Below are 56,300 nucleotides of genomic sequence, written 5' to 3' on the forward strand. Positions count from 1 at the left end.
CTACTAGTCCCGGCTACGCCGCACGCCTCCATGCGTGCGCGCGTCGGACGGTCTCATGAGTTTCCACGGACGTACCTCTGTGCAGCTCACGAACCTGTACCCGGGTCTCACGACGAGACCGCCGGCTCGCGCCACGTCATGCGCGTGCAGCAGCGCACGGACCGGTCCTGCGGCAGCCGGTCGCGCTGGTGCTGTCGCAACCCATGAACATTTCGATTCGGTGGCCAGCGCCCGCTGCCTCCCGAACGGGTGGACGAACGCTGCCCATTCTCGCGAACAGAGCCAGGCAAAGCCGTCGAGGACGCCCACGACCACACCCACCCCGGGTGTCGCACGCTGCCTCCGCTCCCCGAACCCAGAGGCCGGCAGTGGCTCACCCACGCAACCCCCTCTACCCCCGAGAACTGGTTCGACAACGGCGGGCCGATCCGAAGCATCCGTGTAGGGAGCCCGAAGCAGCACAAGCCAGGGGCCGCGCCGGGCGGCGGCTACGACCTCGCTGTGCTGCCTCCAAAACGGGAACGTCCTCGACCCCGAGCTGTGAAGGGGGTGCGGGCCCGGTGCCCGCTCACCGCGTGCCGGGCGGCGCTTCTCGGTCTGAGGCCGATCATGTGTACACACTGGTGTCAGTAGTGGTACCGGGCCTGGACGATGATCAACTCGCCGTCGGTCGGCTTGTACACGAGTCGGTGGGTGTCGTCGATTCTCCGGGACCAGTAGCCCGACAGGTCACCCTTCAAGGGCTCCGGTTTGCCGATGCCCTTGAAGGGATCGCGCATGGTGTCGTCGATCAGCTTGTTGATGCGCTTGATCATCTTGCGGTCGGTCTCGGCCCAGTGGTAGTCGTGCCAGGCGTGCGACTTGTACAAGATGTCGTACGAGTCTTATCGGCGTCCACTGAACGCCCAAGGCTGCTGGAAGGGTGGCGGTCGAGTTCATGTCGCGGTTCGGCGGCCGCATGCCCGTCTCCACTCCGTGGAGCCTGGCTCGGTATCTCGGTGTGAAGGTCAGGCCTCGGTTTCGCGGTGGGATCCGGGTCGAAGACAATGTCGGCACGATGACGTCGCAGCCCGCCCATCCCGACCGTGCTGATCCCCGCTCCGCTGGACGCTCCCCGGGATCCTCAAGCAACCCCTCGTACGCGCCGTTCGCGCACCTCACCGCACCCAACAGCGCCCTCTACCGCGACGTGATGAAGACGTTCCTGGCCGCCAAGGAGCGGTTCGCGGTGCATCTGCGGCCCGAGGACGTGCACGCGGCGCTGCCCGTGGAACGGCGGCCGGCCGGCCCGGACGCCGTGGTCAAGGCGCTGGACAGTCTCGTCGAGTGGGGCAATCTACGGGCGGATCCGGACACGTCGCGGGTCACGGCGGTCGAGGACTTCTACCGCAAGCGGTTCATCTACCAGCTCACGCAGGCCGGCGAGGCTGCCGAGCAGGCGCTGTCCGCGTACGACGAGGCGCTGGGGCGGCGCGGCGCGCTGCAGGCGGTGGCGCTGCACGACATCGTCACTCAGCTGCGGGCCCTGCTGGTGATCGCCGCCGAGCAGGAAGAGCAGGAGGCGGGCGAGCCGGACGCGGCCAAGGTGCACCTGGCGCTGTCCACGCTGACCGGCCGGTTCGAGGCGCTGGCCGAGAACGCGCGGGCGTTCATGGGGTCGCTGCAGCGCACCATCGACCTGCACGGCGTCGAGGTGGAGGTGTTCCTCGCCTACAAGGACCGGCTGATCCAGTACCTGGAGCGGTTCATCCAGGACCTGATCACTCTCGGCGGGCGGATCGCCCTGCTCATCGGCGAGCTGGAGGAGCGGGGGCGGGTCGGTGCGCTGCTGCGGCTTGCGGCGGCGCGGGAGGCGGCCGACGCCGCCCCGGACGAGGCCGAGACCGCCGAGGCGCGGGCGTACGCCCGGTGGGCGGCGAAGTGGGCGGGCCTTTCCGCCTGGTTCGTGTCCGTCGGCGACCGCGAGTCCCAGGCCCGGCTGCTGCGCGGTCGCGCCCTTGGAGCGATCCCGCAACTGCTCTCCGTCGTACGGCAGTTGAACGAGCGGCGGGCTGGGCGTTCGGACCGGTCGGCGGACTTCCGTACCCTGGCCCGCTGGTTCGCCGAGGCCCCCGACGACGAGGCGCGGCACCGGCTGTGGCGCGCCGGTTTCGCCCTGTACCCCGCCCGGCATCTCACCGTCGACGCCGACACCCTCGCCGACCGCACGGCCCGTCCGGTGGCCGCGTCCACCCCGTGGGCCGAGGCCGAGCCGCTGCGGATCAGCCCGCAGCTGCGCCGCACCGGCAGCTACGAGCGGCGCGGCAAGCCCCGCAGGGTGCAGGACCGCTCCGAACAGCGGCGGCAGCTGGCCGAGCTCGCCGCCAAGCAAGCGGAGGAGACCGCCGCCGCCCGCGCCCGGCTGGCGACGGACGGCACCACCCGGCTGTCCGCGCTGGGAGAGCTCGACCCGATGGCCTTCGGCCTGTTCCTGCGGCTGCTCGGCGACGCCCTGGCGACCTGGCGGCCCGGCATGACGACGACCGCCACCACCAGCAACGACGGCACGATGGAGATCCGGCTGACCGCGCTCACGGACGGGACGACCGCCGAGATCCGCACCCCGGGCGGGGTGTTCCGCGGCCCCGACCACCTCGTCGAGATCATCGACCTGACCGCGGGCAGCCCCGCACGGGAGGCGCGATGACCACGCCCCTGGGCGAAGTCCTGGACGGGCGACGCACCGCCGAGTTCCACAAGGCTGCCCGTGCCCTGCTGAAGGAGCCGCTGCTGCTCGCGCACGGCCCGGACGCCGACGCCTACCGCCTGGTGCGGCAGTACGCCGCCGAGCTGCGCGACTGGTTCGACCGCAACACCGGCTGGTCGCTGCGGGTGGACGCGGAGGCCGCCCGGCTGCGCAAGACGCCCGGCACCCTCGCCGACGCCACCCACCCGGCGCGCGAGGCGTCCCGCGCCGGTGCGCCGTTCACCCGCCGCCGCTATGTGCTGCTGTGCCTGGCGCTCGCCGCTCTGGAGCGCGGGGAGGCACAGATCGCGCTCGGCCGCCTCGCCGAACAGGTGGTGCTCGACGCCGCCGATCCGCACCTGGCCGCCGCCGGGATCGAGTTCACGCTGGAGCGGCGCGACGAGCGCCTGGACCTCGCCGCTGTCGTACGGCTGCTGCTGCGCCACGGCGTACTGCGGCGGGTCGCCGGAGACGAGGACGCCTACGTCAGCGGGACGGGCGACGTGCTCTACGACGTCCAGCGCCGCGTCCTCGCCGGACTGCTCGCCGCCCGCCACGGCCCGTCGACCATCACCGCCGACACCTTCGAGGAACGGCTGAACCAGCTCACCGCGGAGAGCGCCCTGGACAGCGACGAGCTGCGGTTCCGGGCGATCCGCCAGAAGCTCACCCGCCGCCTCCTCGACGACCCGGTGCTGTACTACGACGAGCTGACCGACGAGGAGCTCGCCTACCTGACCCGCCAGCGCGCCTTCATCACCACCCGCGTCAGTGAACTGACCGGCCTGGTCGCGGAGGCGCGCGCCGAGGGCATCGCCATGGTCGACCCCCAGGACGACCTCACCGACGTACGGATGCCCGAACAGGGCACCCACGGGCACGTCACCCTCCTGCTCGCGGAGCGCCTCGCGGCGGCGGGCGGCGAGCTGAGCCGCGCGGAGCTGGAGCGCCAGGTGCGGGCACTGGCCGTCGAGCACGGCGGGTTCTGGTCCAAGAGCGCCAAGCAGCCCGGCGCGGAAGGGGAGCTGGTGGAGCAGGCGCTGGCCAAACTGACCGCACTCGCTCTGGTCACCCGCACGCCCGGCGGCGTGGCTCCGCTGCCCGCGCTCGCCCGGTACGCGGTCGGCGAGACCGTCGTAGCAGAGCCGGGCGCACGTACCCCCCGACGAAAGACCTCCCAGCGAAAGGCACCACCGCCGTGACCGCCCTGCCCCAGCCCGCCCCCGGCCGCTGGCGACCGCTGCGCGTCGGCCTGGTCGACCTCTTCTACTACGACACCGAGGAGTTCTGGTTCCGCGACGGCCGGCTGCTGCTGCGCGGCAACAACGGCACCGGCAAGTCCAAGGTCCTCGCCCTCACCCTCCCGTTCCTGCTGGACGGCGACCTGTCCGCGCGCCGTGTGGAGCCGGACGCCGACCCGGGCAAGCGGATGGAGTGGAACCTGCTGCTGGGCGGGGAGCATCCGCACCCCGAGCGGCTCGGCTACACCTGGATCGAGTTCGGCCGCATCGACACCGACACCGGGCAGGCCCACTTCCGCACGCTCGCCTGCGGGCTGAAGGCGGTCGCGGGGCGCGGCATCGCCCGCCACTGGTACGCCGTCACCGACCAGCGCATCGGTGCGGAGCTGAGCCTGCTGGACGCCACCGGCACGGCGCTGTCACGGGACCGGCTCGCGGACGCGGTCGCCGGGCGCGGCATGGTGTACGACACGGCCACGGCCTACCGCAGAGCGGTCGACGAGGCGCTGTTCGGGCTCGGCGAGTGGCGCTACGCCGCCCTGGTCGACCTGCTCATCCAGCTGCGCCAGCCGCAACTGTCGAAACGGCCCAACGAGACCGCGCTGTCCCGGGCGCTGACCGAGGCGCTGCCGCCGATGGACCAGGCCGTCGTCGCGGACGTGGCCGAGGCGTTCCGGTCCCTGGACGAGGAGAAGGAGGAGCTGCGGGCCGCCGCCGAGGCGGAGCGGGCCGCCTCCGCGTTCCTGGACCACTACCGCCGCTACGCCCGGGTCGCGACCAGGCGCCGGGCCCGGCTGCCCCGCAGCGAGCACGCCCGTTACGAGCAGCTGCACCGCGACCTGGCCCAGGCCCGTGCCGAGCGGGAGGAGGCGGAGCAGGACCGGGCGGCGGCCGCCGAGCGGATCGCCGAGCTGGAGGAGACCGCCACCCGTCTGAAGGCGCAGGAGGCGGCCCTGCGCGAGGGCCCCGAGATGCGCAGCGCCCGGGAGCTGGAGCAGGCGGCGGCCGATGCGCGCCGCACCGCCGAAGACTTGGCCCGCGCCGAGGCCGACCGGGACGAGGCGGCCCAGGCGCACACCCGGGCGCTCGGCCGCCTGGAGACGGCCCGGCGACGCCTCGAAACGGCCGAGGAACGGGTCGCCGACACGCTCACCCGCGAGCGGGAGGCGGCAGCCGCGGCCCGTCTCGACGGCGAGCTGCGCACCGACGGCGTACCGGAGGCCGAACTGCGGCGTACGGCCGAGGAGTCGGTGGCCCGCAGGCGCCGCACCGTCGAACACGTGGAGGAGCTGACGGCCCGCGCCGCCGAGGCCGCCGCCGAACGCCGCGCCGCCGCCCGCAGGCTGGACGAGGCCGAGACCGAGGTGGGCCACACCGCCGGGCGACAGGCCGAGGCCGAGGAGCGGGCCGCCGAGGCGGGCCGGGACCTCGTGGCCCGCGTCCGCGCGCATCTGGACGCCTGCCAGGAGCTGGCCGTTGCCGATCCGGCCGGGCTGCTGGACGGTCTGCAGCACTGGGTCACGCACTGCCAGGGTCCGTATCCGGCGCGGGAACGGGCAGGCGAGGTCCACCGTGAGCGGGCGGCACACCTGGCCGACCGCACGGCCGCTCTCGGGCAGGAACTCACCGGCCTTGGGGCCCGGCGCGCCGAGGCCGAGCGGGAACTGGCCGACCTGGAGGCGGGCGGCCAGCGCGGCCCCACGGCGCCGCACACCCGTACGCCCGGTGTCCGCGACCAGGCGCCGGGGGCGCCGCTGTGGCGGCTGGTCGACTTCCGCGAGCACGTCCCGGCCGGCGAACGGGCGGGCCTGGAGGCCGCGTTGGAGGTATCCGGTCTCCTGGACGCCTGGGTGCGCCCGGACGGCACCGCCGTCCACGCGGACGGGCACGACGTTCTGCTGTCGCCGGGTGCCCGACTGGAGGGCCCGACGCTCGCCGACGTGCTGCGGCCTGCCGTCGACCACGGCGACCCACGGGCCCTGGCGGTGGGCGAGGAGACCGTCTCCCGGCTGCTGTCGGCCGTGGGTCTCGGCTCCGGCGGCCCGGGTGACACCTGGGTGGCGGCCGACGGCCGTTACCGCGTCGGCGCGCTGACCGGCAGTTGGTCGAAGCCGACGGCCGTGTACGTCGGCGAGGGCGCCCGCGAGGAGGCGCGCCGGGCCCGGATCGCCGCTCTGCGCGACGAACTCGCCGCCCTGGCGGACGACATGGCCCGGCTCGACGCCGAGCACGCCGCCGTGGACCGGCGCCGCAGCACCCTGGACGCCGAGCTGGCCGCCCTTCCCGACGAGGCCGCCCTGCGGCACGCGCACGCGCTCGCCGCCGCGGCTGCCGATGCCACCCACCGGGCCCGGGTCCGGCGCGACGAGCGCGCGGCCGAACTGGCGGCGGTGACACGGCAGGAGGCCGAGGCCGCCACCGAACTCGCCGAGACCGCCGCCGCGGTGAACCTGCCCGCGGACCGGGCGGGCCTGGCCGCCGTCCGCCAGGCCCTGGCCGACTACACCGCCGTCCTCGCCGCCCTGTGGCCCGCCCTGCGGGAACGCGCCGACGCGGCGCGTTCCCTGGCCGACGAGCGTACCGAGACGGAGCGGGCGGGTGCCCGGGTGGCCGAACTTTCCCTGCGCGCCGAGGAGTCCGCCCGGCTCGCCGCCGCCGCCGACGAACGCCACACCACGTTGCGCTCCACCGTCGGCGCCGCCGTCGCGGAGCTTCAGCGACGCCTGACCGAGACCGCCGAGGCGCTGGCCTCCTGCGAGCGCGATCAGCGGCAGACCCGCGAGGACCACACGGCCGCCGACCGCCGCGCCCACCGTGCCCAGGGGCACATCGAACGCCTGGAGGTGGACGTACGGGAGGCGACCGCGGCCCGCGCCGAGGCCATCGCCGCCCTCCAGCGTTTCGCGGCCACCGGCCTGCTGTCCGTCGCCCTGCCCGAGGCCGCCGTGCCCGCGCTCGACGCCGGGCCGTGGGCCGCCACCCCGGCCGTCGCCCTCGCCCGCTCCATCGAGGCGGAACTGTCCGGCACCGACGATTCCGACGGCGCCTGGGAACGCATCCAGAAGCGGCTCAGCGAGGAGTACAAGAAGCTCCAGGACGCCCTCTCCCGCGGTGGTCACAGCGCCTCCGCCCGGATGGTCGAGGACGGCATGGTCGTCGAGATCGTCTATCAGGGCCGTGAGCGGGCTGTCCCCGAACTCGCCGAGGCCCTCGCCGCGGAGGTCGCCGAGCTGACCCGCATCCTGTCCGCACACGAACGCGAGATCCTTGAAACCCACCTGCTCACCGAGGTCGCCGGCACCTTGCAGGAGCTGATCGGCGCCGCCGAGCGTCAGGTGCTGGCCATGAACGCCGAACTTGAGGAACGGCCCACCTCCACGGGCATGAGGCTGCGCCTGGTGTGGCGCCCCTCGCGCAAGGCTCCGGGCGGGCTCGCTCAGGTCCGCGAGCGGCTGCGCCAGTCCGCCGACGCCTGGACGGTGGAGGACCGGGCCGCGGTCGGTGAGTTCCTGCAGGCCGAGATCGCCCGCAGGCAGGCCGACGATACGGCGGGCAGCTGGCTGGAGGTGCTCACCGCGGCCCTCGACTACCGCGCCTGGCACGAGTTCGGCATCGAACGCCACCAGCACGGCAAGTGGGTCCCGGCCACCGGGCCCGCCTCCGGCGGCGAACGCGTCCTGGCCGTGAGCGTGCCGCTGTTCGCGGCGGCCTCCTCGCACTACGCCACAGCCGCCCCGCACGCCCCGCGCCTGGTCACCCTGGACGAGGCCTTCGCCGGCGTCGACGACGACTCCCGCGCGAAGTGCCTGGGCCTGCTGCACGCCTTCGACTTGGACGTCGTCATGACCAGCGAACGCGAATGGGCCTGCTACCCGCAGGTCCCCGGCATTGCCATCGCCCAGCTCTCCCGCGTCGACGAGATCCCGGCGGTCCTGGTGACCCGCTGGGAATGGGACGGCGCCGAACGGGCGCGGGGCACCGAGCCGGGCCACGGACTCCTGTCCCTCCCCGCGCAGGCCGCTGCCCCCGCTGCCGAGAGCCAGGACGCCCTGTGGACCGGAACGACGGCATGAGCGCGCCCCGGCAGCCCCCGGCGCATGTCGACCGCGACCGCCTGGCCCGCCTGCTCGGCGGCCCAGACCTCGCCTGGTTGATCGACCGCGTACGCCGCCGCATGGCACGGGACGAACCCCTCACCGGCCCGGTCACCCTGAGCGCCCCCACCGCCGGGCAACGGACCGCCGCCGAACACCTGCTGGGCCGCGCCCCCGGCGCCGGACGTGCGCTGAGCGTCCGTCTCGACGCGGTGGACGCCGTCCTGCGCCGCTCCGGCGTCAGCCCCGACGGCCTCGCGGCAGCCGTCACCGCCCTCACGGGACCTGTCGCCCGGCTGGCCGACGTACGCGAGCGGGAGGAGCAGGCATGGCGGGACGCGTACGAACCCCTCGTCATCCTGATCCGCACGGTCAGACCCGAACTGACGGCATGGGCCGACCGGTTGGGCGGTGACGGTCTCGTACGCCGGCTCGCCCGCAGCCCGCACACGGCGCGGAGACTGCTGGGTAACACCGCAGAGGCCCTGCGCCGGCTGCCCGCCGACCCGGCTGTCTCCCTGCCCGCCTTCGCCGCCACCGCCTTCGGCGACGCCCATGCCCTCGACGACGGCACCCCGCTCGCCACCCTCGTCCTGTCCGGCATCCGCGCCCTGACCGGCTTTCCGGACGGCAGCGGAGCCGAGTGGCGCCGCGAGGCCTGGGCCTCCGCCGGGCTCCTCAAGGACGCCCTGTCCTCCACCGTCCTCACCCTCGGCCTGCGCGGCACCCCCGCCCTCGACTGGGCGGCCGACGCCGGCGAACCCGTTGTGCTCACCCTGCGCCAGCTCACCCGAACTCCGCCCCGCACGGCACCCGGCACTGCGTACGTCTGCGAGAACCCGGCTGTCCTGGCCACCGCGGCCGACACCCTGGGCGCCGCCTGCCCGCCGCTGGTCTGCCTCCAGGGTCAGCCCTCGGCCGCAGCCCTCACCCTGCTGCGCCACCTGCACGCCCACGGAACCACGCTGCGCTATCACGGCGACTTCGACTGGGGCGGTCTGCGCATCGCCTCCGCCCTGCTGCGCCGCGTCTCCTGGCACCCCTGGCGTTACACCGCCGCCGACTACCGCACCGCGGTCGCTGCCACACCCCTGGCCTCGCCCCTGACCGGCACACCGACCACCGTCGCGTGGGACCCGGACCTGCCTGCGGCCCTCACCGAACTCGGCGTGCGCATCGAGGAGGAGACGGTACTCGACGACCTGCTGGCCGACCTCGGCCACTGAGCGAGGGGCGCCGGGTGGGGGCGCCCGTCGCGCGCTCAGGTGTGTCTGTCCTGGGAGTCTCTCTTCGGCTGACGGCCGCAATCTCATCCGCGCTCACGGAGGTACGCCTCCAGTTCGGCGGCCCCGGCCAGCATCGCGCGCCCGCGGGCGGACAGCCGGCCGTGCCAGTCGCGCAGGGTGGCCTCCAGCGGCTCCGGCCCGCCTGCCGCCCGCACCTGGGCGATCAGCGGGGCGATCTGCTCCAGCAGGTAGCCGCCCCGCCTGAGCTGGTGCGCCAGCCGGGAGTCCCGCACGTCGGCCTCGTCGTAGACGCGGTACCCGGTCCGCGGGTCCCGGCGCGGGCGCACCGACTGGGAGCAGATCGTGCTGCTGTACGACATGCTGCTCCACCTCGCGCCATCGCCGGTCGCCCAGTTGCACCGTGCGATCGCGGTCCGCTACGCCACCGGGCCGGAGGCCGCGATGGCCGAGCCGGAGGCGCTGGCCTGGCAGCTGGACCGCTACCACCTCTACCACGCCACCCGGGCGGACCTGCTGCGCGCGCTTGGCCACGGCGAGAAAGCCCGGGCGGCCGACTCCCGCTCGAGCTCACCGCCAACCCCGCCTGCGGGCAGCCTACGCGTCACCGGGCCGTGGTCGCTCGCCTCGGCGGGGGCGCTGTGATCATTGGAGGGACAGGCGCGACGCCTCATGCCGGGATCGTTGATCACTGGGTGTGGGCGTCCGCTGGATCGCAATCAGGGCGGCGTCGTCGTTCAGGTGCCCACCGACGTAGTCGAGGAGATCCCGGCGGAGGTGGTGCAGGAATGCGGCCGGGTGGCTGGCTGTCCAGCCTTCTATGCGCTGGGCGAGTGGGTAGAAGGCGCCGGTGGAGTCGCGGGCTTCGATGACGCCGTCCGTGTATAGCAGCAGCAGGTCTCCGGCCTCGAGCGTGAAGGGGTCGATGTGGTACCTGGGATGTACCAGATTGCCCAGGCCCAGCGGTGGCGCGGGCTGGTAAGAGTCGATCGTTGTGGCATGGCCGTTCCGCACGACGATGGGTGGCGGGTGCCCGCAGTCGATCATGCCTACCGTGTTGCTCTGGTCGGGGATGTCGAGGATCGCGGCGGTGATGAAGGTCTCGCCGGCCTGGTCGGTCTCGCCTGGTTCGGCCAGATTCCAGCACACGCTTCCGTCGAGAAAGGCCACCAGTTCGTCCAGGGCCGCCTGGCGGTGGGCGGCGGCGCGGAACGCACCGAGTAGGAGGGCGGCGTCGCTGACGGAGGTCATGCCTTTGCCTCGCACGTCACCAAGGATCAGGCGGGTGCTGGAGCTGGTGCGGGCGGCTGCGTACAGGTCGCCGCCGATCTGGGCCTCCGCTTCGGCGGCAAGGTAAAGCGAGGCAACCCGCAGCGGTCCGATCTGCTTGGGCAGCGGCCGCAGGACGCCCCGCTGTGCCATCTCCGATACGTACCGTACCTGCGTCAGCTCTCTGGCCCGGCGTTCTCGCAGCACGGTGAAGATCACGACACTCGATCCGGCCAGGATCAGGGCAGCGATCTGCGCCCAGTGGTTTGCTGAGATCAGCTCATCACGATCGCGCAGTATGGCGATGATGACCTGGGCCACTACGGCGAGGGCGGCGACCAGGCCGGTCATCCGCGGGCCGGCGAACGAGGCGGTGATCGCGGGGGCTGCGACCAGCAAGGGACCGAGGTGAATGTACGCGGGCGCCAGAACGTCGATCACCACGATTGTCGCCATCAGTGCTATCGGGATTGCCACCAACGCACGACTTGTTTGTGGGGTCCAGCTGGGCTGGTACATATCTCCTCTCTACACCCGCCGTAGCCGGTACGTGTAGCGAGGGAAGCAGCTGGTCGAGGTCGGGCATTGCGTCCCCGGCAGGATGGCGAGGGCGGCTTCGCGCGCCTGGTGCTGTGCGGCCCCGCGGCTTCGGCACGGCTGAAACGGCAGGGCTGGGAGGAGGCCGGTCATCTCCGGCCGCGCTCTGTCACGCGTTCGGACGCGCAACGCTGCGCTGGGGAACGCGGTGTCCAGTACCGTCTTCCCCGGGTAGTGCATTCTGTGCGCGGAGTCACCGTGGTCCCGCTGTGCCGCTCGCGTTCACTCCAATGGAGCAGCGCCGAGGGCAGGTGGAGCCCTGGTGATCGGAAGCCCCGGCGCGCCTGGGAAGAACCGCAATCGAAGACTGGAGAAATGCCTGTCCCCGCCAGAGGGAACGGTATCGGTGCGATCGCGGGGGGCGCCCCTGCTCCTTACGTTTCTCCGTAGTCAGGGTCTTCCTGAGCGGAGGGATGCGTATGCGCCCAAATCGAACCGCTATCGCCTTGCTGTGCGGTGTCGTGCTCACTCCGTGGATCGTGGTCGCCAGTGGATTGCTCGTTCCGGGGGGCTTCGCCTCAATGCCGTCCGCCGGGCATCGGGGACACATACATGACCACGGAACAGGTGCAGGACGGGCATCGCCCGGCTCCGGGCAGCGACCGGTGGACTCGGCGGACATCTACGCGTTCACCCGTGCCAGGATGCTCAGCCCGGCCGTCGCCAGGGCCCGAGAGCTGGTCTACGTGCCCAACAGCGGCGAGACGGGCATGGGCGGCACGAGCTGGTCGACCAGTAAGGACCGCGACACCGTCACCGTGATCGATCCGAAAACGTTCAAGATTGTCGACCATTTCCACGTCGGTGGCATGCCGCAGCACGTCACTCCGTCCTGGGACCTCAAGACCCTGTGGGTCGACGCCAGCAGCCAGGATCAACTCGTTCCGATCAACCCGCGCACCGGCAAGCCGGGCAAGCCGGTCCCGAACGTTGACCAGCCATACAACCTGTACTTCACCCCTGACGGCACTTCCGCTCTGGTGATTGCGGAGTTCCTCAACCGTATCGATGTGAGAGACCCGCACAGCTGGAAGTTGCGGCGGCAGGTCAAGGTGCCGTGCAAGGGAATCAACCATGTCGATTTCTCGGCGGACGGCAGGTATTTCCTCGCCACCTGCGAGTTCACCGGCCATTTGCTGAAGTACGAGACGGCGACGATGAAGCTCAAGGGCTCGCTCGAGCTCGGCGCCCAATCCATGCCCCAGGACGTACGGCTCGGCCCCGACGGGCGGACCTTCTACGTCGCCGGGTTCCATGACGGCGGTCTGATCCCCGTCGACGGGGCCACTCTCCGCCGGGGCGCGACCATTCCCACCGGGGCCGGGACGCACGGGATCTACCCCAGCCGGGACGGCAAGCTGCTGTACGTGGCGAACCGGCAGGCGGGATCCGTCACCGTGGTCAACCCCGCGACGGGCGCGGCCGTGGCCAACTGGAAGATTCCCGGTGGTGGTTCACCGGACATGGGCGGAGTCAGCGCGGACGGCAAACAGCTGTGGCTGTCAGGGCGTAACGACGACGAGGTATACGCCTTCTCGACCACCGACGGCCGCATGCTCGCCCGCATCCACGTCGGCGCCAACCCGCACGGCTTGGCCATCTTTCCCCAGCCGGGCCGTTACAGCCTCGGTCACACCGGCAACTACCGCTGAATCCTCGGCTCGACGTGCGGGCGCCGAGCTCGTCACTTAACGTCGGAGGAGCGCAGAATTCACGCAATCAGCGGATTGCCTTCTTCGGCACCCCGGCCGATCCGACTCGATGCCGCAGGCGTATCTCGGCTCACCAATTCTTCGGTCCCTTTCTGACGATACGGATTCTTCTCCGCAAATCCCGTCGGCTCGATGGAGACGTGAGCATGACTGGTGACAGCACTCGGATCCGAACCTCATTCCCCTGGCTCGGCGGCGCAGGAATGCCGCGGGGCCTTGCCGGGCAAGGGCGGCTTCGACTATCTCGTCCGCACGGTGCGCTGTGCGGCGCCCGCCTTCTGGAGTGCGGTGGGCACCGACATCACCGCGGCACGATCCTCCACGGCGGGCGCGTACCGCATCCCGGTGAGGGCTCGCCGCAGTGAGGCCGGAGGAATTCAGGACCGCAGGCCCGGTATTCGGGTCGGCCGGGGGTGCCCGCTCACCTCACGCCGTCCCCCTGTCGGAACTGGCGGCCGTCTGGCCCGAGACCGAGCGGCGCGGTTCGGACGTCGCCGTTGTGGACTGCACGCACGACAGCAGGCAGGTGGGCCCTGGCTGGCTGTTCTGTGCCCTTCCCGGCACGCACCACGACGGTCACGACTACGCGGAGGCGGCCGTGAAAGCCGGCGCTCGGGCCCTGTTGGTGCAGCGCTTTGTGGATCTCGATGTGCCGCAGTTGCGGGTGCCGAGCGTCCAGTGGGCCATGGGCCCGGTGGCCGCGGCCGTCCATGGGTGGCCGGCCGAGCGATTGTCGCTCGCAGGCGTGACGGGGACGAACGGTAAGACCACGACCTGCTATCTCCTGCATGCCGCGTTCGAGACATGCGGGTGGCGCGCGGGGCTCCTTGGCACGGTCGAGACGCGGATCGGCCGGCACCGGTGGGCGTCGTCGCGGACCACCCTGGCGGCGCCCGACCTCCAGCGGGCCTTCGCCCGTATGCGTAGGGAAGGGGTCCGGGCCGCTGCCATGGAGGTGTCCTCGCATGCCCTCGATCAGCAACGGGTGGGCGGGGTCACCTTCGATGTGGCCGTGTTCACCAATCTCATGGACGAGCACTTGGACTACCACGGCACGATGGAGCAGTACTACTACGCCAAGTCGCTGCTGTTCACCCCGGAGAACTGCCGTCAGGCCCTGGTGTGTGTGGACGATGAGTGGGGTCTTCGACTCGCGTCCCAGACCACCGTCCCGACGACCACATTCGGGCACAACGGCGGGGCTCAGGCGCGGATCACCGATGTCGCCAGTGATCGGCGCGGCACGCACATCGTGCTGCACTGCGCTGACGGGGCTGTCGAGCTGTCGGCCCGGACGGTGGGCACCTGCAATGCCACCAACCTCGCCGCCGCGTATCTCGCCTCTCGGGCGCTCGGGGTCCCACCCGAGCCGGCGGCTTCCGGCATCGGCCGCTGCCCACCCATACCCGGCCGCTCCGAAGTCGTGGATGTCGGCCAGCCGTTCCTCGTCATCGTCGACTACGCGCACACCCCCGGCGCCCTCGCCGCGCAGATCGGCGCCGCTCACGAGCTGGCCGGCCCAGGCGGCCGGGTGCACCTGGTCGTCGGTTGCCGCGGTGACCGGGACCGCTACAAGCGCCCCGACGCCGGACGGGTCGCGGTCGACTCCGACATCGCCATATTCACCAGCGACAGCCCCGGTGACGAAGACCCTCAGGCCATCGTCTCCCAGATGCTCATGGGAGCGCTGGAACGACCGGACCGGCCGGTCATCGTGGAACTGGACCGGGCCGCGGCGATCAACCGGGCCATCGCGATGGCCAGACCCGGGGATGTCGTGCTCATCGTCGGGCGCGGCCATGAGACCACGCAACGCGTGGCGGGCCGCGACATACCACTGGACGACCGTCAGCAGGCTCGCGCCGCCCTCCGGGAGCTGGGCTGGGCCGGTGCCCACCGTAGGACGCGGCGGCCGAAGGCAGAACGCCCGGTAGGCGGAGGCGTCACAAACAACCGAGTGCGTGGCACGACCGGCAGGATCCAAACCCGGCATTCCGGCTCCGCTGACGGGCCGTCGTCCCACCCGTCCGCGCCTCCTTGAGCCTGCCCCGGCGGGGGGTCCTCAGCACATGCGTCGCCTGAACGAGCGCCGTTCCCGTACTCACCGTCCCCTGCCTCCAAGAGAGTTGAGGTCACAGGCGTGTCGCGCAACACACCGTCATCTCCGGCACGGGAAGACTTCCCCGCATCCTCTCCTGTGATGGACGCGGGCCGAGGGATCTGCCGTAACGGGCGCGTGCATGCTCGCCGCGGCGACCACAGTCAAGATCACCCTGGGGATCCTCACTCTGCCCTTCGCGTGGCACGTGCGGCACGACCGGCGCCGCCCGGTGGCCGCCGCAGCAGGCGGTGCCGCGGTGCTGGTGGTCGCCTACGGCCTCACTCCGCACGCGGTTCTCAACGTGGCGCGGGTCGGCGGGGAGGCCGCCATCGGCTCGCCATGGCCGTTGCTGTCCGTTCCCCAGGCCCGCCGCATGGCCTTGCTCGACCGATGGCGGAGGTGAACGCCGGATGACTGCCTGTGCGTTTCTCCGGACTGCATGGCGTGCGAACCGCCGTGGGCCGGAGCTGACCATGGCCGTCGGCACGGCGCTGTCCCGGGTGACCGGGCTGGCACGGGTCTTCGCCCTGTCCTATGCGCTCGGCGTCACCCCGTTGGCGGATGCGTACAACCTCGCCAACACCACCCCCAACATGATCTACGACCTGGTCCTGGGTGGCGTGCTGTCCGCCACGCTTATCCCGGTGTTCGCCGCGCGACTGCGCCAAGACCGGGACCCGGCGGCGACACATCGGCAGGACGGGGACGCGTGGGCGGCCATGTCCGCCGTGGTGACCGTCTCCGCGGTCGTGCTGGCCCTCGCCACAGCTCTCGTGGCGGCTACGGCCGGGCTGCTGGTCAGCGGCTACACCCTGGCCGCCCCGGCGGCCACCGCGGGTTCAGAGCGCGCTGTTGCCGTGCGCCTGCTGCAACTGTTCGCTCCGCAAGTATTTCTCTATGGCGTGATCGCGATGGCCACCGCCGTACTGAACACCGTACGCAGGTTCGCGCTGGCGACGTTCGCCCCGATCGCCGGCAACCTGGTGCTCATCGCCCTCCTGCTCATGGTCGCCGACTACGTGCGGCACATCTCGATCGACCGGGTACTCCACGAGCCGGCGCTTCTGGCGGTCCTCGGACTGGGCACGACAGCCGGTGTCGCGGCACAGGCCCTCATCCTGGCGGTAGGGCTGCGGCGGGCGGGGGCCCGGTTGCGCTGGCGATGGGAGCCGCGGCACCCCGCCGTACGGCAGGTGGTCGGCCTGTCCGGATGGACGTTCGCCATGGTCGCCGCCAACCAGGCGGCCCTCTTCGCTGTGCTGCTGTTCGCCAACAGCCGGTCCGGCGGGGTCAGCGCCTACACCTACGCGTATGCGTTTTTCCAGCTGCCCTTCGGGATGGTGGCGGTGTCCATCACCACCGCCCGGCAACCGTCCTGGGCGGCCGCCTGGGCGGCCGGAGAGGTCCGAGACCTCCGCGAGCAGGTGGCCTCCGGTCTGCGCCTGCTCATCACGCTCATGGTGCCGATCGCCACCGTTCTGGCCGCGCTGGCCCACCCCCTGGTGAGCCTTCTGCTCGGACATGGCGCCACCAGCGCGGCCGGCGCCGCGATGACCGCCCAGGTGCTGGCGGTGCTGGCCCTCGGCCTGCCGGGATTCTCCGCCTACCTGTACTTCATCCGCGTCTTCCAGGCGCTGCAGGACCTCCGTTCGGCCTTCGTGCTCTACCTGCTCAACAACGGGCTCACCGTGGTCATGTCGCTGGCCCTGTACCGCCCGGCCGGCGTGCAGGGCATCGCCGCGGCCGTCGCCGTGAGCTACACCATCGCCGCCATCGCCGCTGCCGCGATGCTGCGCCCACGACTCGGCACGGACCCGGACGAGCCGCCGATGATGCCGGCCCGCGCGCTGAGCCGGTCCGTGGCGACCAGCCTTCCAGCGGGTGTGCTGGCCTGGCTGACCGTACGGTGGACGGGTGCGCCGACCGGCATGTCGGCACTGCTTCCCCTCCTCGGTGGTGCGGCAGTCGCGGCCGTCGCCCTGCCTGTCTGCTGGGGCATGGCCGTGCGGTCTCCGGCCACCCAGCCGCCTCAGACGCCGCGCAGTCGGCGTACGACCCGGCCGCCGAGGAACGGCGCGAGGTAGATCACGACCGCTCCGGGCACATACCGGACCAGACCCGCCAGCCGCAGTTCGCGCACCACCCGCCGGACCTGGCCAGACTGGCGGTTCAGCACGAAGGCGACGGCGAAACGCAGATGATGCCAGGCCAGCACGCGGGCGAAAGCGCCCCCGGGCAACGAGGCACCCGACCGTTCCCGGTCCAGCATCGCGAGCATCCTGCTGTAGAGACGGACCAGGTTCTTGCTGTAACCGGCGGGCTCGTCCCGGTAGATCACCAGGGGGACATCAAGCTTGACGATGTCGCCCAGCTTGGCGCACCGCAGCCACATGTCCCAGTCCTCGGCACCGTCCAGCGCGGGGTCGAACCCGCCGCAGGCCCGGAGCACCTCAGTGCGGACCAGCACGGTGGACGTCTGGAAACGGTTGAGCACCAGCACGTCCCGGTAGCCCATGAGCCTTTCGTCTCCGGCAGCCGCCGCCACGGTGGGTGTGCTCTCCGCGTCCCCGCTGCCGGGAGGCGTACGTACCCAGTCACCGGCCAGCAGCACCGCCGACGGGTGCCGTCTCCAAGCCGTCAACTGCCGCGCCAGCTTGCCCGGCAGCCACACGTCATCGGCGTCCAGGAACGCCACCCACGGCTGCGATGCCTTCGCGATCCCGGTGTTGCGCGCGGCCGATGGCCCCTGGTTGTCCTGCTTGACCAGCAGTACGTCCGGAAACGACGCCGCCACGGACGCGGTGCCGTCCCGCGACCCGTCGTCCACGACGATCACCTGCGCCGGAGGTGGAACCTGACCGAGCGCGGAGGCCACGGCAGCCCCCAGGGTCTTCTCCGCGTTGTAGGCGGCGATCACCACACTCACGGGCGCCACATGGTCCGTCATCGGGCACGTCTCCTCTGTCCTCGGCAGTCCTTCGCCTGAGCCCTCCGAGGGGCTGACTACGTCTGGGCAACCGGCCGTGGGCGCCGGCCCGAGTGCGGGCTGGTAGCCGGCACCGTGCCGGGTTCGGCCAGGCGCCGTGCGGTGTCTTCCAGCCCGGCGCTGTGAGAGCCCTTCACCAGGACCAGATCGCCCGGTTTGAGGAAGCCAGAAAGGAGTTCCAGGGCGGCGTCGCCGTCGGTCACGAGTGCGCTGGTGACGCCGTGCGCTTGCGCCTGATCGTGGATCAGTGCCGCCTCGGCGCCGCCGACAGCGATCAGGTCGGTGATACCCGCCGCAGCGACGCGGCGGCCGAGCTCCGCGTGGTGCGCCTTGGAACCGGTGCCCAGTTCGCCCATCTCGCCCAGTACGGCAACGGTGCGCCGGTGTCCCGCCGACATGGCGACCAGGGCGTTCAGCGCGGCAGCCATCGAATCAGGGTTCGCGTTGAAGGCATCGTTGACGACCGTCACCCCGTCCGGACGCTCGATGACCTCCATCCTGCCCGGAGTCAACTGCCGTGCCGACCTGAGCACTCCGGCGACGTCGTCGAGCTCCGCGCCGAGACTGAGCGCGACGGCGGCCGCAGCGGTGGCGTTGGCGATGTGGTGCTCGCCGTACATGCCAAGCCTCACGGGTGCGCTTGAACCCTCGTGGGCCAGGGTGAACGACGGACGCCCGTTCTGGTCCAGCTCGACATCGGTGGCGCGTACGTCGCCCGCGGTCCGGCCGAAAGTCAGGATTGGTGCCGTGGTCCTGGCTGACATCGCCATCACGTATGGATCGTCAGCGTTGAGCACGGCCAGGCCGTGCGGGGGGAGGGCCTCGACCAGCTCGCCCTTGGCGGCGGCGATGGCTTCCTTGCTGCCGCCGAACTCACCGATGTGGGCGGTGCCCACATTGAGCACCACCCCGACGGTCGGCGGGACGATTCCCGTCAGATACCTGATGTGGCCGGCCCGGCTGGCGCCCAACTCGAGCAGCATGCACCGCGTGCCGACGTCAGCGTGCAGGACGGTCAGCGGCAAGCCGATCTGGTTGTTGTAGGACAACGGGGTCGTCACGGTCGCGCCCATGTTCTTCAGCACTTGGCCAAGCAGGTCCTTGGTACCGGTCTTGCCGACTGAACCGGTCAGCGCGACCACCGCCGGGGAATCCAGCCTCGCCACGACGGCGCGCGCGAGCCTCGCCAGCGCGTCGATTGCGTCCGGAACGACAATCGCGGGCACGCCCACCGGCCGGGTGGCGAGGACCGCGACCGCCCCGGAGGCGACGGCCGCAGCAGCGAAGTGGTGGCCATCGGTGTGCTCGCCGGGCAGGGCGACGAACAGCGAACCGGGCTCCGCGCGCCGCGAGTCGATGACAGCGGGCCGGTCAACCACCGCCCGCGGATCGGGCACGTCGTGCAGCACACCCTCGACAGCCTCGGCGATCTCATCCAGGGTCATCGGGATCACGGCGGCTCTCCACTTCGTCGACACCGGCCAGGGCTGTGAGAGCGGAAGTCAGTGGCTCCCGTGATCCTGCGGCGCATTTCGCCCAATTTTATCTTAGATTGCGGCAAAGTGGTCAGTTGACGACTCTCTGCTGTCCGGCGTACCGATCCTCGACCGCCTCGGAGTGACGACCAGCTGATCCCGCCGGCGGCCGGCACGCTTGCGGTCGCCGTAGTCGTCCGGGCCGCGGGCGCGGCCGAGACGAACCACGGGGCCAGACGTCAACAACCGGTGAACAGTTGCCGACAGCTCTGCGCCGTACGACGCCGGGGGTGCCCACGTCTCTCTCACCAGCAACGACACCGCCCCCCTGGACTGCGCCAAGGGCAAGCTCACCCTCACCGGGTCGACCGCCTTCGCGCCCGTCCTGCACGAAGCCGCGCACGCCTACAAGTCCACCTGCCCGGGAGCCGGCTTCGCCCTCGATACCCGCGGGAGTGCCCAAGGTGTCGTGGCCCTGGATCAGGCAGGGCGCAAGAAGGGCTCGGCAAGCCTCGATCAACTCGCGTTCTCCGACGGCCCCAAGGGTGGCCGGTATCCGCAACTGCTCCCGCGCCCCATCGCCTTCTCCCTGTTCACCCTGGTCATCAACAAAGAGGCCGGCGTCCAGGACCTCTCCCTGGAGCAGATCAGACGCGTCTACCAAGGGCGTATCACCAACTGGAAGGACATGGGCGGGAACGATCTGCCGGTGCGACTCATCAGCCGCTATTCCAACTCCGGCACTCGGAAGACCTTCGAGCAGAAGATCCTCGGCGGCAGCCGGGAGCCCGGTGACACCTCCGACGACTGTCTGAAGACAGCACACGGCGCCAAGCGCGGCGTCGTACGCTGCCAGCGCGGCTCCACCAGCGAGGTACTGGACACCGTCTCCAGTACTCCCGGAGCGCTCGGCTACAGCGAGGTCGGTGCCGCCTCCGGCCGCCGGGACGTGCTGCGGGTGCTCATCAACGGCCACCCGGCCACCCTGGAGGGAGCCGACCACGGCGCCTACCCCTTGTGGCAAACCGAATACGCCTACACCTACGGCGAGCCTGCCGCCGGCTCCCTGGCCGCCAGCTTCCTGCGCTACCTGACCAACGAGGTCGGCAAGGACATCGTGCGCGCCCACGGCCACCGGCCCTGCGCAGAACTGGAGAACCCCGTTCTGTGCCACCCCGTGTAACCGGGCGGGCGCCACCGATCTCCAGGACGACACCACCGGCACGGTCGCCGGTGTGCACCGCCAGTGGCAGCATCCGCGCTCGGCGGCTCAGCCGCGCATCGACGTGGGTGCGTGCCGCGCTGTCCAGGCCTCGTTACGTCCCAGGCGTGTCCTCAGACGGTGCGCGCGAACAGCAGCGGGAAGCTGCACAGGGCGAAGGCCGTCAGCAGAAGCGCGACGGTGACAGTCAGCAGCCGACGGCGCAGCTGCTCGTAGCGGGCGGTGTACTCGGCCCGTAGCTCGGCGGTGCGCTCTACGACGCGCTGCAGCGTGCGGCGGGCCAGAGCGATGCGCTCCTCGGTGTAGAGGCGGACGACCTCATCGTGCTGAGCGGTGGTCAGCCAGGGCATTCGGGAGGCGAATGCCTCGGCCTCCGCGCGGGCGTTGCTCATCTCCGTCTGCGCCCGTAGATATCCCTCCAGCCGTGCCATACCCACGGCAACCTCGTGTTGGTACGACATCGCAGTGCCTCAGTCCCGATCTTTGCCCTGGTGTCGCGGCCCCGTGGCACCGATGCCGCTGGCTTGGCTGTTTCTAGCGTCAGAGATCTGGGAGGGAACGCTTTGGCCCATCCGTGGGCGTGGGGAAAGCAGAACGGGCCGCGAGATACGCATGAGGCAACAGTGGTCTGTGTAAGCCCCAGGTGCTCGGGAAGCGCGACGCCGCCCGGGTGCCGGTGACGTCATGCTCACGGCCGCGAACATCGCGTTGCATCTCAGGTCTTCGCATGGGCATCGGGCCGCCCGCGTGGTTCTTCCGCGCTTGTGGGTACTCGACGCAGAAGAGATCACTGAGAGTCTCAGGAGGTGGTCGGAGTGACCTCACCGGCCATGGAAACCCATCCCGACATCCTCGAAATGCGGGCCCGCCACGAGCTGGCCGAGCGCGCCGCGTCGACCCCGTGGGTGCAAGCCGTCGAGACGGTGGCCCTGATCGCGGGCCTCTACATCGCGGCCTCTCCGTGGATCGCGGGATTCAACGGCTTCCCGACCTTGGCCGTCAACAACCTGATCGTTGGTATTGGCTATGCGGTGCTGATGAGTGGTGGCTTCGGTCAGGCCTACGAGCGGACGCACAGCATGGCGTGGGCGGCCTGCGCACTGGCGGTGTGGACGATCATCGCGCCATGGGTGGTGGCGGGCAATGTCGCCACCACAGCGACCATCGTCAACAACGTCATCGTGGGCGTGATCGCCCTGGTGCTGGCTCTCGCCGCAAGCGCGGCAGCGCGCATGCGTCCCGTAGGTGCGGAACGAGGCCGGTCAGCGACGTTCGGAGGTGCCCGTACCTGAGCCCTGACCCGTAACAGCCATCGGTGCCCGGCCTGCGCCCCCCGCGCTTCTCTTGAAGGCCGGGCACACGCATGCCACGACCGACCGGGGAGAAGTGCCGTTGTCCGGGCGTCCGTCCGGCGCTTACGACAACGAGGTGGCACAGTGCATCTCCAACAGCACGTCTCTGTTGGCCGGTCGTTACGCGACCGCCGCCCAGAACGCGGTTCCCCGGCCGTCCCAGCCCGATGAGCCTGCCGGTACCGAACCGGCACCCAGCTGACCCACGGCAGCGCGGCAGGGGAGCGGGGCCGCGCCGGGGCGAGCGCGCGATCAGGCCCATGCCCGCGCCCATGACCACCAGCGGCAGCGCCGTCTGCCAGGACGCGATGGACGCCCCCGTACCGCCCGGCCTCCCAGATGTATGAACGGGGCGTGGACCACCCGAGGGACACAAGTGGCGAGGGGTGCAAAACGCTCATAGCTTCGACGTGGCGATCTGCACCCAGCCCTTGCTGAGTCGGATTTCGCCCAAGGACTCATCCATTCCGGCGACCGAGCCCGAGCTTGCTCATGCCGGAATCTCCGGAAAGAAGGTCATGACGCATGTTCAAGCGACAGGTTCCCCAGGTGGTCTGTGCCTCGGCGATCGCCGCCATGGGACTGAGCATCGCACCCCCCGCCCACGCCGGTATGGCCGCCCGTTGGCACATCGTCCGCCCGGGCGAGTCCATCCAGGCGGCGGTCGATGAGGCCAAGCCCGGAGACACCGTCCAGATCCTCCCGGGTACCTACAAGGAGAGCGTCGAGGTCACCGTTTCGGATGTGACCATCCGCGGGGCAGGCCCCCGCACTGTGATCAGCGCCGGAGCCAAGGAGTCCCAGAACGCCTGCGCCAAGGCCGGTCACGGCCTCTGTGTCACCGGTACGGCGGACCGCAAGGTCTCTGATGTGCGGATCCAGCGGCTGACCGTCAAGGGCTTCGCGAAGAACGGCATCTCGGCCACCCAGACCGACCGGATGGGCGTCTTCGGCGTTGTCGTCCAGAACAACGGCGACCACGGCATCAGCCAGGAGAAGTCCACCCGAGGCGTCTTCCGGGCCAACGTCGCCGAGGACAACGGCCAGGCCGGCATCTTCCTCGCCAACTCGGTCGACACCGAGGGCCCGGCCACCGACACCAAGGGCACCCTCATCAGCGACAACCACCTCTCGGGCAACCGGATCGGTGTGGTGCTCCGGCGGGTCAGGAACCTCTCGGTACAGAACAACACCGCCACCGGCAACTGCGGCGGCGTCTTCGTCGTGGGTGACGAGTCGGTCCCCCGGGGCGGCGCCCTGACCGTCCAGCGCAACCTGATCTACAAGAACAACAAGTACTGCGCCCCGAACTCCCGCCTGCCCTTCATCCAGGGCACCGGAATTCTCCTCACCGGCGTGGAGGACACGGTGGTGAGGAACAACCAGGTGCGGGACAACGTCGGTAAGTCACCCATGTCGGGCGGCATCGTCCTGTTCCGCAGCGTCGTGGGCGCCCCCAACGCGCGCAACGCGATCCGGAACAACGAGGTGACCGGCAACGGCCCCGCCGACCTGGCCGACCGCGACACCGGAGTCGACAACACCTTCACCGGAAACAAGTGCCAGACCTCCGAGCCGGCAGGCCGGTGCTGATCGGTCCGGTCCCACACTCAGGCCGGACAGTCGGCCCGGCCGTGCTTTCCCGAACCCCCATCAGGAGAAAGGCGGCCCGATGGCCACCACAGCCACCTCTCCCCAGGCGGCCATGCGACTGCGGGAACTCGTATTCGGCGCCGCCTGCGCCGCGGCCGTACGCGCCGCGGCCAGGCTGCGCGTCGCTGACGCCCTCGGGGACACACCGGCCACCGCCGACGACCTGGCGGAGGCAGTCCACGCCCAGCCGCAGACCCTCCAGCGGCTGCTGCGCACCCTGTCCTGCTACGGAATCTTCGCCGAGACCGAGGACGGCCGGTTCACCCACACCGACATGTCCCGGCTGCTGCGCGGTGGCGTTCCGAACAGCCTGCGGGACATCGCCCTGTGGTGCACCGAGCCGTGGACCTGGGCGGCCTGGCCGCGGCTGGACGAAGCGGTCCGGTCCGGCAAGAACGTCTTCGCCGACCTGTACGGCAAGACCTTCTTCGAGTATCTGCACGACGACGCCCCGGAATCCGCCGAGGTGTTCGACCGGGCCATGACCCAGTCCAGCCGCCAGTCCGCGCACGACCTCGCCGAACTCCTCGACATGACCGGAGTGACGTACGTCGTGGACGTCGGCGGAGGCCAGGGGCATGTGCTGGCCGGCCTGCTGGAGAAGCACCCCAAGCTGGAGGGCGCCCTGCTCGACCTGCCCACCGTGGTGGCGAACGCCGATCCGCGGCTGCGCTACGGCGGCTCGCTCGCCCAGCGGGTACGGCTCGTGCCGGGTGACTGCCGCGTCGAGATCCCGGTCCAGGCCGATATGTACATCATCAAGAACGTCCTGGAGTGGGACGACGAGAGCACCCGCGCGACCTTGGGCAACATCGTCAAGGCCGCCCGTCCCGGCGCACGGGTGCTGGTCATCGAGAACCTGGTCGACGACAGCCTGTCGATGAAGTTCACCACGGCCATGGACCTGTTGCTGCTGCTCAACGTGGGAGGCAAGAAGCACACCAAGGAGAGCCTGATCACGCGTATGACGGAGGCCGGCCTTGAAGTCGGCGAGATCCGGCCGGTCAACGCCTATCTGCACGCGTTCGACGGCACCGTCCCCGCGTAATAAACAGCGTCCGCGTAAACGGCGATTCCCCGCCCGCGGGCCCCACGAGTGACATGGGGCCGGCGGGCGGGGAATTTCATGCCTTACGAGACGATGCCAGGTGGGCGAAGACCACCACGTTGTGCGTGTAGTCCCTGCGCTGCTCGTCGTACGAGCCGCCGCACGTGATCAGCCGCAGCTGGGCATCCGGGGTGTCGCCGTACACCCGGCTGTCGGGAATGGCGGCCTTGTCGAAGGTCTCGACCGAGTCGACGGAGAACGTCGCCACGGTCCCGTCGGCGCGCGTGATCTCGACGTTGTAGCCGGGCCGGACCATGCCGAGGTTGGCGAAGACCGCCGGCCCGCTCCTGGTGTCCAGATGACCCGCGACGATGGCGTTGCCGCGCTCGCCGGGAGCGGTGCCGTCCCGGTACCAGCCAACCAGGTTGCTGTCGCTTGTCGGCGGGGCGTTCAGCTGGCCCGACGACTTCAGCGTCAGTTCCGTGAACGGCGCGCTGACCCCGATCACGGGGATCCTCAGCCGCGTCGGCCGGGAGCGCGGCATGGGGTCGGCGGTTGGGGCCTTGGACGCGTTGGGCGCCGATGCCGGTGTCGGCATCGGCACCACGGCCGGGGACTGCACGACGGCCGGGCCGCCGTCCGTGCCGTGGGAGTGGAGGATGAGGACCAGGCCGAGGATGGCCGAACCCATGGCCCAGCGCACGGCACGTGCGCCGCCGTCGGAGAGCGCCGGGCGGGGCGACTCACCCGTGTCGTCGTACTCCTCGTATGCGTACTCTTTGTAATCATCCTTTTCGTACGCGTCCTCTTCGGGCTCCGGTGGAGCCTGAGTGCTCATGGAGCGATGCCTTTCGTCGGAAGGAACGTGCCCCCCCAAGTGCTGGCGTGGCCACCGCCGTTGTGCGGCGGTGGCCACGACATGACTCAGCTGTCAGGCGTCGGATCAGACGGCGTCGCCAGCCGAACGACGGCGCAGGACGTAGGCGCCGGCACCGAGACCGCCGGCGAGCAGGGCCGCCCCGGCGCCGGAAGCAAGGCCGCTGCCGCCGGAGTTCGCCAGACCGCCACCACCGGCGTGGACGGCGCCCTTCGGACGCTCCTTGCGCTCCTCCTTGCGCTCCTCCTTGCGCTCCTTCTCGTGCTTGCGCTCCTTGTCGTGCTTGCGCTCGTGGTCCTTCTTGCCGTGCTCTTCTTCCTCGTCGTGGTTGCTGTAGCCGTAGCCCCCGTACTCCTCGTTGTTGTTGTAGGTGCCGTCCGACTTGTAGCCGTAGTCGGAGGACGAGCTGTCCTCGGACGACGAGCTGTCCTGGGACTGGGAGTCGGAGGAGGACATCGAGCCGTCGTCGGACTGGGAGTCGGAGGAGGACATCGAGCCGTCGTCGGACTGGGAGCTGTCCTGGGACTGGGAGGAGTCGGACTGGGAGCTGCCCTGGGACTGGGAGGAGTCGGACTGGGAGCTGCCCTGGGACTGGGAGGAGTCGGACTGGGAGCTGCCCTGAGACTGGGAGGAGTCGGACTGCCAACCGCCGTCGGACTTGCCGTGCTCGTGCTTCTTGCCCCCATCGTCACCGCTCGGGGCCTGCAGCGCGGCAGGAGTTCCGAAGGCGGCGGGTGCCGACACGGTCAGGGCGGCCGCTGCCATCGCGGCCGAGGCGATAAGTGTGCGAGCAGAACGCATGGATGTTCCTTCCGGCCGCCGACGATAGCTGACTGGTTGTCAGCAAGAACTGAATCGCCGAGGCGTCACCACCAACGTCAGCCACTGCCGTCACCCCTGCCACCGGAGACTGGGGCATTCGGATGGTTCTGTGTGGCTTTCGGGTGGACATAGCGGCCGCCGTCACCCGTTCGCCCCGCGTGTCAGGGAAGTCACAGTCGGTTCGCTGTGCCGCGCCGCGTCCCTCGCCGCCTCCTCGGACATGACGGCCACGAGTCCGGTCGTGTGCACCGCGGCCCGGAATTCCGGGCGCGCCAGCGTCCGCCGCAGAAAGCCGCACGTGGTCCGTACGCCGTTGCCGTCGACCCGGAACTCGGCCAGCGCCCGGTCCATACGCGCGAGCGCCTGCGCGCGGTCCGGCGCCCACACCACGGCCTTCGCCAGCAGGGAGTCGTAGTCCGGCCCCACCAGCCAGCCCGGATAGGCATGCGTGTCCACCCGTACGAACGGGCCTCCGGGCGGTACGAACTCGGTCAGCAGGCCCGGTGTCGGCATGAAGTCACGGGCCGGGTCCTCGGCGTTGACCCGGCACTCCAGGGCCACTCCACGGGCTGTGATGTCTTCCTGGCGCAACGACATGGGCAGACCGGCGGCGATGAGGATCTGCTCGCGGACGATGTCGATCCCGGTGACCATCTCGGTCACCGGATGCTCGACCTGCAGCCGGCAGTTGATCTCCATCAGATAGAACTCATGGCCCGGAGTCAGCACGAACTCGAAGGTGCCCGCACCGACGTAGCCGATCGAGGCCGCCCCGCGCACCGCCGCGGTGCACAGGGCATCCCGCACCTCCTGCGGCAGATTCGGCGCGGGGGCCTCCTCCACCAGCTTCTGGTGCCGCCGCTGCACCGAGCAGTCGCGCTCGCCGAGGTGGACCGCCGAGCCATGACGGTCGCACAGCACCTGGACCTCGATGTGGCGGGCGCCCTCGATGAACCGCTCCAGATACAGGCGTTCATCGCCGAAGACGGCACGCGCGTGGGCGCGGGTCTCGTTGAAGGCGCGCATGAGGCTGTCGGGGTTGCGGACGACAGCCATGCCGCGGCCGCCGCCGCCCGCCACGGCCTTGAGGATCACCGGGTAGCCGACGCGCTGGGCCACCTCCTTGGCCTCCGCGGGCGTGGCCAGTGCTCCCGTACTGCCGGGCAGCACGGGAAGGCCCGCCTCCGCCATCAGCGAGCGGGCCGACGCTTTGTCGCCCAGCTGCTGCATGACCTGCGCGGACGGGCCGATGAAGGTGATTCCGTTGGCCTCGCAGACCTCCGCGAAGTCCGGGTCCTCCGAGAGGAATCCGTATCCCGGGTGGATGGCCTCCGCCCTGGTGCGCAGGGCCGCTTCGATGATCGAGGGCACGCTGAGATAGCTGCCCTTGGCCGCTGGAGGGCCTATGTGTACGGCCTCGTCTGCGAACCGGACGACCGCGGAATCCCGGTCCGCGGTGGAGTGGACCGCGATGGTCCGCATCCCCAGCTCACGGCAGGTGCGGGCCACCCGCAGGGCGATTTCACCGCGATTGGCGACGAGGACGGTCGAGAACATGCGGATCACCTCTCTGCGGTGGACATGGGGGCCTGCTTGCCGCCTTCCTCATCACGGGGCTGCCTGTTCGTCGCCGGAAACGGGCTCCACGGCGATCAGTCGCTGCTGGAACTCCACGGATTGGGCGTTCGGCACCAGGATCTCCACGACCCGCCCCGCGACATCCGCCTCCACGGGGCTCATCATCTTCATGACCTCGAGGATGCCGACGGACTGTCCGGGCCGTACGACGTCGCCGACCGAGACGAACGGCGGCGCGTCCGGCTCGGGGGAGTGGTAGAAGGTGCCCACCATCGGGGCGCACACGTAACTCAGGGTGTCGTCCGCAGCGGGCGGCGGCTGCGCAGGGGGCGCGGCCGCCACGGCGGGCGGGGACTCGGTGCCGGCCTTCGGGACGGGCGCGCCGCCGGCCTCCGACTGGTCCGCCCACTCCATTTCCACGATGGTTTGGCCGTGCTGCAGCTTGACCCTGAGCGGCGGTGTGGGCGCCGCCTTCGCCAGCTCCGTCACGCTGCGGCACACCGAGTCCAGATCGGTGTCGACAGGCGGTTTCATGGTGCCGCGGACCAGTCCGTCCTTGAGGACGACCGCCCGGGGGCCGTTGTCGTGGTTGTATGACTTGCTGTTGTTCACCGTCACGATGCACCTCTTCCGGCAAGCGTGTCCGTCTCGACCCCGAAGCGGTGGAAGCGGCTTCTGCGCATCCGCAGGAGCCGCTCGGTGTCCCACGGGACAAGTTCGTCGAGAGTTGTGGCGAGCGCGTCGCCGAGAGTTGCGGCCGCGCCCGCGTGGTCCTGGTGTGCGCCCTCCGGAGGCTCCGGCACGACACCGTCGACGACGCCGAGCCGTAGCAGTTCCCGGGCGTGCAGGCGCAGCGCCGCTGCCGCGGCGGGCACGGCCTCGGGGTTCTTCCACAGGATCGCGGCGCAGCCCTCGGGGCTGATGACGGAATAGACACCACCCGCGCTGACCAGGACCCGGTCGGCGACGGCGAGGGCCAGCGCACCGCCGCTGCCGCCCTCGCCGATGAGCACCGCGACGATGGGCACCGGCAGCTGGGACATCAGCCGCAGGTTCTCCGCGATGGCGAGCGCCTGGCCGCCCTTCTCGGCGTCCGCCCCGGGGTTGGCCCCCGGGGTGTCGATCAGTGTGACCACCGGCAGGCCGAGCTTGGCGGCCAGCCGCATCAGCCGGGCCGCCTTGCGGTAGCCGCCCGGGGTGGCCATGCCGAACAGCCGGCGCTGCCGTTCGGCCAGGCCGGGTCCGCCCTTGTGGTGGCCGATCAGCATCACCGGGATGCCGTCCAGCCGGCCCGGCCCGCCGATGATGGCGGGGCAGTCCTCGGCGAGCCGGTCGCCGTGCAGTTCCTGGAAGTCGTCCACCAGATGGTCGATGTAGTCCTGTGCGGTGGGCCGGTCGGGGTGGCGGGCGAGCCGTACCGCGTCCCAGGGGTCCCGCTCCGGTACGTCCTCCGGGCGGCGCAGGATCGGGGCGGGCGGGGAGCGGCGTGGCTGGGCGGGGCATGTCCGGCCCGCCTCCGCCGCGCTCAGGCCGAGGAGTGAGCCGAGCGTCGCCCGGAGCGCGGCCCGCGGTACGACGGCGTCCACCATGCCGTGCTGCAGCAGGAATTCGGCCGTCTGGAAGCCCTCCGGCAGGCGCTGCCGGGTGGTCTGCTCGATGACCCGCGGTCCGGCGAAGCCCAGGCGCGCGCCGGGCTCCGCGATGATCACATCCGCGAGGGTGGCGAAGGAGGCGGCCACACCCCCGTACGTCGGATCGGTGATCAGCGACACCACGAGGATGCCGGCCTCGTGGAGTTCGGCCAACGCCTGGGCGGTCTTGGCCATCTGCATCAGGGACAGGACGCCCTCCTGCATACGCGCGCCGCCCGAGGCGGTGACGAGCAGCAGCGGGATGCGCAGCCGCAGGCTGGTCTGGGCCGCCTCCGTGATGAGCGCGCCGACCCCGCAGCCCAGGCTGCCGCCGAGAAACCGGAAGTCCATGGCGGCCACGACGACAGGCCGGCCCTCGATCCGGGCCTGTACGCAGACCACGGCCTCCCGCAGGCCGGTCGCGGCCTGTGCCTCCTCCAGCCGGTCCGCGTAGGGCCGGGTGTCGACGAAACCGAGCGGATCGTGCACGGGCTCCACATGCTCGAGCGGCGTGGTGGAGCCGGGGTCGAGCAGGTGGTCCAGCCGCTGGGGCGCAGTGAGGTGGGCGTGCCAGCCGCAGTCCGGGCATACGCCCAGGCTGCGGCTGAACCGCTTGCCGTAGACGAGGCCGGCGCAGCGTTCGCACCGCACCCACTGAGGTGCTCCGGCGGCCGGCCTGTCGTCGATCTCGACCATGGTGGGGTCCTCCAGCTCCGGTAGCAGTTCTCAGGCCTTCGCCGCGGCCGTTATGCCCTGCCGGCGCCTCCCCGGCTGCCGCCGCGAGGTCCCAACTCCCAGCGGTAGAACTCGCGGGCCATGGCGTCCTTGGGCTCCCGCCAGGTTTCCGGGTCGTACGCCGACACATAGGCGGAGAGCTGTTCGCTGATGTCCCGGAATTCGGGGTGGTCCTTCACCCGGGCGACTTCCGGCCCGGGTGGCCGGTCTGCCTCGATGAGATGCAGATACAGGTCGTTGAACTGGAACAGGCTGCGGCCGCGTACGCCGATCAGGTGCGGCAGCTCTCCGCGGTCGGAGGCCGCGAACACCTCGGCGATGTCGGTACTCGATTCCGGTTTCATCCGGGCGACGATCAGAGCGCGGTGCATGGGCATGTCCTTTCCGATGAGCGGTACAGGTCAGTTGACAGGTGCCGTACGACCCCGCTCCGTCCCACGGGCCCGCGCCTCGACCTTGTCCCGGATGAGCTCCATCTGGATCCGGGAGTTGCGGTTGATGTGCTCGGTCATCCCGGCGTCGTCGACGGGCGCTTCGGGCTTCATCGCGAAGTCCTGGATCCAGCGCATCCGCGTACCGTCCGGGATCTCCTCGTACTCCCACTGGATGTTCATGTACTGGAACGGGCCCGGCTCGACCCTGCGGGCGCGTACGGTCAGCGCGTCGCGGTCGGTCTCCCGCTCCGACACCCAGCTCCAGACCTTGCCGTTCTCGTCGGGGTGCATGGTCAGGCGGAAGGTGGTCTTGTCGCCCTGGCGGTCGAGCACGTCGACCGAGGCGTACTCGCTGAACAGCTGCGGCCAGTTCTCCAGGTCGTTGGTCATGTCCCAGACCAGGTCCAGGGGGGCGGCGATGACGATCTCGTTGTCGGTGTGTCCAATGGGGTTCATGTCAGGCTCCTGCCGTGAGTGAGGCATTGACGTGTTCCAGGAATTCGTGCGGGGTCTTGCACAGTTCGGCACCCGCGGCGATGGGCGTGCTGCGGCGGTTCTCCAGCTCGCCCACGATTCCCAGCAGCCCGAGAGAGTCGAGGCCGAAGTCCGCGAAGGTCATCGCGGGCCGGATCTCCATCTCCCGGGGGTCGGCGGTGATGCCGGCGCGGTCCTTCATCAGGACGGCCAGCTCGTCGAAGGTCAGGGGAGTGTCCATGGGGCGGTTCTCCTTGTCTGCGTAAGGTGCCCGCCGGCGCCGGGGCGGCCGGCAGCCGGCGAGGTCATGACGGCGCGTCGGTGCCTCGCCGGAGTACGAGAGCAGCATTGAAGCCGAGGAGGCCCCGGCTCAGCACAAGGGCCGTCCGCAGCTCGGCCGGACGGGCGAAGCCGGTCACCAGGTCCATGTCGTGGCACACCTCGGTGACATTCGGGGTCGGCGGTATGAGGTCGTGCTCCATGGCGACCGCCGCGGCCACCGTGTCCAGTACGGGAGCCCCGCAGTAGGCGCGGCCGAACCCCGTCTTGGGGGCGGTCACCGGCACCCGGTCGGCGTGCTTGCCCAGGGCGTCGGCGATCGCCAGCGCCTCGGCGCGGTCCGCCTCGGGCATGCCGAGCGCGTCGGCGAACACCACGTCGATCTCCTCGGCCGCGCAGTGCGCCTGGTCCAGGGCGCTGCGGATCGCATGGGACAGGCCCTCGCGGGAGGCGGCCCACTGCGACGCCCCGGAGAAGGTCGCGGCGTGGCCCAAGACCACGGCCCGGACCCGGGCACCGCGGCGCCGGGCCACCGACTCCTCCTCGACCACCAGCATCGCGCCGCCTTCCGCGGGTACGAACCCGCAGGCGCCGGAGGTGAAGGGCCGGTAGGCCCGCTCCGGTTCCTCGACCAGGCTGAGCTCCGGATAGCCGAGCTGACAGACGACCGAGTACGGGGCCAGCGGGGCCTCGGCGGCCCCCACCACGACCGCGTCCACCCCGTGCCGGATGCTCCGGGAGGCGTGCGCGAGGGCATCCAGGCCGCCGGCCTCGTCGGCGGCGACCACTCCACAGGGGCCCTTGAACCCGCCGCGGATGGAGATCTGGCCGGTGCTGGCCGCGTAGAACCAGGCGATGGACTGGTAGGGGCCGACAAAGTTCGGTCCGCGCCCCCACAACTGCTGCAGCTCGCGCTGACCGAACTCGCCGCCGCCCGAACCGGCAGCTGTCACCACGCCCACGGCGAACGGTGACAGCGTGCTGGTGTCGATGAGGGCGTCGGCCAGCGCGAGGTCGGCCGCCGCCATCGCGAAGTGCGTGAACCGGTCGGTCTGGACGAGGTAACGCTCCTCCACCAGTGCCGCCGGGTCGAAGTCGCGGACGTGTCCGGCCACCTTCAGCGGCAGTTGCTCGCACCCCTCGCGGAACACGGGCTCCAGCACGCTCACGCCTTCCCGTACCGCTTTCCAGAAGGCTTCGGTGCCCACGCCGTTGGGGGCGACCGCGCCCATGCCCGTCACGACCGCCGTGCGGTTCGCCGAAGTGTTCATCGTGACCTCGCCCCCTCCCGCTGCAAGACGACCGCGGACTGGAAGCCGCCGAATCCGCTGCCGACCGACAGCACCGTCCGCAGTGGCATGGCCCGTGCGGTCTTCGGCACGTAGTCCAGGTCGCACTCCGGGTCCGGCGTCTCGTAGTTGGCCGTCGGCGGTACGACGCCGTGATCGAGTGCCAGGGTGCAGGCCACGACCTCTATCGCCCCGATCGCACCGAGCGAGTGCCCCACCATGGATTTGATGGAGCTCATGGGGATCGTGTACGCGTGCGCGCCCAGCGACCGCTTGACCGCCGCGGTCTCGTGCCGGTCGTTCTGCTGGGTGCCGGAGCCGTGGGCGTTGACGTAATCGACCTCGGAACGGTCGATACGGGCATGGTCCAAGGCCCGGTTGATCGCTTCGGACATCTCCAGTCCCTCCCGCGTCAGCCCGGTCATGTGGTACGCATTGCCGAACGTGGCGAAGCCGCCGATCTCGCCGTAGATCCGGGCACCCCGGCTGCGGGCCTGCTCCAGTTCCTCCAGGACCACGACGGCCGCACCCTCGCCCAGGACGAAGCCGTCCCGCCGGGCGTCGAACGGCCGGGAGGCGTGGGCCGGATCGTCATTGTTGGCGGACGTCGCCCTGATGGCGTCGAAGCAGGCGACCGTGATCGGCGATATCGGTGAGTCGGAAGCGCCCGCGATGCAGACGTCCAACCGGTTTTCCTCGATGGCCTGGAAGGCGTAGCCGATCGCGTCCAGTCCCGAGGTGCAGCCCGTGGAGACGGTCTGCACCTGGCCGTGGGCGCCGAACTCCTCGGCCACCTCGGAGGCGAGCGCACTGGGCGAGAACGCCCGGTGCAGATGCGGACCGGAGAGCAGATGGTCCACATCCCACTGCCTGCCCGAGTCGCTGACCTCGACGTAGTCGTGCTCGAGACGGGTGGTGCCGCCGACCGCGGTGCCCATGGAAATCCCCACCCGCCAGGGGTCCTTGGCGTGGATGTCCAATCCGGAGTCGCCCACCGCTTCCGCGGCGGCCACCAGCGCGAACTGCACATACCGGTCGGCCCGTGCGATCCGGTCGGGGGTGAGGCCACAGGCGGCCGGATCGAAGTCGCACTCCGCGGCGATCCGGGAGCGGAATCCATCGGGATCGAAGAGCGTGATGCCGCGGGTCGCCGTACGCCCGCTGGTGAGCATGTCCCAATAGGCCGGTATGCCCACACCCCCGGGTGCGACGATGCCGATCCCGGTGACTGCTACGCGCCGGGTCACGACGCCGCCGCGGCGGGTTCGGGAGGCTCAGCCTGCGTGGTGTCCTCGGTGTCCACGTGCCCGAGATCCGGGCGCGGTGCCAGCGGGCCGAGGTGGAAGACCATGCGGGCCTCGGTCTTCCCCACATTGCGGAAACGGTGGCGGACATACGGGGGGATCATCAGCGCCTGGTCGGGCAGCAGAGGGTGCGCCACCCCGTCCAGGTCCACCTCCAGCTCACCGCTGACGACGTACACGAACTCCTCGGAGTACGGGTGGTAGTGCTCGCCGATCCGCTCGCCGGGCTGTACGAGGGCCGCCCCCATGAATCCGCTCGTGGCGCCCACAGCGGTGGGGGTGAGCATGGCGCGCAGGTCGCCGCCGCGCCGGCGGTTGGGCTTGATCTCGTCGATGTGCACGATGCGTGGGGACTGCGTGGTCATGTTCTCTTCCTCCCAGTCGCGGTCACGGTGACCGTGTGGCGGACGTGCGGCGGGCATTCGGGTCGCGGGCCGTCACGCGCCGGGGCTGCGGCGGTCGGTGACCGGCGTCATGTCAATGGCGGCGAGGAAGCTCCTGATCCCCGCGTCGCTGTTCAGGTCGCCGTCGCGGAGGTCGATCAGGCGGCTGAGGTCCGAGCCGGCCCCCGGGCCGCTGACGCCGGCCACCACGGCGGGTGCCTTCTCCATCGGTGCGCGCAGGTCGACCAGGCGCACGACCGTGTCGTCGCGGTGGAAGATCGTGCCGGCGGCGACCGGCGTGCTCCGGCGGGCGGTCTCCAGCTCGTCCTGACGCTTCAGCAGCTGGACGACATCCGCACCCTTCCCGGGCCGTACCGGGTACAGCAGGGCGTGCCGGTGCAGCCCCTTGGGCCGTTGGCCACCGACCGCCACGTGGTGCACCGACGGCAGTGCGGCGCGGCCGAAGAACGCGCGGGCGGACTCCGGGTTGTCCAGGTCGCGGGCCTCCTCCAGGTACGGGTTGATGGCCTCCTCGACCGCCCTGACCTCGGGCTGGGCGGCGACATGGCGCAGCGCTGCGCCGAGGTCACCGGTCACCTCGATGGCCCGTACGACCCGGTTGGCCCGCATGAACAGCGAAGTACGCAGCAGCCGGGTGGCCGGGTCGGCCTGCGCGGCCGGCGACTCGTACTCCGCGAGGATCTTGGCGACCTTCTCCTCGCTGCCGGGCTTGACCGTGAAGGTGAGGGCGTGCCGGATCACGCCGTCGGCGTCCGGCCGCCCCATCGGCGGCCCTCCCTTGGCACCGGCCTGCGGACCGCCGGCCTGTCTGGCGGCGCGGCCGGCGCCCACCGGCGCGGACGAGGACGCCCGGGAGCCCTTGGAGTTCGCTGCGGTGGTCTCCCGCAGGATGTGGAAGCGCAGGGACCGCGTGTCGTTGACGCACCCGTGCATCGGCTTCACCATCTCGCGGTGCTCCGGGCTGTCCACCCAGGCCAGGAAGGGGGGCGCGCTTTCCCATTCGCTGGTGATCAGCCACTGCGAGGGGTTCTCGATCGACTGGCACAGCTGGTCCTTGATGTGGCCGGGCACGGACGCCACCTGATGGCGGAGCTTCTCGTACGCCTCCAGAAAGCGCTCATCCTCGCCGTCCTTGACCTCCAGCAGCAGCACGACGCGAAGTCTGGAGTCGGGCGAGGCGGACTGCGTCTCGGGTTGGGACTGGGTCGTCATGTTCCACTCCTTCGGAATCGAGCAGATGGCCTGTTCGCCGGTTTCGACTGCTGTCGGCGTCCGGCCGGGCGAAGCGGCCGAACGGACGAACGGCCTGGTCGCTCGAATATCGATCGTGCTGCCGCTCGCACGGATGGCGCGAGATGTGACAGCCGGACGGGTGAATTCCGAGGCGGGTCGTGCCTGATCGGGCAAGGAACCCGGGCAAGGAACCATCGGGCCCCGTGGCGCCGCCGGCCGCGGCATCGAGACCGCCGCCGACCGCGCATACGAGAGCCGCCGACCGCGTACGAGACCGCCGGCGCGCCCCGTCCCCCATCCGCCGTACAGGCTGGAGCTACTGATGAATCCGAAGGCCGAAGACCGCGTGCCCGTCCTGATCGTGGGCGGCTCCCTGGTGGGACTGTCCACCTCGCTCTTCCTCAGCCGCCTCGGCATCGGACACCTGCTGGTCGAGAAGCACGCGGACACCTCGGTTCACCCGCGCGGCCGTGGCAACAATGTGCGCACAATGGAGGTGTTCCGGACCGCCGGTGTGGAGCAGGCGATCCGTGACGCCGCGTCGGTCCTGGCGGAGAACCACGGCATCCTGCAGGCGGACACGCTCGCCGGAACGGAGCAGGAGTGGCTGTTCAAGCAGATCGACCCCGGCGGCGCGCTGGCCCGCTTCAGCCCCACCGGGTGGTGCCTGTGCAGCCAGAACGACCTGGAGCCCGTACTGCTGCGGTGCGCCCGTAACCTCGGCGGCGACGTCCGGTTCAGCACCGAACTGGTCTCCTTCGAGCAGGACGCCGACGGGGTGACCGCCGTTGTCCGCAGCAGGGAGACCGGCCAGAGCCGTACGGTGCGCGCGGACTACCTCGTCGCGGCCGACGGGCCCCGCAGCCCGGTGCGAGGACGGCTCGGCATCACCCAGTCGGGGCGCGGCGACCTGTTCCACAACATCAGCATCACCTTCCGCGCCAAGCGGCTGGCGGACGTGGTGGGCGACCGCCGTTTCATCGTCTGCTACCTCACCAACCCCGAGGGCGACGGTGCCCTGCTTCCGGTGGACAACGCCGAGCACTGGGTGTTCCACATGCCCTGGAAGCCCGACCGCGGCGAGACGCTGGAGGACTTCACCGACCAGCGCATCGCGGAGCACATCCGCAGGGCGGCCGGCGTGCCCGACCTGGAGGTCGAGATCACCGGCAAGGCCCCCTGGCACGCGGCCGAACGGGTGGCGGAGCGCTACTCCGACGGCCGGGTCTTCCTGGCCGGTGACTCCGCCCACGAGATGTCCCCCACCGGCGCGTTCGGCTCCAACACCGGGATTCAGGACGGCCACAACCTCGCCTGGAAGCTGGCCGCGGTCCTGGACGGCTGGGCGGGCCCCGGGCTGCTGGAGACATACGGCCAGGAGCGGCAGCCGGTGGCCGTGGCGACGAGCCGGCGCGCCTCCGCCCGCTCCGCGGAGCACAGCCACCCCGGGTACGACGTCTCACCCGGCACCGGCAGGCAGAGCAACGTGCTGTCCGTGGTCCTGGGTTACCGCTATCCGGCCGGCGCGGTCGCAGGCTCCGACCCGGCCATGCCGGTGCTCCCGGAGCGCTTCCAGCCGACGGCAGTTGTCGGTGGCAGGGCGCCGCACATGTGGCTGAGCCGGGATGGCAAACGGCTGTCCACTCTGGACCTCTACGAGCGGTCGATGGTGCTGCTCAGCGGCCCGGAGGGCGAGGCGTGGCACACGGCGGCGCAGCGGGTCGCCGAGCGGATGGCCGTACCGCTCGACGCCTACCGCGTCGGCCCCGGCATGGACCACGAGCTGCGGCCCGAACCGGACGCGAACTGGGCGGAGTCGCATGGCGCGGCGGCCGACGGCGCGGTCCTCGTACGCCCGGACGGGTTCGTGGCGTGGCGGGCGGAGGGTGGGTCATCTGACCCGGAGCGGGTGTTCGGCGAGGCGCTGGCCTCGGTGCTCCGGCTGCGTTGACATCGGCCCTCAGCCGGTTCCAGGGGCTCCACCTGGTGCGCTCCGGCCTCGGCGGAGGCCGGAACCGCCCTGCCTGATGACGGGGGTGGCAGGGGTGACGGGGACCGCAGCGCCCTCAGGGACTCCGACGACCCCGCGCTGCGGTGCGCCGCGGCCCCTGCCACGGCCCGAGCCCTCGTGCACGACACCGCCGGCAACCCCCGGACTGGCTTCGCAGGCCCCGCCCCGCTGGTCGGCAGGCACAGTGGGGCCGCGGGACTCCACTCCGCCGACGATGCCGCCGACGGCGGCGGTCCGCACCCGCGGCTCCCGCGGCAGGGCCCAACCCGGGCTGGTGCCCTGCTCGTTCGGCAACGACACCGAGTACGGGATCGGGAGGACTTCCGCTATCGGTGCCGTACCGCCCAGTGCGTCCGGGGTCTTCCCGCTGCCGATGCCCTCCCGGCTCCACGACGCCATCGCAGTGCCGTGAGAGTTGTACGCCCCTCCCAACTGCTCCATGACAACGGCTGCTTCGATCTGCCGCTTCTGTACGTCCGACAGACTGTTGCGGTTGCTGTTCAGCAGACCTTCGGCGTTCACCGGGCCCAACAGTCCAACCTGAATCTGCGCAAGGCTGTTCAGCGGCGCATCGTCCCCGTTCAGCGCGTCGACATGTGCCTTGTACTCCTGCAGGGCGTTGGCAGCGCCCTGCAGGGCGATCGATGTATACCGGGCGTACTCGGCGGCATGCGCGATCTTCCGGCGAAACCTCTCGGCCTCCCTGCCGAACGCCTCGGCCGCCTCACCCTCCCAGTGCTGCAGCAGCCGAGTGACCATGCGGTCGAGCATGCCCAGGACTCCTCCGTCCTCCCCACCGGCCAGGTCGGAGTGGACAGCGCTCCACGCCTCGCCGGTGGCCCGGATCTGCTCCGGGTCGGCATGCGCGACCATGGCCTTCATCTGGGACAGGGTCTTGTCCACAAATGCTGTGGAGTGCCGGACGGTGTAGCGCTGTCCTGGCGGCAGATAGTCGTACTCCTTCGCGCCCATACTCTTCTTCTCTCCTGCCGGTGAGCGCCGTCAGGCGGGGTACTCCGCGTCTTCGTAGACACCACGGGTCTTGCGAAGCTTCCTGCTGAGCTCCTCGGCGACTGCGATCAGGTGAGCGGAAAACTCCTCCACATGCGCCTTGGCCGCGGCATGTTCGGCGTACAGCCCGTACGCCTCCTCGAATCCCGTGCCGACCGCTTCACGATCCAGGCCTGTCGCATAGCGGACGTTCTGAGTTGTGGACTCCATCCGGCGGATCATGGCATGGATCTGAGCGACGGCCCGATCAAGTTCGTCAAGGTCGACCCGGTACTGCTCAGCCATGCAGTGCCTCCCCGTTCACTGAGGACTCGTACCAGCAGGCCGTCCATTATTGCCTGCCCCTCAGACAGCCCGGACACCGGGGTACATGCCCGGAGAGCTTTGGCCAAAGATCGGGTGTCATATTCCAACGACATCTGGCAGGCCGGTCAGGGGATTTCGATGACGTTCAGCCTGGAACGGTCGTCCGGACCGATGAGGTCGGTTCCACTGCGGACGATGAGGTGCTTCAGTTGCGGCGGAACCGATGTCCGGCCGTATGTCTGGAACTCGGCCTGGAAATGGCTGAGATCCAGCACGGAGACGTTCGGGAAATGCCGCGAGATCAGGGTGAGGATCGGCTCGGACGGAGAGTCGCCGACCAGGGTCAGGTGCCGGATTCCAGCGGCAGTCTGGCGGGGTGGGAAGCAGTTGAGCGATATCGCCGCCGTCGTGAGCCGTTCCAGTTCCGGCAGGTTCCGAATCGCCTCCCAATCCGCCCGGTCAGATGGGCTGTTCCTCATCCCCAAGTCGAGGTATTGCAAGGTAGGCCAGTAACGGATGGCCTGGAGCCAGCCTTCAGGCGCCTCGGCGTGGGACAGCGAGAGCGTACGCAAAGGCGCGTTCCGGGGAAGGAAATCCGTACACGGGGGCACAAGGCGGACGTCCCCCGAAAAGCATTCCAGATGTGGCAACGACGCCACTCCGTGGAGCGATGTGATGTTGGGACAGCCGGCCACAGTGAGGCTGTGCAGCTCCGCCCAGGAGGCGAGGAAGCCGAGGTCGGTGAGGGAGCGGTTCGAGCTGATCAGAAGCTCGTGCGTCGTTCCGGGGAAAGGCTCGGCGAGTGCTGTTCGAGGGAGGTCGCCCCGCACGTGCAGCCGGGGCCAGCCGCCCAGATTCCGCACGGCCGCCATTTGCTCTGGGCTTCTGACCGTGAGCACTTCATCGTCCGGGAAGTACGAGATCACCTCCTCGGCATAGCGCGCCGCTTCGAACGAACCCCAGGCGTCGACGACCCGTTCCCGCACCCGGGGCCATGGTGCATGGCAAAACCTGGCGAGCAGCGGAAGCGCCGCATCATCGGCGATGCCCGCGGCCGTCTCCAGCAGATATCCCGCCTCCCACTCGGTGAGTTTCTCCGGGCCCGGGAGCAGTTCCAGGACGATCGGGCCGGCCTCGATCAGCGCGCTGGCCTCTTCGAAACTGCGCGGTGGAATGACTCGCGACACCCTGTCCTCCACCAATTTGCGCACCTCGGCGTCCAGTTCCGATACGTGTTCCAGGCACGCCATGGCGAGGATGTGGATACGCCGGTCGCCGCGCTCGTCGCCGAGCGCGATCAGGTCCTTCAGGAAAGTCGCGCATTCCTTGGGCCGGGCATGGGAGACCGCCATGCGGATCACGTCTTCCCATTGCGTCTTCGTCGCGTTCTCGCGCAGCAGGCCGAAGTCGCCCTCCTCCACGGCGGCCTTCGCGGCCAGGAAGTCCTGGAACGTACGGTGGACGAAGTCGACGGCATCCAGTGCCGGTTCACGCACAATGCCGCTGCGCAACAGCAGATGCTGCAGAACGTCGTCCGCGCCCCCCACCTTGGCCATCTGCGGAACGGAGGAAAGGGCGTCGTCGATGATGCGTATGGCGCGATGACGGTCCAGTTCGGGTTGTTGATTGCGGACCATCCAGTAGGCCAGCTTCTGAAGCAGCCGCACCTGTGGCTCCGGCGTGAGCTCTTTGCCGACGGCCTCGGAAATCCCCTTGCCGCGGTCCCGGCGTTCCAGCAGCATGACCAGGGCCGCGTCATACAGCTCCCTGCGGCCGTGCGGGAGATATCCCTCCCGATCGCGGTGGAGGGCGCAGATCAGCGCGCACATCAGCGGGTTCGTGGCCAACCGCGCCAGGTCCTGCCGGGTACGGATGGCCGTCAGAACGTCGCGGGCCAAAGACGGGTCAGCCCCGGTCGCGGTGTGCCAGCGCGTGACGAACTCCCTGACGCCGTCCCGGTTCATCGGCGCGAGGACCAGATCGGTGAACCGGTCGCGCACGAGCCAGTCCGAAGGGACAGCCGGTTCACGGGAGGTCACCAGCCAGAGGTTCCCCGGATAGGCGGCGATCAGATCGCGGATCCACTGACGCGTACGCGCTCGGTCCGGATTGGGGATCTCGTCGACACCGTCGACGAGAAGCAGACCGCGCCTCGCGGAGAGCACGCGGTCCGCCCAGCCCGTCGGCTGGGCGCCCGCGATCGGGCACCCCACGCCGGACAGAAAGCGCTCCGGTGACGGCAGGTCACCTCCGTCGCGGATGAGGGTGCGCAAGGGGAGGACGAACGGAACGCGTCCCTTGAGGTAGGCCATGTCCTCGTTCGCGTCACCGCCGGCCGCGGTCACCGCCAGCCACTGGATCAGGGTGGTCTTGCCCGATCCCGCGACCCCACGCAGCAGCACGCGGTCCCGGCCGGCCAGGGCCTGATCAGCCAGCAGCGGGGTGCGCTGCTGCCACGGGTCGCCGTGCGCGGCGGCCGGGGGCCTGCCCCCGTCTCCCTCGTCCTCGCAATGCGTGAAGGTGGCCTCCAAACGTAAGTAGGAGGCGTCCAAAGGCCACTCGCGTCCGTGGTTGAGGTCGACGCCGTAGATCGTGAGCTCGCTGTGCTTGGCGGCGACGTAGGCGGCGTAACGCCGTTCGAACTCCGCGTCCGGGTGCGCGGGCCGGAGCTCCGGAACCGGGCAGCCGTGACGCTTCAAGGCGCTGAAGAACCACAGGTCCTTCTCCGGAAGGTCGGCGACCGGGGTGAGCGTGATACGGCTGTCCGGCCAGCCGGCGGGAGCGGCACTGGCCACCCCGACGAGCAGGCCGTACGCGAACAGCGCGGCGCCGGAGAAGCCGGCCCACGCGGAGCCGTCGTCACCGCGCGATACGGGCGGCGCATGGTCGCTGTCGAGTACGTAACGGCCCGCCAGCAGGCCGCTGCCGGGCTTGAGCGTACCGATGAGGTGCTCGCTCTCAAGGCGGCCCTGGGCATCCCGCTGGGCATACGGAAAGCCGATCGCCTCGCAGTCCTTGATGGGCTCGGCGGTCAGGATCCTGCCCCAGTGCATGCTCGGCCAGGGGGCGTTTTCCGGAACGTCCGCGACCAGGGGCTCGTCCGCCCGGAGTAGTGCCACGTCACAGCCGGAGTCCTCACCCGACCACACGACCTTGCAGGGCTTGGGGCCACGGCCGCCGACGCTGACGGCACGGATCGGACCTGCGGCCTGACGTACGACATGGGCGGCGGTCAGGACGATGGACGGTGCGAGCAGATAGCCGCTGCCCTGTCGATTTCCGCACAGGACGGCGGCCACTCGTTCCGGTACGGGGCCGCCGACATCGGCCAAGGGCACGCTCAGCTCCGGTCTGCGGCGGTGAAGCCGCCGACATCACCTTCGTCATCGGCGGCGATGAGCCAGTCCTGGCCCGTCTTGACGTTCTTCGGCTTCAGGCTGAACGAGACCTTGTGGGTACGGGCCTTGGCGGCCGACCCCTCCGCGCCCGCGTCGATGACCCACGCCTTGACGCCGCCCTTCGCGCGTACGTCGCGGCGGACCTCCACTGTGAACTCCATCTGGATCTCACCGAGCTCGAAGCGGATCTCGCTGTCCGTAGCCCGGGTGGCGGCCGCCAACAGGCCGTCGCGCACAGCCTCCACCGCGTCCGCAAGCTGAATCTCGTCGCTCACTGTTCCCCCCACCAGGCTCGGCGTCCCCGAAGGAGCGCCAAGCTACTGCATCGCCAGAGCCGTTGCGACGTTACTGATGAGTGCTGTTGGCGAGGCGGCCGGAAGAATCGTTTCGCGGCCTCCCGGCGCCCTTCGGCCCCCTGCCAACGGGCAGTTCACCGACGGCGATTCCGCTTACGGCGAGCAGTCGTCCGCGGTCCGCCGGGGTGCGGGCAGTGTGTGCACCATGAGACTTCTGATGCTGGGCGGGACGGGGTTCGTAGGGCCGGCCGTCGTGGAGGAGGCGCTGTCCCGAGGGTGGCGGGTGACGCTGTTCAACCGGGGCACGCGGGAGTTGCCGGACGGTGTGGGTGGGTTCCGGGTCCGGGGCCTCCGGGAGGGGGTTCCTGGACTGCGCACTCTCGGGCCTGGCGGCCCTGAGCACACTTTTACGTCCAGAAACCCCCTCCCTACGACCCCGCCCCCTCCCGCCGGTGCCACCGTCCTGCGTGGTGACCGCTTGCATCCGGACGAACTCGCCGCGCTGGCCGAGAGTGAGTGGGACCTCGTCGTCGACACCTGGACCGGGCGGCCCTCCGCGGTACGCGACGCGGCGCGGATGCTCGCCGGCCGGGCCGGGGCTTACGCCTATGTGTCCAGCGGGTCGGTGTACGCCGACCCCGTTCCGCCGGGCGCCGCCGAGAACGCGCCGGTGGTCGAGGCCTCGCCCGACGACGGCGAGGTCGAGTACGCGAGGGCGAAGGCCGGCGGAGAACTGGCCGTCCGGGCCGCCTTCGGTGACGACCGGTCGCTGCTCGTCCGGGCGGGCCTGATCCTGGGACCGGGCGAGGACATCGGCCGCCTGCCCTGGTGGCTCAACCGGATCGCCCGCGGCGGCCCCGTGCTGGCCCCGGGCCCGGCGGATCTCCAGCTCCAGTTCATCGACGCACGGGACCTGGCCGCCTGGACCTTGGACGCCGCCGAGCGCGGACTCGCCGGCCCGTACAACGTGGTCAGCCCCACCGGCCATACGACGATGGGTGAGTTGCTTCAGGCGTGCGTGGATGTGACGGGCTCCGACGCGCGACTGTGCTGGGCCGACCCGGAGCCGATCCTCGCGGCCGGTGTTCAGCCCTGGATGGACCTGCCCATCTGGCTCCCGCCGGGCGAGACGTACGACTTCATCCACCGCATGGAGGTTGCCAAGGCCGTCGCGGCGGGACTGCGGTGCCGCCCGGCCGCGGAAACGGTCGCCGACACGTGGGAGTGGCTGCAGGGCATCGGAGGGCAGCCACCGCAGCGTGCCGACCGGCCCGTACTCGGCCTGGCCCCCGAGGTGGAGGCCCAGATCCTGGCGACTCTGGGCTGAGCGCTGAAACTCCCTGAGGGGTCCATCAGCGGAGGGTAAATCATCCAATTCGCGCCACGGACAGCAGACTTGCTGACTACGTTGGGCTACGGAGCGAATACAACCCGCCGTGAGGTGTGGCGGGTTGGGCAAGGGGGTTATCCGTGGTGAACATCCGAGAGCTGGACCCGAGCGCGTCTCCGCTGCACTACTACGGCGCCGAGCTACGGCGCTTCCGCGAGGCGGCGGGTCTCACCCAGAATGCGCTTGGTGAGATCGTCAGTTACACGGGCTCGCTGATCGGTCAGATCGAGACGGCCCGGAAGGTCCCGACGCGCGAGTTCACACAGGTCGTGGATGCGGCCCTGGGCGCGGAGGGCGCCCTGTTGAGGCTGTGGCAATTGGTGATGCGCAGCCAGCTGCCGGGTTGGTTCCAGCCATACGCCGAAATGGAGGCCAGCGCCACCCACATCTACACCTTCCAGGCGCAGCTGGTGCACGGCCTGCTGCAAACCGAGGGGTACGCGCGTGCGGTGCTCGGCGCCGTACATCAGGACCGACTTGAGGAGCGGGTGGCGGCCCGGATGGAGCGCCAGCGCGTCCTGGAACGGGAGGAGAATCCGACGCTGTTGTGGGCGATCCTCGACGAGTCGGTCCTGCACCGCCCTCTTGGTGGTGCCGAGGTGATGTGGAATCAGCTGGCCCACCTGTTGAGCCTGCGGGACCGGGAATGGGTCCAGATCCAGGTGCTGCCGTTCTCGGCCGAGGCACACGCCGGGCTGCCGGGGTCGTTCAATGCCCTCCGCTTCGACGACCACCCGGACCTCGTCTACGACGAGGGCTATCAGCCGCGCATGACGGCTGATCCGCGCGAAGTCAAGGAACGTACACTCCGTTACGCTCTCCTCCAAGCCGCTGCCATGTCCGTTGAGGACTCGGCGGAGTTGATCGCCCGAATGATGGAGGAGCGCTATGGGGAGCAGCCCGGAGCTGACCGGAGCACGGTGGCGTAAGTCCAGCTACAGCGCCGATCACGGCGGCGACTGCGTTGAGTGCGCCCCGCTCGGCGGCGCCCAGTGGAGTAAGTCCAGCTACAGCGGCGACCACGGAGGCGACTGCGTCGAGATCGCAGCCCAGCCCTGCGCCGTGGCGATACGTGACTCCAAGGACCCCGACGGCCCCGTACTCACTGTCACGCCTGCCGCCTTCGCCGCCTTCGTCAGCGCCGCCGCGGCCGGGGAGTTGGGAGGGGTCTGAGTCCGGGGCGGGTACGGACGGGAGGGGTCGGGGTCGGAGGGGTGGGGGTCCTGGACGTAAAAGTGTGTCCAGGGCCGCCAGGCCCGAGGGCGCGCAGTCCAGGACCCCCACCTCGGAGGCCCCGGCCCCGGCACCAGCCACCGGGCGACCGCCCCCGGCAAACCGAGGCGGCAGCCGGGTACGCGCCGGCACCACCCCATGGGGCGACCGCTCCCGGCGAAACCGAGGCGGCAGCCGGGTACGCGCCGGCACCACCCACCCAGCGACCGCCCCCGGCAAAACCGAGGCGGCAGCCGGGCACGCACCGGCACCACCCACACATGGGAGCCCCCGGGTGGACGATCAGCGTCAGCGATCCCGTACGACAACCACCGTGCACGGCGCGTGCTGCGTCACATGCTGGCTGACCGAGCCGAGCAGCGCGCCCGCGAAGCCGCCGTGCCCGCGGCTGCCGACGACGAGGAGCGACGCGCCCTCGGCGGCCTCCAGCAGCACCTGTGTGGCGCCGCCCGGGCTGACCTGGGTGGCGAGGGGTACGGACGGGCGCGTCCCGATCGTCTCGCTGATCGTCTCGGAGAGGACATGTTCCGCTGCCTCGTTGATGGCGATGTCGTCCGGGGCCGCGGGCATCAGCCCGGCCCAGCTGTAGGGGCCCGGCCACTCCCACGCCATCACCACGTGCACCGAGCCGCCGGTGAGCCGGGCCTGCCGTACGGCCCACCGCAGAGCCTCCCGTGAGTGCTCGGAGCCGTCGACGCCCACCACGATCCGGCCGCCTGATGTGTCGGCCACGGACGCCTCCTCAGTTTCGCCGTATATGACAGGATTTCAGGTTAGCTGAGGGGTAATGGGTGGCCCTTGGTCCGATCAGCCCTCCAGTAGCCGTTGGAACAGGCCCCACGTGAACTCGGCGACGCATTCACGGCGTTCGCCCCCAGTGTCCGGGGCGGTGAAAGCGAGGCGCCAGCGTGTCGGAGCCGTGCCCTCCATCGGCCGGGCCGGGGGAAAGGCGTGCGCCACCTCGTCCACCGTGCAGCACCACGGACGCAGATCCTCCACCGTGCGCAGTTGCGGCCCGGAGGCTCCCGGCGCTCGTACGAGCCACTCGTTCCAGACCTGGCCGCCCGGGGCGGTGAGCACCTCGAACCGCAGATCCGGCCAGAGCGGCACCCGCCAGTACAGCGCCTCGCAGGTCAGCTCGCCGATTCGGCGGTGGCGGACCTCCTCGGGCGGGCCGAGCCAGGCCCGGTAGCGCTGCACGGCGCTGCGCGCCTTGCGGGTGGGGGCACCTCCCAGCGGTGGCTGGGAGCGGGTCATGGCCTGCCAACGACGGTTGGTCTCGCGCATCTCGGCCCGGCTGACACCGAGTTCGCGCAGGGCGGTTTCGACCAGTTCGGGCCTGGAAGTCGGCCATCCGCCGCAGCAGTACGAGCTGGAACATCAGCGGGCCGGGCAGCCCCGCGCCGGGTCGCTCGTCGGAGTCCGGGGTGGAGGTCATGCCGGCCATCCTCGCGCAGTCGTGCAGTCGGCAGCCGCAAGCCGGCACCCGGGGCCGTGTGGTGAACAATCCGTATCTGTCTGCCAGGCATGCGGGCTCGTCACGGAATCCTCACAAGATGCCGGTTCAACTGTTACCCGCGGACACATAATCTGCGGGCGCGATGGATTACTGCCCTTTCTGCCGACGGCACCTCAACGGCGCCCTGTGCTGCCCTGGATGCGGCCGGGCCGCGCCGGACTCCGCGTACGTACCTGAGCCCATGTACGTGCCGGGGCCTGCCGTGGCCGAGGGGCCCGGGCCGACTGCTCCGGCTCCTGAGTACCGCGAGTCGGTCGCTCCGGCTGCTGAATACCCGGGGCCGGCCGATCCGGCTCCCGGCTACCCCGAGTCGGCCGATCCGGCTCGCGGCTACCCCGGGCCGGCCGATCCGGCTCGCGGCTACCCCGGGCCGGCCGATCCGGCCTCGGAGCACCCCGAGTCGGCCGATCCGGACCCGGAGTCTCCGGAAGGCGGCGCGGCCGGGCGCCGCGCGGACCGTCGTGCGGAACGTCGCCAGGGCCGCCGCGCTGAGCGGCGAGCGGAATCACGTGCGGACCGCAAGGCCGCCGCGGTTCCGCCCGACCGGCGCGGGCGCCGGCGGGCCAAGAGCCGGGGTCGAAGAACGACCGTGGCGGCCGTGGTGCTGGGCGTGGCGCTGACCGGCTTCACCGTCGCGGAGGTCGCCACGGAGAAACCGTGGCATGCCCCGTGGGAGGACGAGACCGAGGCGACCAGCGCCGAGCCGTCTGCCGGCGACGGCACCCACAGCGCGACACCCGGTCGGAACGCCTCTCGCACGGCGTCTCCCAGCCAGAGCACACAGAGCGCGGAGGCCACGGCGTCCGAGAGCGCCAAGGACAAGTCCGAGGCCAAGAAGAAGTCGCCCAGTCCGAGCGCCGTATCCTCGACGGCCTCCAGCCGGCCCACTGCCTCTTCCGCCCCGCAGCCGGCCCCGCAACCCACGAAGACCGCTCAGCAGCCCCCGGCTCCGTCCTCGACCCCGCCGCCGGACCCCCAGCACAGCTGCACCCGCTTCCTGTGGTGGTGCGCCTGAGTCCGGGCGTCGGCCTCAGGTGGCCGTGCCGCCTTGGGCATCGAGGCCCAGCATGCGCTTGAGCAGGTCCCGCAGGACCGTGCGCTCCTGCGCCGAGAGGCCGGCCAGCGGCTCGCGGGCGAAGTCCAGCGAGTCGCGCAGCCGGGCGGCGGTCGCCCGGCCCTCCTCCGTGGGGGCGGCCAGCTTGACCCGGCGGTCGGCCGGGTCGGGGCGGCGCTCCACCAGCCCGCGGGCCTCCAGGCGGTCGATGATCCCGGTGACGTTCGAGGGCTCGCACTTGAGTTTCTGGGCGAGCTTGCGCATGGGCATCGGTTCGAGGGAGAGCAGTCCCAGTACCCGGGCTTGCGCGCCGGTGAGGGAATGCTGCGCCGCCGCGTCCTCGTACTCCTCGTAGTACCGGGCCACGACGGTCCCGATGAGTTCGACGACTTCGAGGGTCAGCGGGTCGCTACGTGAGGCCATGACACTCAGGCTACCGCTTTGCTTGACAAGCTGAAACATTCAGTCGCATTGTTGTTTTAGAATCTGAAGTATTCCGCGCAGCTGAAGGCCGACGCCCAGCCACCGCAGAAGGAGGCATCCACTCCATGTCCGCACTGCCGAAGACCGGTCGTGAATGGCACCTGGTCGCCCGTCCGCACGGCTGGCCCAAGCCCGAGGACTTCGCGCTGCGCGAGGCCGAGGTCCCCGTGCCCGGCCCCGGGCAGATCCTGGTCCGCAACACGCATATGTCCGTCGACCCGTACATGCGCGGCCGGATGAACGACGTGAAGTCGTATGTACCGCCCTTCCAGCTGAACCAGCCGATGGACGGCGGCGCCGTCGGGGAGGTCCTCGCCTCGAACGCCGAGGGCATCGCGGTCGGCGACCACGTGCTGCATGGCCTGGGCTGGCGCGAGTACGCGGTGCTGGACGCGGCGCACGCCGCGAAGGCTGACCCGGACCTCGCCCCGCTGAGCGCGTACCTCGGCGTGCTCGGCATGCCGGGGCTGACCGCCTATGCCGGTCTGCTGGAGGTCGCCTCGTTCAAGGAGGGCGACGCCGTCTTCGTCTCCGGAGCGGCGGGTGCGGTCGGCAGTCAGGTCGGCCAGATCGCCAAGCTCAAGGGCGCCTCGCGCGTCATCGGCAGCGCGGGCTCGGACGAGAAGGTCAAGCTGCTGGTCGAGGAGTACGGCTTCGACGCCGCCTTCAACTACAAGAACGGACCGGTCGCCGAGCAGCTGCGGGCAGCCGCCCCCGACGGCATCGACGTCTACTTCGACAACGTCGGCGGTGAGCATCTGGAGGCGGCGATCGGTGCCCTCAACGTGCACGGCCGCATCACGGTCTGCGGCATGATCGCGCAGTACAACGCGACCGAGCCGACGCCTGCTCCGCGGAACCTGGCCCTCGTCATCGGCAAGCGGCTGCGGATGCAGGGGATGCTCGTACGGGATCACGCGGCGCTCCAGCCGCAGTTCGTCCAGGAGGTCGCCGGATGGATCCGGTCCGGCGAGCTGCAGTACCGCGAGACCGTCGTCGAGGGCATCGAGAACGGCGTTGACGCCTTCCTGGGCATGCTGCGCGGCGAGAACGTCGGGAAGATGGTCGTCTCCCTCACCCGCTGACCCTTCCCCCGGCTACCTCCCCCAGCTACCGCCGGGAGGTGCCCCCAAGACCAGGTGTGCCCGTACTCCAACGCCACCCGCGGCAATATCGAGGTCACGCTGAACGTCGCCTGATCCGGCGACCCGTAGCGCGTACGAGCCGAGGCCCGCATCCCCGCGGCCGGGGGTGCGGCCCTCGGCCGCTGTGTGTCAGAGGCGACCGATATGGTGCCCGCATGCGTGATCTCGGGGCGGGCTTCGGCTACTTCATAAAGGGTCAGCGCTGGGTTGCCCAGCACACCCGGTGGTGGGGCTTCGGGCTGCTGCCCGCGCTCATCACCCTGGTGCTCTACGCCGGGGCCCTGGTCGGCCTCGGCTTCTGGGCGGATGACCTGACGGCCTGGGCCACCCCCTTCGCCGACGACTGGGGCTCGCCGTGGCAGGGGCTCTTCCGCGGCTTCCTCACGGCGCTGCTGTTCGTCGGCGGACTGCTGTTCGCGGCCGTGACCTTCGCGGCCGTGGCGCTCCTGATAGGCGAGCCGTTCTACGAGAAGCTGGCCGAGAAGGTCGAGGAGAGCGAGGGCGGTGCTCCGGACGGCCCGGACATGCCGCTGTGGCGCGAGCTGCTGATCTCGGCGCGCGACAGCGTGCGGGTGCTGCTGCGCGCTGCGGGCTTCGGGGTGCTCCTCTTCGCGCTGGGCTTCATCCCGGTCATCGGCCAGACCGTCGTACCGGCCATCGGCTTCTGTGTCTCCGGTTTCTTCCTCGCGCTTGAACTGAGCGGCGTAGCCTTCCAGCGCCGGGGCGTCCCGCTCACCGAGCGCCTGAGACTGCTGCGCGGGCGGCTGATGCTCACCCTTGGCTTCGGTGTACCGCTGGTGCTGCTGTTTCTGCTGCCGCTGGTCGCGGTCTTCCTGATGCCTGGCGCGGTCGCGGGTGCGACGTTGCTGGTCCGCGGTCTGCTGCCGCCGGAGCCCGCGCAGTCGGATGAGCCTGCGGTCATGGACAAGGCCGAGGAGATCCCCGGCTGGAACCAGCCGCCGTCCCGGCCGGCCTGAGCTGCGCCGTTACGGGGCCGCTGCGGTGACCCGCCGGTACGCCAGCTCAGCCAGCCGCTCCTGGCCCTGCTTGCTGGGGTGGAACCAGTCCCAGGCGCTCAGCTGCTGCGGGGAGAACAGATAGCGGAAGGCATCCCCGCCGTCGTAGCGGCACAGCCGGTCCCGGCCGCAGACCTCCTTCAGCGCGGTGTTGTAGGCCACCACCCGGTCGTACACCTGCTGCCGCCGGGCCACCGCCGCCGGGTCCATGTCATCGGGCCGGCTGAGCATCGACGCACAGATGCCAAGGCTCCAGATCTGCTTGCCGCGCGGGTTGTTCCGCCCCTGGGCCCAGACCCGTTTCAGGTCCGGCACGCTCGCCACGTACACCTGCGTCTTCGGCAGCGCCTGCCGCAGCTGCTTCAGGGATTTCTCGAACGTGGCGCGGAAGTCGGCGACCGGGGTCATGGCGGCGACGCTGTCGCGGCAGGCGTCGTTGGCGCCCAGCATCACGGTCACCAGGTCCGGCTTCCGGTTCACCGCGGCGGCCATCTGCTGCGGGAGGTCGGCCATCCGGGCGCCGGTGCGGGCGAGGTTCCAGCTGTTGCGCCCGGCGGTCTTCAGCAGTCGCTGGGCCAGGCTGTTGACCGCCGGGTCCGTGCCCGTGGCCCAGGATGCCTTCGGGCAGTCGGACAGCACCTGGCAGGCGTCGAAGGCGCGGGTGATGGAGTCGCCCAGGGCCGCGATGGAGTCGGGGCTGGTGTTCCACGCCTGCCCCGGCCGGTGGGAGGGGCGGTGCTCGGAGCGGGACGCGGCCGGGGATGTGGCGCTGCCCGGCGCCCCGTCACCGGAGGAGCAGCCGACGAGGCCGGCTCCGGCGAGGACGGCCGCTGCGGCGAGCAGGGCGGCGAGTCGCCTTCGGACACCTCCGGGGACGGGCCGATGGCTGTCCCGCATGCCGTGCTCCCTTCCGGCGTTGAGCGCCGATGGCTTGATCTTTTCCCTTAGGGGGACGAATTGGGCCGCTCGGGCGTTCCCCAATCGGGGGTTAGGGGCGTCCCCGCGAGTGAATGCTTGGGGATTGAACTCCGAGACCGACGGTACGTCGCCCGCGGACCGCTGACGCACGGTAGCTTTTCCCCGTGGCGGTCCGGCCGCGACCCCCCGTACGGGGGAAGCGACCTGACGGCCCGTCGAACCCAGAGGAGAGTGCACGTTCCACGCAACGGTAAGCTTCACCGCGTCACACGCTGTCCACTTTGAAGAGAATTGCTCCCCCATGGTGTTTACTGTAAGTCACCTCGGGAGCTGGTACGGAAGTGACCTTTGGGGCAGGATGTCAAGTGCTGTCCCGGACGCGATCGGTACGGGCACGAGGCCGCTGGGGAAGGCGAACCTCGTCCCACACTGGAGGTCCCGGTGACGACACGTGGAGTTCTGTACGTGCACTCCGCACCGCGTGCGCTGTGCCCGCACGTCGAATGGGCTGTCGCGGGCGTCCTTGGCGTGCGCGTGAGCCTCGACTGGATCAGACAGCCGGCCTCTCCGGGGACCTGGCGCGCCGAGTTCTCCTGGCAGGGGGAGCCGGGCACCGCCTCCAAACTGGCCTCCGCGCTGCGCGGCTGGCATCTGCTCCGCTTCGAGGTCACCGCCGAGCCCTGCCCCACCGCCGAGGGCGAGCGCTACAGCTCCACTCCGGACCTGGGCATCTTCCACGCCGTCACCGGTATCCACGGAGACATCCTGATCCCCGAGGACCGGCTGCGCGCCGCGCTCGCCCGTGCGAGCCGCGGCGAGACCGAGCTCGAGTCGGAGATCGCCAAGCTGCTCGGCAAGCCGTGGGACGACGAGCTCGAACCCTTCCGCTATGCCGGCGAGGGCGCGCCGGTCCGCTGGCTGCATCAGGTCGTCTGATCCCGCCACCCGTTACCGAGCGTCACCTTGGCCAGGAGTACGGTTCACGTCGTACCGTCGGGACATGCCTGACAGAACCTCAGTAGCAGTCCTGGGCACCGGGATCATGGGCTCGGCCATGGCCCGCAATCTGTGCCGCGCCGGGCTGGATGTCCGGGTCTGGAACCGTACCCGTGAGAAGGCCGAGCCGCTGGCCGCGGACGGCGCCCGGATCGCCGACGACCCGGGGGCCGCCGTCGAAGGCGTCGATGTCATCGTCACCATGCTGTTCGACGCGGCCGCCGTGCTCGCCGCGATGCGCAGCGCCGCCGCCTCGCTGAGCCCCGGCACCGTATGGGCCCAGTCCACGACCGTGGGCCTGACGGACCTTCAGCCGCTCGCGGCGTTCGCCGCCGAACACGGCCTCGACTTCGTCGACTCCCCTGTGCTCGGGACCCGGCAGCCTGCCGAAGAGGGGCAGTTGACCGTACTCGCCGCCGGTTCCGCGTCGGCCCGCCGTACCCTCGCGCCGGTCTTCGACGCGGTGGGGAGCCGTACGCTCTGGCTGGCCGAGGACAGCGCGAGCGGCGCCGCCACCCGGCTCAAGCTCGTCTGCAACAGCTGGGTACTGGCTCTCACCAACGGTGTCGCCGAAGCGCTCGCGCTCGCCGAGGGCCTGGGCGTGGAGCCGCAGGGCTTCCTGGACGCGGTCGCGGGCGGGGCGCTGGACTGCGGGTATCTCCGGTTCAAGGCCGACGTGATCATGTCCGGGGCCTACATCCCTCCCAGCTTCTCGGTGTCGACGGCCAAGAAGGACGCGGAGCTCATCGTCGAGGCGGGCGAGGAGGCCCGGGTACGGCTGGATGTGGCGGCCGCTGGGCGCGAGCGGTTTCGCCGGGCCGAGGAACAGGGCCACGGGGACAAGGACATGGCGGCCAGTTGGTTCGCCAGTTTCACGGAGTAAGCCCCGGCGCTTCGTCGGAGAAAGCCATCGCCCACCCGCCCTCCGCAGGAGGGCGGGTGGGCGACGGGCAAGCGGGGATCAGACCGACCGGAACGCCAGGACGACGTTGTGGCCGCCGAAGCCGAACGAGTTGTTCAGGGCCGCGATCGTGCCCTCGGGCAGCGCGCGGGCCTTGTCGCGCACGATGTCCGCGTCCGCCTCGGGGTCGAGGTTGTCGATGTTGATCGTCGGCGGGGCGAGCCGGTGGTGCAGCGCCAGGATGGTCGCGACGGTCTCCACACCGCCCGCACCACCGAGGAGGTGGCCGGTCATGGACTTGGTGCCGGACACGGCCATGTGGTCCACATCGTCGCCGAAGATCTTGCGCAGCGCCTTCAGCTCCGCGAGGTCGCCCTGCGGGGTGGAGGTGGCGTGCGCGTTGATGTGCACGATGTCCACCGGCTTGACGTCCGTACGGGCCAGCAGGTTCTGCAGGGCGTGCGCGATGCCGTTGCCGGAGGGCTCGGGCTGCACGATGTCGTGGCTGTCGGCGGAGATGCCCTGGCCGAGCGCTTCGGCGTAGATCCGCGCACCGCGCGCGGCGGCGTGCTCCGCCGACTCCAGGACGATCACACCGGCGCCCTCGCCGAGCACGAAGCCGTCACGGGCGGTGTCGTACGGGCGCGAGGCGCCCTGCGGGTCGTCGTTGTTCTTCGACATCGCCATCATGTTGCCGAACGCGGCGATCGGCAGCGGGTGGATCGCCGCCTCGGTGCCGCCCGCGACCACCACATCGGCGCGGCCGGTGCGGATCATCTCGACGGCATAGCCGATGGCCTCGGCGCCCGACGCGCAGGCGCTGACCGGGGTGTGCACGCCCGCCCGGGCGTTGACCTCCAGGCCGACGTTGGCCGACGGGCTGTTCGGCATCAGCATCGGGACGGTGTGCGGGGAGACCCGGCGGACGCCCTTCTCCTTCAGCACGTCGTACTGGTCGAGGAGGGTGGTCACACCGCCGATGCCGGAGGCGATGACCGAGCCGAGGCGGTCCGGGTCCACCGAGCCCGCCGCGCCGGCGGCTGATGTCATCGGCTCGCCGGCCTTGCCGGTGAAACCGGCATCCGCCCATGCCTCGCGGGCCGCGATCAGCGCGAACTGCGCCGAGCGGTCCAGCTTGCGGGCCTGCGTACGGGGGATGATCTCGCCCGGCTCCACGGCGATCTGCGCGGCGATCTGCACCGGCAGCTGCTCGGCCCACTCCTGCCGCAGGGGGGTGACTCCGGAACGGCCCGCGATCAGGCCCTCCCAGGTCGATGCGGTGTCGCCACCCAGCGGTGTGGTTGCGCCGATACCGGTGACGACCACAGTGCGGTTGGTCGCGTTCACAGGAATTCTTCTCTCCACGATTCGAGGACGATGAATCAACGGCGCCACCGGCCGGGTGGCGACAACAGCGTCTGGCTCAGGCCTGGTGCTTGAGGATGTACTCGGTGGCGTCACCCACGGTCTTGAGGTTCTTGACGTCGTCGTCCGGGATCTTCACGTCGAAGCGCTCCTCGGCGGCGACAACGACCTCGACCATGGACAGCGAGTCGACATCCAGGTCGTCGGTGAAGGACTTGTCCAGCTGGACGTCCTCGACCGGAATACCGGCGATCTCGTTCACGATCTCGGCGAGACCGGCGACGATCTCTTCCTGAGTGGCGGCCATGTGTGGCGCTCCTTCGATGTGTTTCAGTGGTGAGTGAGTGCCCGGAAGGTCCGGGCCTGCCTAGGGGAGAGTAACGACCGTGGCGGCGTAGACGAGACCCGCCCCGAAGCCGATGACGAGCGCGGTGTCGCCGCTCTTCGCCTGCCCGGTCGCCAGCAGCCGCTCCATCGCGAGCGGAATCGAGGCGGCCGAGGTGTTGCCGGTGGTCTCCACGTCCCGGGCGACCGTGACGTGCTCCGGCAGTTTGAGGGTCTTCACCATCGAGTCGATGATCCGCATGTTGGCCTGGTGCGGAATGAAGACATCCAGGTCGTCCGCGCTGACCCCGGCCGCGTCCAGCGCCTGCTGGGCGACCTTCGCCATCTCGAACACCGCCCAGCGGAAGACCGTCTGGCCCTCCTGGCGGATCGCGGGGAACTTCAGCTCGCCGTCCTCACCGAGCGGCAGCTCGGCGGGGTCGCCGACACGGAAGCGGTCCCATGCGACGGTCTGGGTGATGACGTCCGCCTTGTCGCCCTCCGAGCCCCAGACCGTGGGACCCATGCCGGGCTCCTCGGACGGGCCGACGATGACCGCGCCCGCGCCGTCGCCGAAGAGGAAGGCGGTGGAGCGGTCGGTCACATCGGTCAGGTCCGACAGCCGCTCCACACCGACCACCAGCACGTACTGCGCACTGCCCTCGAGGACCAGGCCCTTGGCGATGGTCAGGCCGTAGCCGAAGCCCGCGCAGGCGGCGGAGATGTCGAAGGCGGCCGCCTTGTCGGTGCCCAGCCGGGCCGCGATCTCCGTGGCGATGGCCGGGGTCTGCTTGAAGTGCGAGACCGTCGAGATGATTACCGCGCCGACCTGCTGGGCCGTGATGCCGGCGTCCGCGATGGCCTTGCCGGCCGCCGCGATGGACATCTCCGCGACCGTCTCATCGGGCCCTGCCCAGTGCCGGGTCGCGATCCCCGAGCGGGTACGGATCCACTCGTCGGAGGAGTCGATGTGCTTCAGGATCTCCTCGTTCGGCACCACACGGGTCGGGCGGTAACCGCCGACACCGAGAATGCGCGCGTACGGCGAACCCTTGCTTGGCTTGATCTTCGCGGTCATGCTCTCGGGGCTCCTATTCGGCCGTGGCTGCTGCGTCCGCCGCACCGGCGGCTGACGTCACTTCGGCGATCAGCGTG

52 protein-coding genes and 2 pseudogenes (1 of these 54 running past the window's edge) are annotated in these 56,300 nt (G+C 70.5%); 24 read left to right on the top strand and 30 right to left on the bottom strand.

The annotated features are described in order from the left end of the window. Nucleotides 1-249 precede the first annotated feature (249 nt). Complete coding sequence (locus ACY34J_RS17790) at nt 250-633, top strand: DUF6349 family protein (RefSeq protein WP_462727565.1); 384 nt, start codon at nt 250-252, stop codon at nt 631-633. Here ACY34J_RS17790 and ACY34J_RS17795 read toward each other — a convergent pair. Then, a complete protein-coding gene (locus ACY34J_RS17795) occupies nt 627-872 on the bottom strand; it encodes a Txe/YoeB family addiction module toxin (RefSeq protein WP_462727571.1) in 246 nt (81 codons plus the stop codon). The two genes, ACY34J_RS17790 and ACY34J_RS17795, sit on opposite strands and share 7 nt — an antisense overlap. Nucleotides 873-1,057: 185 nt before the next feature. Between ACY34J_RS17795 and ACY34J_RS17800 the strand changes: the two genes are divergently transcribed. The 4 genes from ACY34J_RS17800 to ACY34J_RS17815 are packed head-to-tail and all read left to right on the top strand — an operon-like array spanning nt 1,058 to nt 9,286. After that, nucleotides 1,058-2,686, top strand: a complete 1,629-nt coding sequence (locus tag ACY34J_RS17800) for a TIGR02677 family protein (RefSeq protein ID WP_462727564.1) — start codon at nt 1,058-1,060, stop codon at nt 2,684-2,686. After that, nucleotides 2,683-3,927: a TIGR02678 family protein gene (locus ACY34J_RS17805; RefSeq protein ID WP_462727563.1), complete on the top strand. Its 1,245-nt coding sequence runs from the start codon at nt 2,683-2,685 to the stop codon at nt 3,925-3,927. The genes ACY34J_RS17800 and ACY34J_RS17805 overlap by 4 nt, the downstream gene beginning before the upstream one ends. Next, nucleotides 3,924-8,039: a TIGR02680 family protein gene (locus tag ACY34J_RS17810; RefSeq protein ID WP_462727562.1), complete on the top strand. Its 4,116-nt coding sequence runs from the start codon at nt 3,924-3,926 to the stop codon at nt 8,037-8,039. The genes ACY34J_RS17805 and ACY34J_RS17810 overlap by 4 nt, the downstream gene beginning before the upstream one ends. After that, nucleotides 8,018-9,286, top strand: coding sequence for a TIGR02679 family protein (locus ACY34J_RS17815; protein WP_462727561.1), 1,269 nt, complete (start codon nt 8,018-8,020; stop codon nt 9,284-9,286). Before ACY34J_RS17810 ends, ACY34J_RS17815 begins: the two co-directional genes overlap by 22 nt. Nucleotides 9,287-9,369: 83 nt before the next feature. On the opposite strand, the pseudogene ACY34J_RS17820 reads toward ACY34J_RS17815, so the two are convergent. Continuing rightward, nucleotides 9,370-9,633 (bottom strand): annotated as a pseudogene (locus ACY34J_RS17820) (MerR family transcriptional regulator); the annotation flags it as partial. Nucleotides 9,634-9,649: 16 nt separating this feature from the next. Between ACY34J_RS17820 and ACY34J_RS17825 the strand changes: the two are divergent. Then, a complete protein-coding gene (locus ACY34J_RS17825; protein ID WP_462727560.1) occupies nt 9,650-9,949 on the top strand; it encodes a hypothetical protein in 300 nt (99 codons plus the stop codon). Here ACY34J_RS17825 and ACY34J_RS17830 read toward each other — a convergent pair whose 3' ends face one another. Next, nucleotides 9,950-11,029, bottom strand: coding sequence for a PP2C family protein-serine/threonine phosphatase (locus ACY34J_RS17830; RefSeq protein WP_462727559.1), 1,080 nt, complete (start codon nt 11,027-11,029; stop codon nt 9,950-9,952). A 746-nt stretch (nt 11,030-11,775) separates the two neighbouring features. Between ACY34J_RS17830 and ACY34J_RS17835 the strand changes: the two genes are divergently transcribed. The 4 genes from ACY34J_RS17835 to murJ all read left to right on the top strand — a co-directional run bounded on the left by ACY34J_RS17835 (nt 11,776) and on the right by murJ (nt 17,067). Further along, nucleotides 11,776-12,822, top strand: a complete 1,047-nt coding sequence (locus tag ACY34J_RS17835; RefSeq protein WP_462727558.1) for a YVTN family beta-propeller repeat protein — start codon at nt 11,776-11,778, stop codon at nt 12,820-12,822. A 421-nt stretch (nt 12,823-13,243) separates the two neighbouring features. Further along, nucleotides 13,244-14,923: a UDP-N-acetylmuramoyl-L-alanyl-D-glutamate--2,6-diaminopimelate ligase gene (locus tag ACY34J_RS17840; RefSeq protein WP_462727557.1), complete on the top strand. Its 1,680-nt coding sequence runs from the start codon at nt 13,244-13,246 to the stop codon at nt 14,921-14,923. 199 nt (nt 14,924-15,122) lie between these two features. Further along, nucleotides 15,123-15,386 (top strand): hypothetical protein, encoded by a 264-nt coding sequence (locus tag ACY34J_RS17845; protein ID WP_462727556.1) that lies wholly within the window; start codon nt 15,123-15,125, stop codon nt 15,384-15,386. Between the two features lie 70 nt (nt 15,387-15,456). Then, nucleotides 15,457-17,067: a murein biosynthesis integral membrane protein MurJ gene (murJ, locus tag ACY34J_RS17850; protein WP_462727555.1), complete on the top strand. Its 1,611-nt coding sequence runs from the start codon at nt 15,457-15,459 to the stop codon at nt 17,065-17,067. Here the strand turns inward: murJ and ACY34J_RS17855 are convergent. Beyond that, entirely contained in the window at nt 17,013-17,930 is a 918-nt protein-coding gene (locus ACY34J_RS17855; protein ID WP_462727554.1) for a glycosyltransferase family 2 protein, read from the bottom strand. The genes murJ and ACY34J_RS17855 overlap by 55 nt on opposite strands. A 56-nt stretch (nt 17,931-17,986) precedes the next feature. After that, nucleotides 17,987-19,423, bottom strand: a complete 1,437-nt coding sequence (locus tag ACY34J_RS17860; RefSeq protein WP_462727553.1) for a UDP-N-acetylmuramoyl-tripeptide--D-alanyl-D-alanine ligase — start codon at nt 19,421-19,423, stop codon at nt 17,987-17,989. A 349-nt stretch (nt 19,424-19,772) separates the two neighbouring features. Here ACY34J_RS17860 and ACY34J_RS17865 point away from each other — a divergent pair, with 349 nt between their 5' ends. After that, nucleotides 19,773-20,627, top strand: coding sequence for a substrate-binding domain-containing protein (locus ACY34J_RS17865; protein WP_462727570.1), 855 nt, complete (start codon nt 19,773-19,775; stop codon nt 20,625-20,627). 152 nt (nt 20,628-20,779) lie between these two features. Here the strand turns inward: ACY34J_RS17865 and ACY34J_RS17870 are convergent, their stop codons facing one another. After that, a complete protein-coding gene (locus ACY34J_RS17870) occupies nt 20,780-21,097 on the bottom strand; it encodes a hypothetical protein (RefSeq protein ID WP_462727552.1) in 318 nt (105 codons plus the stop codon). A 399-nt stretch (nt 21,098-21,496) separates the two neighbouring features. Between ACY34J_RS17870 and ACY34J_RS17875 the strand changes: the two genes are divergently transcribed. The 3 genes from ACY34J_RS17875 (at nt 21,497) to ACY34J_RS17885 (ending at nt 24,719) form a co-directional block, all read left to right on the top strand. Next, nucleotides 21,497-21,958 carry an SPW repeat protein gene (locus tag ACY34J_RS17875; protein ID WP_462727569.1) on the top strand — a complete coding sequence of 154 codons (462 nt, stop codon included), beginning with the start codon at nt 21,497-21,499 and terminating at the stop codon, nt 21,956-21,958. A 585-nt stretch (nt 21,959-22,543) separates the two neighbouring features. Next, complete coding sequence (locus tag ACY34J_RS17880; protein ID WP_462727551.1) at nt 22,544-23,611, top strand: right-handed parallel beta-helix repeat-containing protein; 1,068 nt, start codon at nt 22,544-22,546, stop codon at nt 23,609-23,611. Between the two features lie 79 nt (nt 23,612-23,690). Next, nucleotides 23,691-24,719 carry a methyltransferase gene (locus tag ACY34J_RS17885; protein ID WP_462727550.1) on the top strand — a complete coding sequence of 343 codons (1,029 nt, stop codon included), beginning with the start codon at nt 23,691-23,693 and terminating at the stop codon, nt 24,717-24,719. A 76-nt stretch (nt 24,720-24,795) separates the two neighbouring features. Here ACY34J_RS17885 and ACY34J_RS17890 read toward each other — a convergent pair whose 3' ends face one another. The 12 genes from ACY34J_RS17890 to ACY34J_RS17945 all read right to left on the bottom strand — a co-directional run bounded on the left by ACY34J_RS17890 (nt 24,796) and on the right by ACY34J_RS17945 (nt 35,758). Then, complete coding sequence (locus tag ACY34J_RS17890) at nt 24,796-25,410, bottom strand: class F sortase (protein WP_462727568.1); 615 nt, start codon at nt 25,408-25,410, stop codon at nt 24,796-24,798. A gap of 252 nt (nt 25,411-25,662) precedes the next feature. Further along, nucleotides 25,663-26,397, bottom strand: coding sequence for a hypothetical protein (locus ACY34J_RS17895; protein WP_462727549.1), 735 nt, complete (start codon nt 26,395-26,397; stop codon nt 25,663-25,665). Nucleotides 26,398-26,559: 162 nt separating this feature from the next. Next, complete coding sequence (locus ACY34J_RS17900; RefSeq protein ID WP_462727548.1) at nt 26,560-27,975, bottom strand: acetyl-CoA carboxylase biotin carboxylase subunit; 1,416 nt, start codon at nt 27,973-27,975, stop codon at nt 26,560-26,562. A 51-nt stretch (nt 27,976-28,026) separates the two neighbouring features. Next, on the bottom strand, nt 28,027-28,608 hold the full coding sequence (gene accB / locus ACY34J_RS17905) for an acetyl-CoA carboxylase biotin carboxyl carrier protein (RefSeq protein ID WP_462727547.1): 582 nt from the start codon (nt 28,606-28,608) through the stop codon (nt 28,027-28,029). A 2-nt stretch (nt 28,609-28,610) separates the two neighbouring features. Then, entirely contained in the window at nt 28,611-30,323 is a 1,713-nt protein-coding gene (gene accD, locus ACY34J_RS17910; RefSeq protein ID WP_462727546.1) for an acetyl-CoA carboxylase, carboxyltransferase subunit beta, read from the bottom strand. 50 nt (nt 30,324-30,373) lie between these two features. Further along, a complete protein-coding gene (locus ACY34J_RS17915; RefSeq protein WP_462727545.1) occupies nt 30,374-30,733 on the bottom strand; it encodes a TcmI family type II polyketide cyclase in 360 nt (119 codons plus the stop codon). Between the two features lie 30 nt (nt 30,734-30,763). Beyond that, on the bottom strand, nt 30,764-31,252 hold the full coding sequence (locus ACY34J_RS17920) for an SRPBCC family protein (RefSeq protein WP_462727544.1): 489 nt from the start codon (nt 31,250-31,252) through the stop codon (nt 30,764-30,766). A 1-nt stretch (nt 31,253) separates the two neighbouring features. Beyond that, nucleotides 31,254-31,511, bottom strand: a complete 258-nt coding sequence (locus ACY34J_RS17925) for an acyl carrier protein (RefSeq protein WP_462727543.1) — start codon at nt 31,509-31,511, stop codon at nt 31,254-31,256. 64 nt (nt 31,512-31,575) lie between these two features. Continuing rightward, nucleotides 31,576-32,820, bottom strand: a complete 1,245-nt coding sequence (locus ACY34J_RS17930) for a beta-ketoacyl synthase N-terminal-like domain-containing protein (protein ID WP_462727542.1) — start codon at nt 32,818-32,820, stop codon at nt 31,576-31,578. Continuing rightward, nucleotides 32,817-34,085: a beta-ketoacyl-[acyl-carrier-protein] synthase family protein gene (locus ACY34J_RS17935; RefSeq protein ID WP_462727541.1), complete on the bottom strand. Its 1,269-nt coding sequence runs from the start codon at nt 34,083-34,085 to the stop codon at nt 32,817-32,819. The genes ACY34J_RS17930 and ACY34J_RS17935 overlap by 4 nt, the downstream gene beginning before the upstream one ends. Beyond that, a complete protein-coding gene (locus ACY34J_RS17940; protein ID WP_462727540.1) occupies nt 34,082-34,507 on the bottom strand; it encodes a cupin domain-containing protein in 426 nt (141 codons plus the stop codon). The genes ACY34J_RS17935 and ACY34J_RS17940 overlap by 4 nt, the downstream gene beginning before the upstream one ends. A 72-nt stretch (nt 34,508-34,579) precedes the next feature. Continuing rightward, entirely contained in the window at nt 34,580-35,758 is a 1,179-nt protein-coding gene (locus tag ACY34J_RS17945; RefSeq protein ID WP_462727539.1) for a SchA/CurD-like domain-containing protein, read from the bottom strand. Here ACY34J_RS17945 and ACY34J_RS17950 point away from each other — a divergent pair. Both ACY34J_RS17950 and ACY34J_RS17955 read left to right on the top strand, forming a co-directional pair. Further along, nucleotides 35,757-35,945: a hypothetical protein gene (locus tag ACY34J_RS17950; RefSeq protein WP_462727538.1), complete on the top strand. Its 189-nt coding sequence runs from the start codon at nt 35,757-35,759 to the stop codon at nt 35,943-35,945. The two genes, ACY34J_RS17945 and ACY34J_RS17950, sit on opposite strands and share 2 nt — an antisense overlap. 156 nt (nt 35,946-36,101) lie before the next feature. Then, complete coding sequence (locus tag ACY34J_RS17955; RefSeq protein WP_462727537.1) at nt 36,102-37,730, top strand: FAD-dependent oxidoreductase; 1,629 nt, start codon at nt 36,102-36,104, stop codon at nt 37,728-37,730. A 9-nt stretch (nt 37,731-37,739) separates the two neighbouring features. On the opposite strand, the gene ACY34J_RS17960 is transcribed toward ACY34J_RS17955, so the two are convergent. From ACY34J_RS17960 to ACY34J_RS17975, 4 genes are all read right to left on the bottom strand, one after another. Beyond that, complete coding sequence (locus tag ACY34J_RS17960; protein WP_462727536.1) at nt 37,740-38,762, bottom strand: WXG100 family type VII secretion target; 1,023 nt, start codon at nt 38,760-38,762, stop codon at nt 37,740-37,742. Between the two features lie 30 nt (nt 38,763-38,792). Next, entirely contained in the window at nt 38,793-39,086 is a 294-nt protein-coding gene (locus tag ACY34J_RS17965) for a hypothetical protein (protein ID WP_462727535.1), read from the bottom strand. 146 nt (nt 39,087-39,232) lie between these two features. Next, nucleotides 39,233-42,445: an NACHT domain-containing protein gene (locus ACY34J_RS17970; RefSeq protein ID WP_462727534.1), complete on the bottom strand. Its 3,213-nt coding sequence runs from the start codon at nt 42,443-42,445 to the stop codon at nt 39,233-39,235. Between the two features lie 2 nt (nt 42,446-42,447). Next, complete coding sequence (locus tag ACY34J_RS17975) at nt 42,448-42,780, bottom strand: trypco2 family protein (protein ID WP_462727533.1); 333 nt, start codon at nt 42,778-42,780, stop codon at nt 42,448-42,450. Nucleotides 42,781-43,006: 226 nt separating this feature from the next. Between ACY34J_RS17975 and ACY34J_RS17980 the strand changes: the two genes are divergently transcribed. The 3 genes from ACY34J_RS17980 (at nt 43,007) to ACY34J_RS17990 (ending at nt 45,364) form a co-directional block, all read left to right on the top strand. Next, nucleotides 43,007-44,128, top strand: a complete 1,122-nt coding sequence (locus ACY34J_RS17980; protein WP_462727532.1) for an NAD-dependent epimerase/dehydratase family protein — start codon at nt 43,007-43,009, stop codon at nt 44,126-44,128. A 143-nt stretch (nt 44,129-44,271) separates the two neighbouring features. Then, the gene (locus tag ACY34J_RS17985) at nt 44,272-45,120 is read left to right on the top strand and encodes a helix-turn-helix domain-containing protein (protein WP_462727531.1); all 849 of its coding nucleotides are present in this window, start codon (nt 44,272-44,274) and stop codon (nt 45,118-45,120) included. Further along, nucleotides 45,080-45,364, top strand: a complete 285-nt coding sequence (locus ACY34J_RS17990) for a DUF397 domain-containing protein (protein WP_462727530.1) — start codon at nt 45,080-45,082, stop codon at nt 45,362-45,364. Before ACY34J_RS17985 ends, ACY34J_RS17990 begins: the two co-directional genes overlap by 41 nt. A 348-nt stretch (nt 45,365-45,712) precedes the next feature. Here the strand turns inward: ACY34J_RS17990 and ACY34J_RS17995 are convergent, their stop codons facing one another. Next, entirely contained in the window at nt 45,713-46,156 is a 444-nt protein-coding gene (locus ACY34J_RS17995) for a universal stress protein (RefSeq protein WP_462727529.1), read from the bottom strand. A gap of 75 nt (nt 46,157-46,231) precedes the next feature. Beyond that, nucleotides 46,232-46,862: pseudogene (locus tag ACY34J_RS18000) on the bottom strand (hypothetical protein). Between the two features lie 163 nt (nt 46,863-47,025). Between ACY34J_RS18000 and ACY34J_RS18005 the strand changes: the two are divergent. Next, on the top strand, nt 47,026-47,958 hold the full coding sequence (locus tag ACY34J_RS18005) for a hypothetical protein (protein ID WP_462727528.1): 933 nt from the start codon (nt 47,026-47,028) through the stop codon (nt 47,956-47,958). A gap of 15 nt (nt 47,959-47,973) precedes the next feature. Here the strand turns inward: ACY34J_RS18005 and ACY34J_RS18010 are convergent, their stop codons facing one another. Beyond that, entirely contained in the window at nt 47,974-48,420 is a 447-nt protein-coding gene (locus ACY34J_RS18010; RefSeq protein WP_462727527.1) for a MarR family winged helix-turn-helix transcriptional regulator, read from the bottom strand. A gap of 125 nt (nt 48,421-48,545) precedes the next feature. Between ACY34J_RS18010 and ACY34J_RS18015 the strand changes: the two genes are divergently transcribed. Continuing rightward, nucleotides 48,546-49,565 carry an NADP-dependent oxidoreductase gene (locus tag ACY34J_RS18015; protein ID WP_462727526.1) on the top strand — a complete coding sequence of 340 codons (1,020 nt, stop codon included), beginning with the start codon at nt 48,546-48,548 and terminating at the stop codon, nt 49,563-49,565. A gap of 215 nt (nt 49,566-49,780) precedes the next feature. Continuing rightward, complete coding sequence (locus tag ACY34J_RS18020; protein WP_462727525.1) at nt 49,781-50,602, top strand: EI24 domain-containing protein; 822 nt, start codon at nt 49,781-49,783, stop codon at nt 50,600-50,602. 9 nt (nt 50,603-50,611) lie between these two features. Here the strand turns inward: ACY34J_RS18020 and ACY34J_RS18025 are convergent, their stop codons facing one another. Then, nucleotides 50,612-51,538, bottom strand: a complete 927-nt coding sequence (locus ACY34J_RS18025; protein ID WP_462727524.1) for an SGNH/GDSL hydrolase family protein — start codon at nt 51,536-51,538, stop codon at nt 50,612-50,614. Nucleotides 51,539-52,000: 462 nt separating this feature from the next. On the opposite strand from ACY34J_RS18025, the gene ACY34J_RS18030 reads away from it, so the two are divergent. Together ACY34J_RS18030 and ACY34J_RS18035 are read left to right on the top strand one after the other, a co-directional pair. Then, entirely contained in the window at nt 52,001-52,495 is a 495-nt protein-coding gene (locus tag ACY34J_RS18030) for a DUF3145 domain-containing protein (protein ID WP_462727523.1), read from the top strand. 64 nt (nt 52,496-52,559) lie between these two features. Further along, entirely contained in the window at nt 52,560-53,438 is an 879-nt protein-coding gene (locus ACY34J_RS18035; protein WP_462727522.1) for an NAD(P)-dependent oxidoreductase, read from the top strand. Between the two features lie 78 nt (nt 53,439-53,516). Here ACY34J_RS18035 and ACY34J_RS18040 read toward each other — a convergent pair whose 3' ends face one another. The 4 genes from ACY34J_RS18040 to ACY34J_RS18055 all read right to left on the bottom strand — a co-directional run. Next, the gene (locus tag ACY34J_RS18040; RefSeq protein WP_462727521.1) at nt 53,517-54,803 is read right to left on the bottom strand and encodes a beta-ketoacyl-[acyl-carrier-protein] synthase family protein; all 1,287 of its coding nucleotides are present in this window, start codon (nt 54,801-54,803) and stop codon (nt 53,517-53,519) included. A gap of 76 nt (nt 54,804-54,879) precedes the next feature. Further along, nucleotides 54,880-55,128 carry an acyl carrier protein gene (locus ACY34J_RS18045; RefSeq protein WP_004988657.1) on the bottom strand — a complete coding sequence of 83 codons (249 nt, stop codon included), beginning with the start codon at nt 55,126-55,128 and terminating at the stop codon, nt 54,880-54,882. 60 nt (nt 55,129-55,188) lie between these two features. Then, nucleotides 55,189-56,223, bottom strand: a complete 1,035-nt coding sequence (locus tag ACY34J_RS18050) for a beta-ketoacyl-ACP synthase 3 (protein ID WP_462727520.1) — start codon at nt 56,221-56,223, stop codon at nt 55,189-55,191. Nucleotides 56,224-56,236: 13 nt separating this feature from the next. Continuing rightward, nucleotides 56,237-56,300, bottom strand: partial view of an ACP S-malonyltransferase gene (locus tag ACY34J_RS18055; protein ID WP_462727519.1) — the 3' portion only. 902 nt of this gene lie beyond the right edge of the window; the window shows 64 of its 966 coding nt (coding positions 903-966); its start codon lies off the right edge, out of view — the gene reads right to left on this strand; its stop codon occupies nt 56,237-56,239.

It is taken from the genome of Streptomyces sp. HSS9-12 (genome assembly GCF_054963655.1).

What these genes read in the sequence shown, in the direction of transcription:
- ACY34J_RS17855 (WP_462727554.1), bottom strand. Translation starts at nt 17,930, where the DNA reads ATGACGGACCATGTGGCGCCCGTGAGTGTGGTGATCGCCGCCTACAAC.
- ACY34J_RS17990 (WP_462727530.1), top strand. Translation starts at nt 45,080, where the DNA reads ATGGGGAGCAGCCCGGAGCTGACCGGAGCACGGTGGCGTAAGTCCAGC.
- ACY34J_RS17805 (WP_462727563.1), top strand. Translation starts at nt 2,683, where the DNA reads ATGACCACGCCCCTGGGCGAAGTCCTGGACGGGCGACGCACCGCCGAG.
- ACY34J_RS17845 (WP_462727556.1), top strand. Translation starts at nt 15,123, where the DNA reads ATGCTCGCCGCGGCGACCACAGTCAAGATCACCCTGGGGATCCTCACT.
- ACY34J_RS18035 (WP_462727522.1), top strand. Translation starts at nt 52,560, where the DNA reads ATGCCTGACAGAACCTCAGTAGCAGTCCTGGGCACCGGGATCATGGGC.
- ACY34J_RS17900 (WP_462727548.1), bottom strand. Translation starts at nt 27,975, where the DNA reads ATGTTCTCGACCGTCCTCGTCGCCAATCGCGGTGAAATCGCCCTGCGG.
- ACY34J_RS17930 (WP_462727542.1), bottom strand. Translation starts at nt 32,820, where the DNA reads ATGAACACTTCGGCGAACCGCACGGCGGTCGTGACGGGCATGGGCGCG.
- ACY34J_RS17830 (WP_462727559.1), bottom strand. Translation starts at nt 11,029, where the DNA reads ATGGCGACAATCGTGGTGATCGACGTTCTGGCGCCCGCGTACATTCAC.
- ACY34J_RS17940 (WP_462727540.1), bottom strand. Translation starts at nt 34,507, where the DNA reads ATGACCACGCAGTCCCCACGCATCGTGCACATCGACGAGATCAAGCCC.
- ACY34J_RS18045 (WP_004988657.1), bottom strand. Translation starts at nt 55,128, where the DNA reads ATGGCCGCCACTCAGGAAGAGATCGTCGCCGGTCTCGCCGAGATCGTG.
- ACY34J_RS17895 (WP_462727549.1), bottom strand. Translation starts at nt 26,397, where the DNA reads ATGCGTTCTGCTCGCACACTTATCGCCTCGGCCGCGATGGCAGCGGCC.
- ACY34J_RS17960 (WP_462727536.1), bottom strand. Translation starts at nt 38,762, where the DNA reads ATGGGCGCGAAGGAGTACGACTATCTGCCGCCAGGACAGCGCTACACC.
- ACY34J_RS18005 (WP_462727528.1), top strand. Translation starts at nt 47,026, where the DNA reads ATGGATTACTGCCCTTTCTGCCGACGGCACCTCAACGGCGCCCTGTGC.
- ACY34J_RS18015 (WP_462727526.1), top strand. Translation starts at nt 48,546, where the DNA reads ATGTCCGCACTGCCGAAGACCGGTCGTGAATGGCACCTGGTCGCCCGT.
- ACY34J_RS17870 (WP_462727552.1), bottom strand. Translation starts at nt 21,097, where the DNA reads ATGGCACGGCTGGAGGGATATCTACGGGCGCAGACGGAGATGAGCAAC.
- ACY34J_RS17880 (WP_462727551.1), top strand. Translation starts at nt 22,544, where the DNA reads ATGTTCAAGCGACAGGTTCCCCAGGTGGTCTGTGCCTCGGCGATCGCC.
- ACY34J_RS17950 (WP_462727538.1), top strand. Translation starts at nt 35,757, where the DNA reads ATGTTCCACTCCTTCGGAATCGAGCAGATGGCCTGTTCGCCGGTTTCG.
- murJ (WP_462727555.1), top strand. Translation starts at nt 15,457, where the DNA reads ATGGCCGTCGGCACGGCGCTGTCCCGGGTGACCGGGCTGGCACGGGTC.
- ACY34J_RS17925 (WP_462727543.1), bottom strand. Translation starts at nt 31,511, where the DNA reads ATGGACACTCCCCTGACCTTCGACGAGCTGGCCGTCCTGATGAAGGAC.
- ACY34J_RS17955 (WP_462727537.1), top strand. Translation starts at nt 36,102, where the DNA reads ATGAATCCGAAGGCCGAAGACCGCGTGCCCGTCCTGATCGTGGGCGGC.
- ACY34J_RS17920 (WP_462727544.1), bottom strand. Translation starts at nt 31,252, where the DNA reads ATGAACCCCATTGGACACACCGACAACGAGATCGTCATCGCCGCCCCC.
- ACY34J_RS17875 (WP_462727569.1), top strand. Translation starts at nt 21,497, where the DNA reads ATGGAAACCCATCCCGACATCCTCGAAATGCGGGCCCGCCACGAGCTG.
- ACY34J_RS17890 (WP_462727568.1), bottom strand. Translation starts at nt 25,410, where the DNA reads ATGGGTTCGGCCATCCTCGGCCTGGTCCTCATCCTCCACTCCCACGGC.
- ACY34J_RS18050 (WP_462727520.1), bottom strand. Translation starts at nt 56,223, where the DNA reads ATGACCGCGAAGATCAAGCCAAGCAAGGGTTCGCCGTACGCGCGCATT.
- ACY34J_RS17885 (WP_462727550.1), top strand. Translation starts at nt 23,691, where the DNA reads ATGGCCACCACAGCCACCTCTCCCCAGGCGGCCATGCGACTGCGGGAA.
- ACY34J_RS17965 (WP_462727535.1), bottom strand. Translation starts at nt 39,086, where the DNA reads ATGGCTGAGCAGTACCGGGTCGACCTTGACGAACTTGATCGGGCCGTC.
- ACY34J_RS18010 (WP_462727527.1), bottom strand. Translation starts at nt 48,420, where the DNA reads ATGGCCTCACGTAGCGACCCGCTGACCCTCGAAGTCGTCGAACTCATC.
- ACY34J_RS17800 (WP_462727564.1), top strand. Translation starts at nt 1,058, where the DNA reads ATGACGTCGCAGCCCGCCCATCCCGACCGTGCTGATCCCCGCTCCGCT.
- ACY34J_RS17980 (WP_462727532.1), top strand. Translation starts at nt 43,007, where the DNA reads ATGAGACTTCTGATGCTGGGCGGGACGGGGTTCGTAGGGCCGGCCGTC.
- accD (WP_462727546.1), bottom strand. Translation starts at nt 30,323, where the DNA reads ATGGTCGAGATCGACGACAGGCCGGCCGCCGGAGCACCTCAGTGGGTG.
- ACY34J_RS18025 (WP_462727524.1), bottom strand. Translation starts at nt 51,538, where the DNA reads ATGCGGGACAGCCATCGGCCCGTCCCCGGAGGTGTCCGAAGGCGACTC.
- ACY34J_RS17945 (WP_462727539.1), bottom strand. Translation starts at nt 35,758, where the DNA reads ATGACGACCCAGTCCCAACCCGAGACGCAGTCCGCCTCGCCCGACTCC.
- ACY34J_RS17915 (WP_462727545.1), bottom strand. Translation starts at nt 30,733, where the DNA reads ATGCACCGCGCTCTGATCGTCGCCCGGATGAAACCGGAATCGAGTACC.
- ACY34J_RS18020 (WP_462727525.1), top strand. Translation starts at nt 49,781, where the DNA reads ATGCGTGATCTCGGGGCGGGCTTCGGCTACTTCATAAAGGGTCAGCGC.